Source organism: Mesorhizobium huakuii, from assembly GCF_014189455.1.
In the GTDB taxonomy this organism is placed as follows: Bacteria; Pseudomonadota; Alphaproteobacteria; order Rhizobiales; family Rhizobiaceae; genus Mesorhizobium; species Mesorhizobium huakuii_A.
On record NZ_CP050296.1, the window covers coordinates 6,516,220 to 6,572,865 of the forward strand.

57 protein-coding genes and 7 pseudogenes (2 of these 64 cut by a window edge) are annotated in these 56,646 nt (G+C 58.9%); 20 read left to right on the forward strand and 44 right to left on the reverse strand.

Annotated elements, in window-relative coordinates; translation table 11 throughout:
- The 3 genes from HB778_RS31920 to HB778_RS31930 form a co-directional block, all read left to right on the forward strand.
- A protein-coding gene (locus HB778_RS31920) for a DUF982 domain-containing protein (protein WP_348524646.1) crosses the window boundary here: on the forward strand, positions 1–169 show its 3' end. The gene continues 260 nt to the left of window position 1, outside the view; 169 of the gene's 429 nt are visible here — the last part of the coding sequence; its start codon lies beyond the left edge, outside the window; it ends in the stop codon at positions 167–169.
- Positions 170–180: 11 nt separating this feature from the next.
- Positions 181–468, forward strand: coding sequence for a DUF982 domain-containing protein (locus HB778_RS31925; protein WP_244661713.1), 288 nt, complete (start codon positions 181–183; stop codon positions 466–468).
- Between the two features lie 349 nt (positions 469–817).
- Entirely contained in the window at positions 818–1,171 is a 354-nt protein-coding gene (locus HB778_RS31930; RefSeq protein ID WP_183459689.1) for a hypothetical protein, read from the forward strand.
- Between the two features lie 228 nt (positions 1,172–1,399).
- On the opposite strand, the gene HB778_RS31935 is transcribed toward HB778_RS31930, so the two are convergent.
- Positions 1,400–1,609 carry a hypothetical protein gene (locus HB778_RS31935; protein WP_183465297.1) on the reverse strand — a complete coding sequence of 70 codons (210 nt, stop codon included), beginning with the start codon at positions 1,607–1,609 and terminating at the stop codon, positions 1,400–1,402.
- Between the two features lie 304 nt (positions 1,610–1,913).
- Here HB778_RS31935 and HB778_RS31940 point away from each other — a divergent pair, with 304 nt between their 5' ends.
- Entirely contained in the window at positions 1,914–2,117 is a 204-nt protein-coding gene (locus tag HB778_RS31940) for a CsbD family protein (RefSeq protein WP_183459691.1), read from the forward strand.
- 265 nt (positions 2,118–2,382) lie between these two features.
- Here the strand turns inward: HB778_RS31940 and HB778_RS31945 are convergent, their stop codons facing one another.
- From HB778_RS31945 to HB778_RS31975, 8 genes and pseudogenes are all read right to left on the reverse strand, one after another.
- A complete protein-coding gene (locus HB778_RS31945; RefSeq protein WP_432421279.1) occupies positions 2,383–2,667 on the reverse strand; it encodes a hypothetical protein in 285 nt (94 codons plus the stop codon).
- 774 nt (positions 2,668–3,441) lie between these two features.
- On the reverse strand, positions 3,442–3,711 hold the full coding sequence (locus tag HB778_RS41920) for a response regulator (RefSeq protein ID WP_244661714.1): 270 nt from the start codon (positions 3,709–3,711) through the stop codon (positions 3,442–3,444).
- Positions 3,708–5,468 (reverse strand): response regulator, encoded by a 1,761-nt coding sequence (locus tag HB778_RS31950; RefSeq protein WP_244661715.1) that lies wholly within the window; start codon positions 5,466–5,468, stop codon positions 3,708–3,710. The genes HB778_RS41920 and HB778_RS31950 overlap by 4 nt, the downstream gene beginning before the upstream one ends.
- A gap of 58 nt (positions 5,469–5,526) precedes the next feature.
- Positions 5,527–11,242: pseudogene (locus tag HB778_RS31955) on the reverse strand (HAMP domain-containing protein).
- A 275-nt stretch (positions 11,243–11,517) separates the two neighbouring features.
- Complete coding sequence (locus HB778_RS31960; RefSeq protein ID WP_183459693.1) at positions 11,518–12,537, reverse strand: YihY/virulence factor BrkB family protein; 1,020 nt, start codon at positions 12,535–12,537, stop codon at positions 11,518–11,520.
- A 124-nt stretch (positions 12,538–12,661) separates the two neighbouring features.
- Positions 12,662–13,324 carry a hypothetical protein gene (locus tag HB778_RS31965; protein ID WP_183459695.1) on the reverse strand — a complete coding sequence of 221 codons (663 nt, stop codon included), beginning with the start codon at positions 13,322–13,324 and terminating at the stop codon, positions 12,662–12,664.
- Entirely contained in the window at positions 13,305–13,718 is a 414-nt protein-coding gene (locus tag HB778_RS31970; protein ID WP_183459697.1) for a phage holin family protein, read from the reverse strand. The genes HB778_RS31965 and HB778_RS31970 overlap by 20 nt, the downstream gene beginning before the upstream one ends.
- Before the next feature lie 13 nt (positions 13,719–13,731).
- Positions 13,732–14,250 (reverse strand): hypothetical protein, encoded by a 519-nt coding sequence (locus tag HB778_RS31975; RefSeq protein WP_244571073.1) that lies wholly within the window; start codon positions 14,248–14,250, stop codon positions 13,732–13,734.
- 407 nt (positions 14,251–14,657) lie between these two features.
- On the opposite strand from HB778_RS31975, the gene HB778_RS31980 reads away from it, so the two are divergent.
- The gene (locus tag HB778_RS31980) at positions 14,658–14,876 is read left to right on the forward strand and encodes a hypothetical protein (RefSeq protein ID WP_183459699.1); all 219 of its coding nucleotides are present in this window, start codon (positions 14,658–14,660) and stop codon (positions 14,874–14,876) included.
- A gap of 112 nt (positions 14,877–14,988) precedes the next feature.
- On the opposite strand, the gene HB778_RS31985 is transcribed toward HB778_RS31980, so the two are convergent.
- The 3 genes from HB778_RS31985 to HB778_RS31995 form a co-directional block, all read right to left on the reverse strand.
- On the reverse strand, positions 14,989–15,210 hold the full coding sequence (locus HB778_RS31985; RefSeq protein ID WP_183459701.1) for a DUF768 domain-containing protein: 222 nt from the start codon (positions 15,208–15,210) through the stop codon (positions 14,989–14,991).
- 271 nt (positions 15,211–15,481) lie between these two features.
- A complete protein-coding gene (locus HB778_RS31990) occupies positions 15,482–15,712 on the reverse strand; it encodes a hypothetical protein (RefSeq protein ID WP_183459703.1) in 231 nt (76 codons plus the stop codon).
- Positions 15,713–15,904: 192 nt separating this feature from the next.
- A complete protein-coding gene (locus HB778_RS31995; protein WP_183459711.1) occupies positions 15,905–16,072 on the reverse strand; it encodes a hypothetical protein in 168 nt (55 codons plus the stop codon).
- Between the two features lie 628 nt (positions 16,073–16,700).
- On the opposite strand from HB778_RS31995, the gene HB778_RS32000 reads away from it, so the two are divergent.
- Positions 16,701–17,060 (forward strand): PAS domain-containing protein, encoded by a 360-nt coding sequence (locus HB778_RS32000; protein WP_244662022.1) that lies wholly within the window; start codon positions 16,701–16,703, stop codon positions 17,058–17,060.
- Positions 16,966–18,372: a sensor histidine kinase gene (locus tag HB778_RS32005; protein WP_183459715.1), complete on the forward strand. Its 1,407-nt coding sequence runs from the start codon at positions 16,966–16,968 to the stop codon at positions 18,370–18,372. Before HB778_RS32000 ends, HB778_RS32005 begins: the two co-directional genes overlap by 95 nt.
- Before the next feature lie 177 nt (positions 18,373–18,549).
- Here HB778_RS32005 and HB778_RS32010 read toward each other — a convergent pair.
- The 3 genes and pseudogenes from HB778_RS32010 to HB778_RS32020 all read right to left on the reverse strand — a co-directional run.
- Positions 18,550–18,780 (reverse strand): annotated as a pseudogene (locus HB778_RS32010) (DUF2252 family protein); the annotation flags it as partial.
- A 438-nt stretch (positions 18,781–19,218) separates the two neighbouring features.
- Positions 19,219–20,619, reverse strand: coding sequence for a phospholipase D family protein (locus HB778_RS32015; protein WP_183459717.1), 1,401 nt, complete (start codon positions 20,617–20,619; stop codon positions 19,219–19,221).
- Between the two features lie 126 nt (positions 20,620–20,745).
- A complete protein-coding gene (locus tag HB778_RS32020) occupies positions 20,746–21,090 on the reverse strand; it encodes a low affinity iron permease family protein (RefSeq protein WP_183459719.1) in 345 nt (114 codons plus the stop codon).
- A gap of 618 nt (positions 21,091–21,708) precedes the next feature.
- On the opposite strand from HB778_RS32020, the gene HB778_RS32025 reads away from it, so the two are divergent.
- The 3 genes from HB778_RS32025 to HB778_RS32035 all read left to right on the forward strand — a co-directional run bounded on the left by HB778_RS32025 (position 21,709) and on the right by HB778_RS32035 (position 23,500).
- On the forward strand, positions 21,709–22,008 hold the full coding sequence (locus HB778_RS32025) for a DUF1236 domain-containing protein (protein ID WP_095198555.1): 300 nt from the start codon (positions 21,709–21,711) through the stop codon (positions 22,006–22,008).
- A 331-nt stretch (positions 22,009–22,339) separates the two neighbouring features.
- Positions 22,340–22,543, forward strand: coding sequence for a hypothetical protein (locus tag HB778_RS32030; protein WP_095198556.1), 204 nt, complete (start codon positions 22,340–22,342; stop codon positions 22,541–22,543).
- A 720-nt stretch (positions 22,544–23,263) separates the two neighbouring features.
- A complete protein-coding gene (locus HB778_RS32035) occupies positions 23,264–23,500 on the forward strand; it encodes a hypothetical protein (RefSeq protein WP_183459721.1) in 237 nt (78 codons plus the stop codon).
- A 316-nt stretch (positions 23,501–23,816) separates the two neighbouring features.
- Here HB778_RS32035 and HB778_RS32040 read toward each other — a convergent pair whose 3' ends face one another.
- From HB778_RS32040 to HB778_RS32070, 6 genes and pseudogenes are all read right to left on the reverse strand, one after another.
- A complete protein-coding gene (locus HB778_RS32040) occupies positions 23,817–24,323 on the reverse strand; it encodes a DUF6894 family protein (RefSeq protein ID WP_095198559.1) in 507 nt (168 codons plus the stop codon).
- A 58-nt stretch (positions 24,324–24,381) separates the two neighbouring features.
- Positions 24,382–24,666, reverse strand: a complete 285-nt coding sequence (locus HB778_RS32045; RefSeq protein WP_183459723.1) for a PRC-barrel domain containing protein — start codon at positions 24,664–24,666, stop codon at positions 24,382–24,384.
- A gap of 246 nt (positions 24,667–24,912) precedes the next feature.
- The gene (gene tnpC / locus HB778_RS32050; protein ID WP_183454979.1) at positions 24,913–26,484 is read right to left on the reverse strand and encodes an IS66 family transposase; all 1,572 of its coding nucleotides are present in this window, start codon (positions 26,482–26,484) and stop codon (positions 24,913–24,915) included.
- 54 nt (positions 26,485–26,538) lie between these two features.
- Positions 26,539–26,891: pseudogene (gene tnpB / locus HB778_RS43550) on the reverse strand (IS66 family insertion sequence element accessory protein TnpB).
- Positions 26,872–27,321, reverse strand: coding sequence for an IS66-like element accessory protein TnpA (gene tnpA / locus HB778_RS32065; RefSeq protein WP_183455045.1), 450 nt, complete (start codon positions 27,319–27,321; stop codon positions 26,872–26,874). Before tnpA ends, tnpB begins: the two are co-directional and overlap by 20 nt.
- Positions 27,322–27,367: 46 nt before the next feature.
- Positions 27,368–27,604 carry a hypothetical protein gene (locus tag HB778_RS32070; protein WP_183459729.1) on the reverse strand — a complete coding sequence of 79 codons (237 nt, stop codon included), beginning with the start codon at positions 27,602–27,604 and terminating at the stop codon, positions 27,368–27,370.
- 169 nt (positions 27,605–27,773) lie between these two features.
- Between HB778_RS32070 and HB778_RS32075 the strand changes: the two are divergent.
- From HB778_RS32075 to HB778_RS32085, 3 genes and pseudogenes are all read left to right on the forward strand, one after another.
- Positions 27,774–28,285 (forward strand): annotated as a pseudogene (locus HB778_RS32075) (ferritin-like domain-containing protein).
- A gap of 26 nt (positions 28,286–28,311) precedes the next feature.
- Positions 28,312–28,563, forward strand: a complete 252-nt coding sequence (locus tag HB778_RS32080) for a hypothetical protein (protein WP_244571076.1) — start codon at positions 28,312–28,314, stop codon at positions 28,561–28,563.
- Between the two features lie 226 nt (positions 28,564–28,789).
- Positions 28,790–29,860 (forward strand): YihY/virulence factor BrkB family protein, encoded by a 1,071-nt coding sequence (locus tag HB778_RS32085; protein ID WP_183459731.1) that lies wholly within the window; start codon positions 28,790–28,792, stop codon positions 29,858–29,860.
- Between the two features lie 409 nt (positions 29,861–30,269).
- Here HB778_RS32085 and HB778_RS32095 read toward each other — a convergent pair whose 3' ends face one another.
- The gene (locus HB778_RS32095) at positions 30,270–31,247 is read right to left on the reverse strand and encodes an SDR family oxidoreductase (protein ID WP_183459735.1); all 978 of its coding nucleotides are present in this window, start codon (positions 31,245–31,247) and stop codon (positions 30,270–30,272) included.
- A 184-nt stretch (positions 31,248–31,431) separates the two neighbouring features.
- Between HB778_RS32095 and HB778_RS32100 the strand changes: the two genes are divergently transcribed.
- Both HB778_RS32100 and HB778_RS32105 read left to right on the forward strand, forming a co-directional pair.
- A complete protein-coding gene (locus HB778_RS32100; protein WP_183465300.1) occupies positions 31,432–32,256 on the forward strand; it encodes a Ku protein in 825 nt (274 codons plus the stop codon).
- Entirely contained in the window at positions 32,256–32,597 is a 342-nt protein-coding gene (locus HB778_RS32105; RefSeq protein WP_348524647.1) for a helix-turn-helix domain-containing protein, read from the forward strand. Before HB778_RS32100 ends, HB778_RS32105 begins: the two co-directional genes overlap by 1 nt.
- 30 nt (positions 32,598–32,627) lie before the next feature.
- On the opposite strand, the gene HB778_RS32110 is transcribed toward HB778_RS32105, so the two are convergent.
- Positions 32,628–32,918, reverse strand: coding sequence for a hypothetical protein (locus HB778_RS32110; protein ID WP_183459737.1), 291 nt, complete (start codon positions 32,916–32,918; stop codon positions 32,628–32,630).
- On the reverse strand, positions 32,915–33,130 hold the full coding sequence (locus tag HB778_RS32115) for a hypothetical protein (protein ID WP_183459739.1): 216 nt from the start codon (positions 33,128–33,130) through the stop codon (positions 32,915–32,917). Before HB778_RS32115 ends, HB778_RS32110 begins: the two co-directional genes overlap by 4 nt.
- Before the next feature lie 125 nt (positions 33,131–33,255).
- Here HB778_RS32115 and HB778_RS32120 point away from each other — a divergent pair.
- Positions 33,256–33,966 (forward strand): annotated as a pseudogene (locus tag HB778_RS32120) (IS1 family transposase); the annotation flags it as partial.
- Positions 33,967–33,994: 28 nt separating this feature from the next.
- Here the strand turns inward: HB778_RS32120 and HB778_RS32125 are convergent.
- On the reverse strand, positions 33,995–34,186 hold the full coding sequence (locus HB778_RS32125) for a hypothetical protein (RefSeq protein WP_183459742.1): 192 nt from the start codon (positions 34,184–34,186) through the stop codon (positions 33,995–33,997).
- A 464-nt stretch (positions 34,187–34,650) separates the two neighbouring features.
- On the opposite strand from HB778_RS32125, the gene HB778_RS32130 reads away from it, so the two are divergent.
- On the forward strand, positions 34,651–34,839 hold the full coding sequence (locus HB778_RS32130) for a hypothetical protein (protein WP_183459744.1): 189 nt from the start codon (positions 34,651–34,653) through the stop codon (positions 34,837–34,839).
- Positions 34,840–34,877: 38 nt separating this feature from the next.
- Here the strand turns inward: HB778_RS32130 and HB778_RS32135 are convergent, their stop codons facing one another.
- The 9 genes and pseudogenes from HB778_RS32135 to HB778_RS32165 all read right to left on the reverse strand — a co-directional run bounded on the left by HB778_RS32135 (position 34,878) and on the right by HB778_RS32165 (position 43,110).
- Positions 34,878–35,897, reverse strand: coding sequence for an ATP-dependent DNA ligase (locus tag HB778_RS32135; RefSeq protein ID WP_183459746.1), 1,020 nt, complete (start codon positions 35,895–35,897; stop codon positions 34,878–34,880).
- Positions 35,894–38,560 carry a DNA ligase D gene (ligD, locus tag HB778_RS32140; protein ID WP_183459748.1) on the reverse strand — a complete coding sequence of 889 codons (2,667 nt, stop codon included), beginning with the start codon at positions 38,558–38,560 and terminating at the stop codon, positions 35,894–35,896. Before ligD ends, HB778_RS32135 begins: the two co-directional genes overlap by 4 nt.
- A 158-nt stretch (positions 38,561–38,718) precedes the next feature.
- Positions 38,719–39,030, reverse strand: coding sequence for a hypothetical protein (locus HB778_RS32145; protein ID WP_183459750.1), 312 nt, complete (start codon positions 39,028–39,030; stop codon positions 38,719–38,721).
- Between the two features lie 296 nt (positions 39,031–39,326).
- A complete protein-coding gene (locus HB778_RS32150; protein WP_183459752.1) occupies positions 39,327–40,283 on the reverse strand; it encodes a magnesium transporter CorA family protein in 957 nt (318 codons plus the stop codon).
- A gap of 105 nt (positions 40,284–40,388) precedes the next feature.
- On the reverse strand, positions 40,389–40,697 hold the full coding sequence (locus HB778_RS43555) for a cytochrome b (protein ID WP_432421280.1): 309 nt from the start codon (positions 40,695–40,697) through the stop codon (positions 40,389–40,391).
- A pseudogene (locus tag HB778_RS43560) lies at positions 40,637–40,945 on the reverse strand (cytochrome b); the annotation flags it as partial. The gene HB778_RS43555 and the pseudogene HB778_RS43560, both read right to left, overlap by 61 nt.
- A 128-nt stretch (positions 40,946–41,073) precedes the next feature.
- The gene (locus tag HB778_RS32160; RefSeq protein WP_183459754.1) at positions 41,074–41,709 is read right to left on the reverse strand and encodes an outer-membrane lipoprotein carrier protein LolA; all 636 of its coding nucleotides are present in this window, start codon (positions 41,707–41,709) and stop codon (positions 41,074–41,076) included.
- A gap of 718 nt (positions 41,710–42,427) precedes the next feature.
- Positions 42,428–42,559, reverse strand: coding sequence for a hypothetical protein (locus HB778_RS42925; protein WP_280515935.1), 132 nt, complete (start codon positions 42,557–42,559; stop codon positions 42,428–42,430).
- A gap of 314 nt (positions 42,560–42,873) precedes the next feature.
- Entirely contained in the window at positions 42,874–43,110 is a 237-nt protein-coding gene (locus tag HB778_RS32165) for a hypothetical protein (RefSeq protein ID WP_183459756.1), read from the reverse strand.
- A gap of 672 nt (positions 43,111–43,782) precedes the next feature.
- On the opposite strand from HB778_RS32165, the gene HB778_RS32175 reads away from it, so the two are divergent.
- Together HB778_RS32175 and HB778_RS32180 are read left to right on the forward strand one after the other, a co-directional pair.
- Entirely contained in the window at positions 43,783–43,986 is a 204-nt protein-coding gene (locus tag HB778_RS32175; protein WP_183459758.1) for a DUF2188 domain-containing protein, read from the forward strand.
- A gap of 338 nt (positions 43,987–44,324) precedes the next feature.
- Positions 44,325–44,555, forward strand: coding sequence for a hypothetical protein (locus tag HB778_RS32180; RefSeq protein ID WP_183459760.1), 231 nt, complete (start codon positions 44,325–44,327; stop codon positions 44,553–44,555).
- A 2,088-nt stretch (positions 44,556–46,643) separates the two neighbouring features.
- Here the strand turns inward: HB778_RS32180 and HB778_RS42930 are convergent.
- From HB778_RS42930 to HB778_RS32195, 3 genes and pseudogenes are all read right to left on the reverse strand, one after another.
- Positions 46,644–48,703 (reverse strand): annotated as a pseudogene (locus HB778_RS42930) (SPFH domain-containing protein).
- Positions 48,704–49,041: 338 nt separating this feature from the next.
- Entirely contained in the window at positions 49,042–49,431 is a 390-nt protein-coding gene (locus HB778_RS32190) for a LysR substrate-binding domain-containing protein (protein ID WP_183459762.1), read from the reverse strand.
- On the reverse strand, positions 49,391–49,675 hold the full coding sequence (locus HB778_RS32195; RefSeq protein ID WP_210308057.1) for a hypothetical protein: 285 nt from the start codon (positions 49,673–49,675) through the stop codon (positions 49,391–49,393). The genes HB778_RS32190 and HB778_RS32195 overlap by 41 nt, the downstream gene beginning before the upstream one ends.
- A gap of 164 nt (positions 49,676–49,839) precedes the next feature.
- Here HB778_RS32195 and HB778_RS32200 point away from each other — a divergent pair, with 164 nt between their 5' ends.
- Positions 49,840–50,223, forward strand: coding sequence for a YybH family protein (locus HB778_RS32200; protein ID WP_183459763.1), 384 nt, complete (start codon positions 49,840–49,842; stop codon positions 50,221–50,223).
- Between the two features lie 125 nt (positions 50,224–50,348).
- On the opposite strand, the gene HB778_RS32205 is transcribed toward HB778_RS32200, so the two are convergent.
- From HB778_RS32205 to HB778_RS32235, 7 genes are all read right to left on the reverse strand, one after another.
- Positions 50,349–50,651: a DUF982 domain-containing protein gene (locus tag HB778_RS32205; RefSeq protein WP_183459765.1), complete on the reverse strand. Its 303-nt coding sequence runs from the start codon at positions 50,649–50,651 to the stop codon at positions 50,349–50,351.
- 112 nt (positions 50,652–50,763) lie between these two features.
- The gene (locus tag HB778_RS32210; RefSeq protein WP_183459767.1) at positions 50,764–51,744 is read right to left on the reverse strand and encodes an ABC transporter ATP-binding protein; all 981 of its coding nucleotides are present in this window, start codon (positions 51,742–51,744) and stop codon (positions 50,764–50,766) included.
- Positions 51,745–51,752: 8 nt separating this feature from the next.
- Positions 51,753–52,712: an ABC transporter ATP-binding protein gene (locus tag HB778_RS32215; protein ID WP_183459769.1), complete on the reverse strand. Its 960-nt coding sequence runs from the start codon at positions 52,710–52,712 to the stop codon at positions 51,753–51,755.
- Complete coding sequence (locus HB778_RS32220; RefSeq protein WP_183459771.1) at positions 52,709–53,680, reverse strand: ABC transporter permease; 972 nt, start codon at positions 53,678–53,680, stop codon at positions 52,709–52,711. The genes HB778_RS32215 and HB778_RS32220 overlap by 4 nt, the downstream gene beginning before the upstream one ends.
- Positions 53,680–54,696 carry an ABC transporter permease gene (locus tag HB778_RS32225; protein WP_183459773.1) on the reverse strand — a complete coding sequence of 339 codons (1,017 nt, stop codon included), beginning with the start codon at positions 54,694–54,696 and terminating at the stop codon, positions 53,680–53,682. The genes HB778_RS32220 and HB778_RS32225 overlap by 1 nt, the downstream gene beginning before the upstream one ends.
- Positions 54,697–54,718: 22 nt before the next feature.
- Entirely contained in the window at positions 54,719–56,380 is a 1,662-nt protein-coding gene (locus HB778_RS32230) for an ABC transporter substrate-binding protein (RefSeq protein WP_183459774.1), read from the reverse strand.
- An 18-nt stretch (positions 56,381–56,398) separates the two neighbouring features.
- Positions 56,399–56,646: the final stretch of a proline iminopeptidase-family hydrolase gene (locus tag HB778_RS32235; RefSeq protein ID WP_183459776.1), read on the reverse strand. It continues 655 nt past the right edge of the window; only the last 248 of its 903 coding nucleotides appear in the window; its start codon lies off the right edge, out of view — the gene reads right to left on this strand; it ends in the stop codon at positions 56,399–56,401.

The following is a 56,646-nucleotide window of genomic DNA, read 5'->3' on the forward strand; positions in this document are numbered from 1 at the left end:
GACCGCGTTGCGCGCCTGTCAGCGGGCTTTCGATAGCGACTATCCGCTGTCTGCAGCCAGAGACGCGTTCAGCGGTTTTGCGAAAGCAGCCAGAATCCTTGAGGAAGTTTCGATGACGATGCCGTGGATGACGGGCAAAGGTGATCAAGGCGGAAGAGTGACTGCCTAGAAAGGAGGTCAATGATGCTATCGAAACCTTTTGAAAAACCCGTTCGCGTGTGGGTGGGATTAGGCTTTCCCCGCCAACTCAACACGGTCGCAGACGCCTATCAATTCGCAGCGGAATGGTGTGGCAACAGCCCCGAGCAGAAAGCGGCCATTCGCGCGCGCAAAGCCGCGTTGATTGGCGATGTAGAACCCGAGACTGCACGAGGCATCTTCATAGCGTTCGCTCGCAAGAAGGACATTCTCATGGAGGACGGCATTGAGCCTGCACCTTCCAGGAACCTGAGCCCGCGCCACGTCTAAAATGCAGAAAACGAGGCGGTCCCCATGACTGGTGGCCGCCTCCCTAGCTAAGTGGACGAACAGCGGCGCCAAGCGTCGCCCGAGAGAGCATGGTCGATGACGAAGGGAACTGAAATTAGACAGCCTGTCCATCAGGTAACCGCAACTTCATATGACGCCGACTGCCAGGATGCTTTGACGGCCGATCTTGATGATCTGATAGACAGAGCCGAAGCCGCCGGTTGGAACCGGACGCGCATAGCTTCAGCCATCATGTACTTGGCGGCAAAGAGACTGACTGCGACGTCATAAGACGCGGAAGCTCGCCGCGAGGGCTGAGGCTTCGGCGGGACCAGGAGGCCACCCGCCTGTGTCAGTCGTCACCGCCGCCACCGCTGCCGCCACCCTCGCCCCCGCTACCACCGCTGCCGCCACCCTCGCCGCCAGCATGCTCGCCGCTCTGGTGCTCACCGCTGTCATCACCGGATTTCTCACCGTGGTCGTCACCACCCTTTTGCTGGCCGGCAGCCGCGCTTTCGTCACCATGGTGGCCATCGCTGGCTTCGGTTTCGACCGCATCATCATCGTTCCGATCGCCGGTGATGACACCCTGCCCATCATCGCTTGGCGCATTGACGGTCGCTGGACCGCCGTGATCGGAGACCTGACTTGCGAAGGCATTAGCTGCCGTGAAAATCCCCAGCGCACCGACAGAAGCCGCTAACAGCAAGGGGAGCCTTTTCATCGTTTCCTCCAATGTCGGCTTGCCAGCCTCCGTGACTGGTTCCGGCTTTTATCGTTCTCGGCAGATTACGGCGCGCTTAAACGCCAAGGAGTAATTTTAGCGATCGCTAATTTTTTGAGCGATCCTATTAGCGATTACGCGCCCTCGACTTTGCCGCCTAGCTCCTCCTATGCCTCGCTGTCGGACTGGGCGCCGGCATCCTCCCCGCTAGCGCCCCAAGGGCTGTTTTGAAAGCGAGACAAGTTCAGCCTCGTCTTGGATGCCGGCCATGTAGTTGGCAATGATCCGGGAGGCGATGGCGTCCCGCGCTTCCGGCGACTGATTGTCGAGCCTCAAGTGCTCAAAAACCCTGCCGAGCAAAGCCACCTCGGATGGATCGAAAATACCTGCCTCAGTCGCCTTTTTTCGTATTGGCATGTTTGTCCTCACGCAAATCCCGCAGCGATGTTCAATTGCGAGTGGGTAGCCGTCGACCTTCGCTTCGCGAATCCAGCCGTCGCTTTCCGAAGGATGCTTGACAAAGGTCGGCATCAAGGGCGCGACGCACTTCCAACGCATGCACGGAACTCTCACGAAAGGTTCAATAAGCTTGGGCTAAAATAGTTCCGGAACTCTAACGCGGGCGCCATCTGCCCATCAGCGCCAGACGACGGGGCTCCGGTCGCCTGGAACTTCTGTGGCGAAACGACGTTCCGCTTTTTTTCAAACGAAGGAGGTCGTCATGGACTGGAACCGCGTGGAGGGGAACTGGAAGCAGGTGAAGGGTAAGGTCAAAGAACAATGGGGAAAACTCACCGACGATGACCTTGATCGGATCGCTGGCAAACGCGATCAACTTGAAGGTAAAATCCAGGAGCGCTACGGCATCGAACGGGATCGCGCCCGTCGCGATATCGACGACTGGTACAGCAGGCAAGGTTGGTAAGAGAGAGCCCGCCGCCGCATGCGCGGCGGCGCTTCATTGCCTGTCTGGTTGGCGGCGCCGTCGTACCATCATCGGTATGTTCAGCGGTTGGAGAACACTGGATTGAGACGCGCTGAGAGAACGACTAGCCGGCGGGGGGTGGCTGTCCCGTTCTGGATGTCCGCGGTTGCGGCATCGCCTGCTGGCTACTTCCCCCGTTACGGCTCTCGCCTGCAGTTATTAGAAGGCGGGCTCGGCGCGCCCGCCTTCGACGTTCAACCTACATTCAGCCGCCCATCATCTTTGCCATGGCGCAGAAATCCGCGTGCGACTTGTTGATTGTGGTGTCGCCGCAGTCTTTCAACACCGCCTTCTGTTCGTCGGGTTTCATGGCCATCCACGCGGTCTTGAAATCCTTTTCCGTCTTCAAGGTTTTCATGCCGGCATCAGTGAAGAACGGCGACATCTTTGCCGGGTCGTCGAGCGCGGATGTACTGCCAGCCAGAGCCGAACCAGCCATGATTGCGAGCATCGCGCCCGCTGAGAGCGTCTTGATCATTGTTTCCTCCATGGTTAGGTCATCCAGTGTGACCTTCCGGAAAAACGTCATCCTCTGAACTCGGTTCCACCGCTTTTCCGGCTTCAGATTGAAAAACGTCTCGTCTATTTTCGGGTTCGAGACAGGCAATACGATGTCGAAGATCGGAAATGGCAGCGTTTGGCGCTGATGCACTCGTCTGTCCTTGAACGCCATGCGGCCTGCTGTCAGGACGATGGGGGCGAAGGCCATCTTATCCCGACGCCGCGCCGGCGACTGTTGGCGCTGTAAGGAAAACGGCGCATAACCGCAGTTCTGCGCGCATGCGCAACCGCGGACGAGTGTCGCGCGTAGAACGTAGGAAATTCGCCCCCGCTGGGCGGTGAACCGGACAGCCGTAGGAGCGTAAGCATAGGGCCGGCCGCAGGACGGGACGCGGGACCGACTGTCCCCGTCCGCAGCGGTCCATGTGTTTGAGAGATCGTGCCCAGTGCGGCTGGCCAAGGGTCCGCGATCGCACCATTTCGGATATTTTAGTCTATTCTAACTTGTTGTTTGGCGGCGTGACCAATGGCGTCACCCAGTGCGGACTTTCAGGCAGTTGTCTTCACCGGCAAACCGCGCTGGCCACAGATCATCCCCGACCGCTTCCAGCCTCCAAAAGTCGGCGGTACTGCCCTGCGTGCCGACGCCTAATGCTGGCTCCCGCGTGGCAAAGCGCGACGCCGACGAGCTTGCTATCGCGAACTTGAATTTCAGCAGCAAAAAAATCAGCGCCGTTTGCTGCTAACCAATCCCCCCATCCCGCTAGCCTGTCTTGATCTTTGGCGGCTCCGCGTTGGCAATAGCGAGGAAAATGCTTTCGAGCAGATCCTTGTCGCGGAAGGGCTTGCCGAGCAGCGGCACGTCCGTCGGCCGATCGGCGATTTCCTCCGCGTCGGCGTAGCCCGTGATGATAACCGCCGGCCAATCAGAGCGCAGATTGCGTGCGGATCGGATGACGTCCACTCCTGATACGAGTGGCATGGCGAAGTCGGTAACGATGACATCGAAATCGTGGGGGGCACGTTCGATCATCGCCAGCGCCTCCGCCCCTCCCCCGCGCAGGTAACCTCAAAACCGCGCTGGCGTAGCGACTCGGCTGTCAGGTGGCGCAACGCGTTACTGTCATCGATCAAAAGGATGGACGGGCGCTCGCTGCGGGCTCCTGGAAGCATTTGCTCGATATCGGCTTCCACTGACGGAGTGGCGGGTTCTTCGACCGAGCGTGGTAGCCACAGTTGCATGGATGTTCCACGATCGACGACGCTGTCGATACGCAACGTGCCGCCGGACTGCTTCATAAAGCCGTAGACCGTGCTGAGACCTAGACCCGTTCCCTTCCCAACGGGTTTTGTGGTGAAGAAAGGCTCGATGACCTTTGTGAGAATATCAGGTGCGATGCCGGATCCCGTGTCTCTGACCGTCACAACGACATAGTCGCCCGCCGGAACGTCCTCCGATCGGTTTGCAACCGAGCGGTTTTGCGCGTGAACCGATATCGTTCCTCCAGAAGGCATGGCGTCGCGCGCATTGAAAACAAGATTCATCAAGGCAAGCTCAAGCTGTCCGGCGTCGACGCGGACCGGCCATACCGTATCGTCGATTTGCCAATCGAAGCGGATAAGACCTCCTAAAACGGGAGCCACCAAGCCGTTCATGGTATCGCCAAAGGCAGCAAGCCGCACCGCTTCGGGTTTCAGAGTTTGACGGCGCGAGAAGGCAAGCATCCGAGCGACGAGATCGGTGCCTTGGTTGGCAGAGCGCCGCAGCAGTTCGACAACCTGTCTTGCCTGATCATCGAGTATGCCACGGCGTTCGAGCAATCCTAATCCGCTCAGAATAGCAGCAAGCAGATTGTTGAAATCATGAGCCAGGCCACCCGTGAGCTTGCCGATTGCGTCAAGACGCTGCGATTGCAGCAGCTGATCCTCAAGGCCGCGCCGCTCGGTGACGTCAAGGAACGTACCGAGTATCTCTGGCTCGCGGCCGTCCGAGCCGTTCGACATCACACCCTGGTCAAGAAAGATGCGGTATTCGCCGTTGGCGCACTGCCAGCGGAATTCGCACGTGTAGGAGCCGGTGGTTTTTGCCGCCAACAGCGCTTGTTCCAGCCTGGGTAGATCCTCGGGGTGGACCCGGCTGAGTCCGAAGGCAGGATCCGAAGTCAGATCTTCAGGCGAAAACCCGGTTAGGCGCTCGACACCCTTGGTGACAAAGCGCGCCGCGAAGGGCGGCGCGGCTGCCCGCGCATGGAAGCAGACCGGCAGCGAACTCAAAATGGCATCCTGCCGTTCCTCCGCGTTGCGCAGGGCCCGCTCGGCCTGAAGTTTGTCCTTCTGCGCCTGGAGCGCCTGTGCCAGCAGTGCCTGCTCGGTCGCAGCCTTCCGCTGGATCTCCAGCGTCTTCTCGTGGAGTTCTACGAAAACCGCGACTTTCGAACGCAGCATGATCGGATCGAATGGCTTGAACACATAGTCGACCGCGCCGGCATCATAGCCGCGCAGCATGTGAGCCTCCTCCTTGTTGATGGCGGTGAGGAAGATGATCGGCGTGCGCTTGGATTGCTCGCGCTGGCGGATGAGCGCTGCCGTCTCATAGCCGTCTATCCCCGGCATGAGGACATCCAGGAGGATGACGGCGAAGTCCTCCTTCAGCAGATAGCGCAACGCCTCTTCGCCCGATTGGGCGCAGATAACGTCGCCGGTCGAGGCGAGCACTTCGCTGATCGCCAGAAGATTGCGTTCATCGTCGTCGACGGCAAGGATCCGTGCCCTTGTCGGTCCCTCGGCCAATTGCCCCGCCTCAACTTTTCCTATCCTGTTTCTCGGAGGCTTTTGCATGGACCAGCCGTCAGTTCACTGCCACGAGCATTTGTTCCGGGTTCTCCGCGCGTGCCCGGGAACGACCTATCCAGACGCGAAGCAATGCCAGCAGCAGATCAAGATCGACCGGCTTGGCGATGTAATCGGAAGCACCGGCGTCCAGACATTTCTGCCGATCGCCCTTCATCGCTTTGGCAGTAACGGAAATGAGCGGGATGTGAGCGATCGCCGGCGCCCCGCGAATGCGCCGCATCGTCTCGTAGCCGTCCATCTCCGGCATCATGATATCGATCAAAGCTGCGTCAACATCGGGAATCTGTTCCAGCAGCGCGATACCGTCTCGGCCGCGTTCCGCATGCAGCACCTGTATATCGTAGGTCTCCAGGACACTGGTGAGCGAGTAGATGTTGCGGATATCGTCGTCGACGATGAGAACCTTCGCCCCCGCCAGATCGGACTTGCCGGTCTGTTCGGTTCCTGGTCCGTCGTCGTCTTCCCGTCCTTCTCCCGGCAGTGTTGCCGAGATATGTAGCGCCAGCTGAGCAAAATTCTCAGCCCGCGGCGCATTTGCAAGCGCCGGGTTCAACGCCAGCACCTGTTCAAGCGCATCAGGATGAGGGGCAAAGAACAGCAGCTGCGGCAAAGCTTCGCCGAATTGGCCAGTGACCTCGTCCAGCGCTTGTGCGTTGTCTTTGGCGGAGCGCCCGCAGCCGAGCACCACGGCATCGTATGAAGCCATGCCGATGTCATCCGCGTTTGCCGCGAAGCGGCCGACCGCAGTGACCGAGGTCACGCCGTCGCGGATCGCTTCGACGAGCGATAGCCGGCGCTCCGGATCTGGGTCGGCGACCAGAACGCGACGCTGAATGCGCAGCTTCCTGGAATGGATATCCTGGAACACCTTCATGAGTTCATCGGAGGAGACAGGCTTGGTGGAAATGCTCGACGCCCCCTTGCGCGCAAGACTTCCGATATCCTCGGCACCCGAGATGACGTGGACGGGGATGCCCCTGGTCTTCTGATCATGGCGCAACAGGTCGAAAAGCACCCAGCCGTCGATATCCGAGAGCCCGAGATCAAGCGTAATGGCGTCGGGAACCAGTTTGCGAGCCAGGGCCAGGGTGCCGGAACCGGCGTTCGACAAGACGCCTTTAAGGCCGGCCGAACGCGCGAGACCAAGCAGCAACCCGCCAAAGGTCGGATCGTCCTCTACGATCAGCACGACGCGATCGGTCGGCGCGATGGAATCGCGGTCATCGATCAGCTCTGCCGAAGGCGGACTGCCGAGCGATGCCGGCGCGGCAACAGCGTCCGCTTGCGGCGGTAAGGCCGATTGCGCTGCCGCGACCCGGGGACCCGTGAAGGGGATGACAAGGGTGAATGTCGAGCCCTTCCCCGGCGTGCTTTCAACCCGCAACTCGCCGCCAAGCAAGCGCGCAATCTCCCGGCTAATCGAGAGCCCAAGCCCGGTGCCGCCATATTTGCGGCTGGTGGTGCCATCGGCCTGTTGGAAGGCCTCGAAGATGAGTTTCTGCTTGTCTTCTGGAATGCCGATGCCGGTGTCGGTCACAGCAATCGCCAGGGCCTTCGCGGAGTGCGCCGAGCCGTTGCGCCGGCCGGTCTTTTTCAACTCGGAAGTTCAGGCTGACCTCGCCCTCCGAGGTAAATTTGAATGCGTTCGAAAGCAGGTTCAGGACAATCTGCTGCAGGCGCTTCTCGTCCGTGCGGACAGTTTCCGGGAGAGCCGGGTCCACCTTGATGGTGAAGCCAAGGCCCTTGTCTGCTGCCAACTGACGGAACGTACGCTCCATATGCTGCCGCAGATGCGTCACTGGCATATCGTTGATGTCGATGGAGACCGTACCGGACTCGATCTTCGAAAGATCGAGGATGTCGTTGATGAGGCTGAGGAGATCTGTGCCTGCGGAGTTGATCGTGCGTGCAAACTCAACCTGTTTCTCGTTGAGATTGCCTTGCTGGTTGGCCGCGAGCAGGTTTGACAGAATGAGCAGCGAATTGAGCGGGGTACGCAGTTCGTGGCTCATATTGGCCAAGAACTCGGACTTGTACTTCGAGGTAAGCGCCAGCTGCTCGGCTTTTTCCTCCAGAGCGCGCCGTGCCATCTCGATTTCGAGGTTCTTGTTTTCCACCTGCTTCTTTTCGTTTTCGAGCAGCTGCGCCTTTTCCTGCAACTCCTCGTTCGTCGCATGCAGCTCTTCTTGCTTCTTTGTCAGTTCGGTCTGGCGCGCCTGCAGTTCGGAGGTCAGTAGCTGCGACTGCTTGAGCAGTCCCTCGGTGCGCATCGTCGCGGCAATGGTGTTCAGAACGATGCCGACGGACTCCATCAGCTGATTGAGGAACGACTGGTGCGTGTCGCGGAATTCCCCGAACGAAGCAAGTTCGATCACGGCTTTGACCTCATCCTCGAACAAGGCGGGAAGGATGATGACGTTGGCCGGCGAGGCGCTGCCGAGACCTGACGTGACGCGCAGGAATTCCGGCGGCACATTGTCTAGCATAATGGCACGCTTGTCGGCAGCGCTTTGCCCGACCAGACCTTCGCGCAGATCGAGACGCTGTTTGATGGCGGCCTTGCTTTCGGCGCCATAGGACGCCGCGAGCTCAAGATAGGATTCATCCTCGTCGCGATTGGTGACGTAGAAGACCCCGTATTGCGCGTTCACCAGCGGGGCGAGCTCGGACATGATCAGCCGCGAGACGGTGGCAAGGTCGCGTTCGCCCTGGAGCATCCGCGAAAATCGCGCGAGATTGGTCTTCAACCAATCCTGCTCAGCATTCTTTAGTGTCTGATCTTTCAGATTGCGGATCATTTCGTTGATGTTGTCCTTGAGCGCGGCGACTTCACCGGAGGCTTCGACGCTGATCGAGCGGGTGAGATCGCCCTTGGTCACCGCCGTCGAAACCTCGGCAATGGCACGCACCTGGGTGGTCAGATTGGCAGCGAGCTGATTGACGTTGTCGGTGAGATCGCGCCAAAGGCCGGCGGCGCCAGGCACACGCGCCTGTCCGCCGAGCTTGCCTTCGATGCCCACTTCACGCGCGACATTGGTCACCTGGTCGGCGAAGGTAGCGAGCGTCTCGATCATGCCGTTGATGGTGTCGGCCAGCGAGGCGATTTCGCCCTTCGCGTCCACCGTCAGTTTGCGCTTGAGATTGCCCTGCGCGACCGCTGTCACGACTTCGGCGATGCCACGCACCTGATTGGTCAGATTCGTCGCCATCAGGTTGACGTTGTCGGTCAGGTCCTTCCAAGTCCCGGCGACCCCTTCGACGCGGGCCTGACCACCAAGCTTGCCCTCGGTGCCAACCTCGCGCGCCACGCGGGTCACCTCGCCGGCAAAGGAGTTGAGCTGGTCAACCATAGTGTTGATGGTCGACTTAAGCTCAAGGATTTCGCCCTTGACGTCGACCGTGATCTTTTTGGAGAGGTCACCGCGCGCCACAGCGGTTGTCACTTCGGCGATGTTGCGCACCTGGCCGGTCAGGTTCTCCGCCATGGAGTTCACATTGTCGGTCAGGTCTTTCCAAGTGCCGGCAACGCCGCGTACCTGCGCCTGGCCTCCAAGCTTGCCTTCGGTGCCGACCTCGCGCGCCACACGTGTGACTTCCGACGCGAAGGAATTGAGCTGGTCCACCATCGTGTTGATCGTGTCCTTCAATTCCAGAATCTCGCCGCGGACGTCGACGGTGATCTTCTTCGATAGATCGCCAAGCGCCACAGCCGTGGTCACTTCGGCGATGTTGCGCACCTGGCCGGTGAGGTTCGCCGCCATGGCATTGACGTTATCAGTCAAATCCTTCCATGTGCCGGCGACGCCACGCACCTGTGCCTGGCCGCCCAGCTTGCCGTCGGAGCCGACCTCGCGCGCCACGCGCGTCACCTCCGACGCGAAGGAATTTAGCTGATCCACCATCGTGTTGATGACGTCCTTAATCTGCAGGATCTCGCCCAGCGCATCGACCGTGATCTTTTGCGTCAGGTCGCCTGTGGCAATGGCGGTCGCCACCTTGGACACGTCGCGCAACTGCACCGTCAGATTGCCGGCCATGGCGTTGACGTTGTCGGTCAGGTCCTTCCAGGTACCGCCGACGCCTTCGACATGGGCCTGTCCGCCGAGCTTGCCTTCCGAACCGACTTCGCGCGCGACGCGCGTGACTTCCGAGGCGAACGAATTCAACTGATCGACCATCGTGTTGACGGTATCCTTGAGCTCGAGGATTTCGCCCTTGACGTCGACGGTGATTTTCTTGGACAGGTCGCCGCGCGCCACGGCCGTCGTCACCTCGGCAATGTTGCGCACCTGCCCGGTCAGATTGGCGGCCATCAGATTGACGTTATCGGTCAGATCCTTCCACGTGCCGCCGACGCCTTTGACCTCGGCCTGGCCGCCGAGCTTGCCTTCGGTGCCGACCTCGCGCGCCACGCGCGTCACCTCCGAGGCGAATGAGTTTAGCTGGTCGACCATCGTGTTGATGGTGTCCTTCAACTCCAGGATTTCACCTTGAACCGCCACGGTGATCTTCTTCGACAAGTCTCCAGAGGCAACCGCAGTCGTTACCTCGGCGATGTTGCGCACCTGTCCGGTGAGGTTTTCAGCCATCGAGTTGACGTTGTCAGTGAGATCCTTCCACGTGCCCGCAACGCCGCGCACCTGCGCCTGGCCGCCAAGCTTGCCTTCGGTGCCAACTTCGCGCGCGACGCGCGTCACCTCGCCGGCGAAGGAATTGAGCTGATCGACCATCGTGTTGATGGTCGATTTCAGCTCAAGGATTTCGCCTTTCACATCGACCGTGATCTTCTTCGAGAGGTCGCCCAAGGCGACGGCCGTCGTCACCTCGGCGATATTGCGTACTTGGCCGGTCAGATTCTCCGCCATGGAATTCACATTGTCGGTCAGATCCTTCCATGTCCCGCCGACACCTTCGACGCGCGCCTGGCCGCCGAGCTTGCCTTCAGTGCCGACCTCGCGCGCCACGCGCGTCACTTCCGAAGCGAAGGAATTGAGCTGGTCGACCATCGTGTTGATCGTGTTCTTCAGTTCCAGGATTTCGCCCTTCACGTCGACCGTGATCTTTTTCGACAGGTCTCCGGATGCAACCGCTGTCGTCACTTCGGCGATGTTTCGCACCTGGCCGGTCAGGTTCGTTGCCATGGCGTTGACGTTGTCGGTCAAATCTTTCCAAGTCCCGGCAACACCTTTCACGCGCGCCTGGCCGCCGAGCTTGCCTTCGGTGCCGACTTCGCGCGCCACGCGCGTCACCTCGGAGGCGAAGGAGGCAAGCTGACCAACCATGGTGTTGACGATCTTGCCAATGCGCAGAAATTCACCGCGCAGCGGCCGGCCGTCGATCTCGACCATCATCGTTTGCGATAGGTCGCCCTTGGCGACGGCACCGATGACGCGGGCGACTTCAGCTGTGGGCTGGACCATGTCTTCGATCAGATCATTGACGGACCGGACACTGGATTCCCAACTACCAGTGGCGTTTCGGACGCGGCCACGTTCGCCTATACGTCCATCCTTGCCGACAACCTTGCTGAGCCGCTCGAATTCATGCGTCACTTGATCGTTCAGATCGACGATCTCATTGAAGATTTCTGCGATCTCGGAATCGATGCCTTCATAGACATTGTCGATGCGGACGGAGAAATCACCGCGCCGAAAGGCTTTTAGAGAATTCAGAATGCTTCGACGGTCCAACTGCTTTTTGGATGCCTGCACAGTCACAGCCCCACTCCCAGCCCTAAGATTAGATTGCCCCCTGCGGCCAAACGGTACATCCCGCCGCAACCGGAAACGCGGCACTTCCACGTTTGTTCCGTGGGCAGAGCTGCGCCCCATCCTAAGGTTCTATTTGGAAGCCCGCGTCACCAGACGCCAATCAGCGCCACAGTGCCAAAAGGACTCGCCCTCCGATACCTGAACGCCGCCGTGGGACTCGGCATCCCCGGCGGCCAAACTCTGGACAAGGGCTTGCGCCTCCGGTCCAGCGTGGGTCAGCTATCCCTGTCAGAATGAAAACGCCGGAGACCCATCATAAGCGCGGTCATCGTCGCGCTCGCGCACGCTACCGCAAGGACGGCGACCACGCCTGCAGAGTCGGATCTTTTCGTTGCGCGAAATGGGACGTTTGCTGCTAGCACAGCACTGTGAACCAGCGGGGCCAGATCCGACCTACTGCCGTGTCGAACGGAATAGGCGCGCGTGAATTCGGCGCCGAGAAGAAAAATTTCTGATGAGTAGTAAACCCAGAGGAGTATCACGAGCAGCCCACCGGCCGCCCCATATGAGGACGCGACCGCGCTGGAGCCGATATACCAGCCGATAAGCGACTTCCCGAACGTGAACAGGGCAGCGGTGACAACGGCGCCAATGCCCACGTCGCGCCATTCGAGGGTTCGATCAGGCAAAACTTTGTAGATTGCGGCAAACATCCCTGAGATCAGGGCAAACGAAACGATCGCGTTGATCGTGCCAAGGACTATTGTACCAAACGGCAGGTGAGCGTTGATGATATTTCCCAGCGCCGATATTGCTGCGCTGGCAACGAGGGACACGAGTAACATGAAACCGAGCGCGGCAACCAACCCGAGACTTGCTGCACGAGCGCGGAGCAGACGTGACAGGGAATTTCCCTGAGGTTCAACCTTCCAGATCGTGTTTAGCGATTGCTGCATTTCCCCAAAGACACCGGATGCCGCCACCAATAAGGTGGCTACCCCTATCACCGCGGCCCAGCTTCCGGACAACCTATTCGAGGCGCTCTCCAGTGCTGTCTGAAGGAGATCCGCGCTTTCTGGGCCCATCAGCCCCGAAATCTGGGCAGACAAAGCCAATCTTGCAGCATCCTGACCAAAAACCAGTCCTGCGATAGCAACCACAATCAGCAAAATGGGTGCTAACGAGGTGGTCGCGTAAAAAGCCATTGCCGCACCATGACTAAGTGCATTGTCATTGACAAATCCGACTACGCTCTCTCTGACCAAGTCCCATGGATTTGTGATCGAGCGGCGCATTTTGCGTCCATAGGTATTTGCAGCATTTTCAAACAGCGTTCATTAGCAATGCGCCAGAACTTCCGGTGTTCCGATTAGCGCTCTGAACCTATACGCGGCGTGGTTGCCACAGGCGCACCATTGCTTAGTCCTGATAGCCGCCATCCTTCGAGCCAGCGAAATAATCGCCGGCTACAGCCATGAGCACCAAGAAAGCGGCGGAATACCTGGCGAAGCCGAAGGACTGCGCCGCTGCCAGTTTTGCACCACGCGAATGCTCGCTAACGAATTCCGAAGCGGCGCTCTGGAGTTCTTCTGCCGCTTTGCCGAAAAGCGCACGCTCTTTCGCGGTCGCCTTGAACGAACGACCGATAACGTGGCCGATCAAAAGCCCTCCCGCGGAACCGGCGAGTACCTTTGCCCGAGCCAGGTTGCCGATGCCCTTGCGCCGGCTCCCTGCGTTCGGAACGCTTACATGACCAACGTGCTGCCCGCCGCTCGATATTTCCGAGGGCGGCTCGGAAGCGTTCGCGACACCGCTAACGCCTTCAGCGCTTTTTCTGCCGGCACCAAAAACCGCTATGGCCCCCAAGGCTACCGCCGCCGCCGTGCCACCGTTTTCCTTGATGGCGTCTGAAACCTCACCAACGGCCCCGACCATCTTGTCCTTTGCGTACCGAGTGGTCATTTCGACCAGATGACGGGGCTGCAGGCGCCGGCTTATCTCGGCGACAGGTGCAAACAAGGCCTGCCGTTCGATCCGCATTTGCCCCGTGATCTCGCTGAGATCATCGTTGGGTCGTGCCATAACGGATCCCCTGCTTCAGGGCAGCCAGATCGCTGCGCACCTGGTTGACGGTCTCGATAGGCGTTACGGTCCATCCAACCATCGCTCGCTTGGCCAAATAAAGAGAGAGCAAACCCCCGGCAATCAAAACGACGCCAGCTATCAGACAGGAAAACATTGCGCCTATACCAAAATAGATCATCGCCAGGATAAGAAACTCTACGAAAGCGAAAGCTCCCAAGACAAAGAAGATGCCGGCTGCCACCCCGCATGCGCCGGAGGAGACGACGGCCGATGCCTTGCTTCTCATTTCCGCCTCAAGCAGGCGCAAATCCAATCGCATCAACGAGGCGATTTTTTCAAGCGCTTCGTTGAAGATGCCACCGAAGGGCTGACGATCTATCCCATCATCCATCTGAGGACTCCTCTCAGGAACGATTCGAACTGCCCATGATGCGGGTCAGCACCACACCAGCGAGGATTCCCACTCCGAAGAACGCCGCCGGTTGGCGCTGTGCGAACTTGGTAACGGACTCGAGCAATTCCCCGACGTTTCGATCTCTTATGTCCGTGGAGATTCGTTCGACGCCTTCGGCCGCACTACGGACCATGCCCGCGACCTGAGGCGACTGCTTTTCTATGCCGTCAGCAGCCTCCTTGACAGAATGCGCGATGTTGGCAATGGCGTCGGCACCAGCGGTTTTGTTCGTCTCGACTGCTTCCTTGAACGCGCCCGCCGCATCGGAGACGACTGAGCCGGCATAATCCCGAGCATCGGTCGAAACAGAGGCCGCAGCGGTTTTCAAGTGGGTCGCGGTCTCGGACGCGCTTGTCTTCAACTTGTTGAGGGCCTCCTTGCTGTTACCGGCACCGCTATCGTCGGCTCGCCACTCATTCTCGTTCGGTACACTGGACCCGGGGAAGCCGCTTGTCTCTGGCGTGTTCACAATGTTTCACTCCTGTTGTTTTAAAATGAACTTCGCCATCAGCGTGCGGTTCCTGCCTTCGCAGAATATTCCCATTGCACCTCTTCCACTGAAGGCTGGCGCTTCGTGCGGTAAGCGTGAGCCCGGTCTGGAACTCGTCCCGAATAAACACCGGGCTAGACCTCGGTGGGGTGGAACAACTCAGAAATCGCGTTTTGTCGTAGGGCAACCTGCGCGGCGATTGCGGTCCAACCTAGTCGGCGGCCGGCGGCCACGCCGACGCGATCCGCTTGATGATCTCAGGGCGGTACTGATTTGACTCGCTAACCGATTGTCGGAAGCGTACAGTCCGTTCGTCGCCCGCCTCCAATGGCAAACGGGCGTTTGAAAGAGTCGATCACGCTTTCGCCCAATCGGGAGTATGCGAGATGACCATTCGCGGAACGGCCGACGAAATACAGTTGGCAACACTTACCAGGATTTTGGACGACTATTGCGAGCAAGCTGGCATTGAGGGCTCGCACCCGGCGCGTGGGCATTTGGCACGCCGCTTGATCGCTCTATTCAGCGGCGGCATCGATAGACCGGACGATATCCGGATGGCTCTCGACAGTGCATCGAATGGTTGGCAGACCAATCATATCTGATCAGGTGCTACCAGTCATAGGGGGCAACAGCACACTCGTAACAGCCCGCGCCTTCCGTAAGACGCTTCGATCGCCCCAGCGTTGTGCGCGAATTTCGCGCGGCGGTCGTATTCTATTCCGGCGTGCCAGGCACGAAGTGGACGATCGCGTCGAGGATGGTGCGATAGAGGCTATCGACTTCCTCATCTATCTCATCCCGCTTAATGCCCACCGACTTCGCGTCCGCGATAAGTTTGTGTGTGAGTTCATCGACGGAAATGACGTCGGCCTTCGTCGTTTCCAGAATGTTGTTGGCTATCCACTGATCGAGGAAGTTGATTCCGCGTGCGCTCATCAGGTCACAAGCTCGATCGATCCCGTAGGTTCCGGACCAACGGCAATCGAACTTCATAGAGAGGCCGCGGGATACCGCCGTGTCGACGATCAGCGCTTCGATTGCTCATCGCTGAGTGTGGTTGGTTTATGAATATGCCCCACAATGGAGCGAGATCATCCTCTTGGCCGATGGCCAAGATCACTTCCGCACCGATATTGCGGGCAGCTTGGATCGCCCGTCTCCCGCAAAAAATATCGCGCAGGCCTCAACATCTGACAAGCCAAACCGCTCAGTTCGGCTCACTGACTGCGGCTTCGTCCACCTCTGCCTCCATCTGGTCGCCAATAGATTTGGCCTTGGCGATGCCAACAAGAGGGACGTCGTCAAAGCCTTGCAGCCATGCGTCGGCATATTCCTCCCAGAAACAGGGCACAACGCGCTCACTTCCGTTCTTGTGTGCCTGTGCGCCATACATCCGTGCGTATGTGACACGTTCCTGGTCCTTCTTGGGCACGGCCATTTTCTCAACTCCTCGAACGTTGCTGACTAAAAGCGGTGCGCCCCCCCAAGATACCAGTCGAAACATTCGCCAACCCGGTCCCTAACCTGGCTTCATCAATCCCGTGAAGGCGGCCATGGACGCCTTCCTAGTCGCCATGCGGCTTTTCCCGGCTGCCTCAATTTGAGAAGACCATGCCGCGCCGAATAGTTCTTATGTTTGGCCCTTTTTAAGCATCCGGGCCTCCCGCACGATGGAAGCATAATCGTAGCCGACCATGGCGATCAGGTCTCGAACCTGCGCCTCCGTAATCCCCGTCTCAAGCGCCAACTTGCGCACAAACTCGGCTCTCCTATCGAAGGGTTCAGATTTCTCAGCCATTGAGGTTCAATTCCCCGCCGGCTTAAAGGTTCATTCCGGCTTAGACGACGAGACGAGACCACTCCGCCTCGGTGGTATTACGTGGTAAATTTCTTGCGTCAAATGGGCGATGCTTCGGCGAGCCCGCCTTATCGACGGTGGCTCCCACAGACAGGCGCCGGGCGCGCAGGCGAGCAGTCTTCGCGTTGCGAATCTGCCGCTCTGCTTCAATCGTCAGTTTGACTCCCGGTCGGCACGCTCCAGCCTCCCTAGCTGACCGAACCTTGCATGCCAATCCGGTGAAAATGTTCCTTCGCGGGATCAAGACGTTACAGTTCGGCCGCCAAACCAGAAGGCAGCGCCACAGGGTCGGCCGACTGCAAGGTCGACGATGGCTTTGCCAACCCAGACCGCGTCAATTTTGGGGAACTCCGACCCGAAAGTGGAACCGGAACCATTTCACTTTGCCGACGTTCCCTCAAGTTACTGAGCGGTCAGGAATTAAGCGCAATGGAAGCCCAGTTATGACGGAGCTAATGTCGGGGCTTGGCCAGCACGCGGTAGATTATGAAGATTTTTTCGAGAACGGGGCATTGGTTTGCATGTCGTTGACCGTGCTGGACGCATTCTTCACGCCAACAGAGCCGAATTGAAACTGTTGGGGTATGACGCCTCCGATTACATCGGTCGTGACATCGCTAGCTTCCACGCTGATGAGGACGCCATTAATGATATCCTCGCTCGTCTTACGCGCGGCGAAGCCGTCGAGCGCTATCCCGCTAGGCTCCGCGCCCGTGACGGCTCCCTTAAGCACGTGGAAATAAGTTCAAGCGGCCAGTTCGAAAACGGCGAACTCGTGCATACGCGTTGTTTCACTGTCGACGGTATCGCAAATCAAATCCGTCGAGCGGGCGATGACCCAAAAAGAGGCCCGCTACCACCAAATACTGGATGCATTGCCAGTTGCCATCTATACAACAGATGCACGAGGTATAATTACCTACTTTAACAGAGCTGCTGCCGAACTTGCCGGCCGGGAACCGAAGATCGGCCAAGATCAATGGTGCGTCACTTTCAAACTGTTCACTGTCGACGGCAAGGCAATGCCGCATGACCAATGTCCCATGGCGATCACACTCAAAGAGGGCCGCCCTGTCCGGAACGTCGAAGCAATTGCCCAGCGCCCGGATGGAAGCTTTTTTCCGTTCCTGCCGTTTCCGACTCCATTGAGGGACGAGCACGGACAGCTCACTGGCGCCGTCAACATGCTCCTGGATCTGACGGACCGTAAAAGAGGCGAAGACGCCGTCCAGCACTTATCTGCGATAGTCGAATCGTCCTTCGATGCGATTGTGAGCAAGGATTTGGACGGATTTATAAGGAGTTGGAACAGAGGCGCGGAGCGGCTGTTTGGATATGCGCCCGCCGAAGCTGTCGGGCAGCATATCAGCATGCTGATCCCACCCGACCACCACGATGAGGAGCCAAAGATCCTTGCGCGTCTAAGGCGCGGCGAGCGGATCGAGAGCTATGAGACAATCCGCCAGAAGAAGGACGGACAACTGGTCCCGGTCTCTCTGACCATTTCGCCAGTCCGTGACGCCACAGGCCGCATCGTCGGCGCTTCAAAGATAGCACGCGACATAACCGTGACCAAGGAGAACGGACATCGCATCCGGATGCTGATGCGCGAGGTCAATCACCGCGTAAAGAACCAGTACTCGGTGATCCTTTCAATGATCCGCGAGACCAACAAGCGGACCCAGAGTCCCAACGACTTTGAAAAGCAGGTGCGGGCGCGCATCATGGCCCTGTCGAGGTCTCATGATCTGTTGGTCTCGGCCGACTGGAAAGGCGCCACGGTCTCCGATCTGCTGGCGGCCCAAGCCAAACCCTTCGGCCGGGAAGACGCAATTACCATGGAAGGTCCACCGATCAGGCTCAGTCCCAATGCCGTCCAATATCTCGGCATCGCTTTTCATGAATTATGCACAAACTCTGCCAAGTATGGAGCGTTGTCCGGCAGCCAGGGCACTATCGCAGTGACTTGGGACATTACGGGTGAGCAAGGCAATCGAACATTGAAGTTGATCTGGGCTGAGAATGATGGTCCTCAGGTCAATTCAATCGCGAGAAATGGTTTTGGCAGCGTCGTGCTTAAGCGAGTTGCCCCGCAGGCATTGAGTGGAACCGGCGACCTGAAGTACGGCGCCAATAATGTGGTCTGGACGCTCGAGGCGCCGGCACCTTTCGTCGAGGCCTCACTGTTCGATGACCGCGATACGGACTGCGATTTGACGGATAGCGGCGCATCACTCTAAGCTGCAGCGGCCTCTCATTCAAGTTTCCGCCGGTGTGCTTATCCAAAGCAAAACGCCGGCAATGCTCTAGATAGGCGGCTTCGTGATCGGCGAGCAGATCAATGACGCTCGCCCAAAGCCAAGAAGGCGTATCCATTTCGTTGCCATCAGTGCGAAGCAACTCCTTGGTCCATAGGCGCCCAATCGGACCAGATCATGGGCCGGGTTGCCGATGACGGTTTGGTCGAAATCGAGGATTTGAATATCGACGTTCCCCTCCAGATCCGCCAAGGCGCCAAGATTGCCGAGATGGCAATCACCGCAAATCCATATTGCCGGGCCCTGCGGCAGCGCCGAGCCGTTTCTGTCAAGCCATTCATAGAACCTGATGACGCTGCCGCGCACATAGGCGTGAGGTGATTGCGCCATTTTCCGGTTGCGGACGCGCTCGAGATAACCCTTACGATCTTTAGAATTCACTGAGTTCTCTCGGTATGCCGCGCGACCGATAGCGGCCAAGCGGAATCTGTCGTCGCTCTCCGGCCGGCCCCATCCTGCGGCATGCTTTCATCGTAGCCGACCGGGCCGGCTTCGTTTGCGCTGTTCGTTGCCCCCGCGGCGAGTCCGGCGTGTGCCTTGTCGGTTGCCCTTAAACGCGCGAAGTCCATATTGTTCAGCTCTCTTGCTAGCGACGGTATTATGTCAAAGTTCGGCGGCCTCGAAGCGGAGCTTGGCCATTGGTATCTCCTATTTCGATGGAATGTCCGGATCGGCTTTGCGTTCCAAAGATCGCTTCGCATCCTTCTGTCCCAGAGAACCGAGCCAGCGTGCGGCTCTCGGTCTTGTCGAACCACCAACCATCACCTGCTAAAGCTGGGATTCGATCGGGAGATGCCTGACCAGGGCAGCCAGGATGCGGCGGAACAATGCTGCCTCGGGTTCGCGAGTATAGGTCTGCGGTCTGCCTTCATCGCTGCCATGCCAGCGCAGAACTTCGTTCTTCAGTTCGAGCCGGTAGCTCGCTTCCGGCGCTATCTCCGATTTGAACCGATGTCGCAGTTCCGCGACCAGCTTCTCGTCCTCAAAAAGCACGCCCATTTCCGAATTCAACGATACGGACCGCGGATCGAAGTTGAAGGATCCGACGAAACCGATGCGGTCGTCGACGCTGAACGCTTTGGTGTGCAGGCTGGCGCCTTTGGATCCAAATACGGAGATCTTGGGCTGCCGGCTAAAGGGCTGAAGCTCGAAAAGCTGCACGCCCTTTCTGAGCAAGCGCTTGCGATAGTTGGCATAGGCTCCGTGGACGGCGGCGACATCGGTCGCGGCCAAGGAGTTGGTCAAAACAGCGACTTGCACCCCGTCGTCGACGAGGTCGCCGAGGATTTTTGAACCCTTCTTACCGGGGATAAAATACGGGGACACAATTTGCACGCGCTTGCGCGCCGACTGGATGATTGGGAGCAACTCCTTCATCAGCCAACCGCGCGGTCTCCAGCCTCGGACCTTCTCCGGAGGGTCGGAGATCACCCGCACGCGCTCGACCCAATGCACGTCACTGCTCGCCGCTATGAACTCGGCGATGGAGCCCTTGTCTCCGATACCGCTCAAAAGCGTCGACTCGGTTTCCGCGTCGCTTCCCTCCAAATAGGGGACATGCGAGCCTGGCGCGGCTGCACCGAGTTCACCTATTAGCTTAGCATCCTGGCATACCCAGAAAGTCTGGAAGATTTGCCCGGTTTGCTGGACGGCGGGACCGAGGAGCAGCATGTCGAGGTCACGGAAATTCGTCTCCGCCGCGTCAAAATAGGCATCGCCGACATTGCGCCCACCGACGATGGCGATGTTGTCGTCTGCAATCCACGCCTTGTTGTGCATCCGCCTTGTCAATGCAAAAAGCCGCAAGAGGACTTCCGCGCCACGCATGATGCCGCGCGCTCTGATGCCGCTCGGGTTGAACAATCGGAGTTCGATGTTTGGATGGTTGCTGAGCGCCAAATAAGCGGCATCGCTCTTGCGCGGATTGATGTCGTCGAGCAGCATTCTGACGCGCACGCCCCGCTGGGCCGCCCGAACAACTTCCTGCAAAAGCAAGCGTCCCGTGTGGTCGTCGTGCCAGAGATAATACATGAGATCAAGAGTGCGAGCCGCGCCCCTTGCCGCCAAAACACGCGCGGCGAACGCATCGTAATTGTCTGAAATCAGCAGCAGCCCGCTCTTACCTGCTTTGATTTTATCGGCCGATGTTTGCGTAATCGAGACGTCCATGGATTGACCAGTTTGGGAGGAGAACGAGGCGCCGTTTCATTAGGCCAAGAACCCGCGAGCGCTGATCTGGTTGCATGAGGGTCTTGAGCCTGCTGAGAGCTCACGAATGGCTAGCCCGTATGATAATCAGGTGGCTCGCCCATTTCGTTGTGCTGCTTCTTGTTCAAGCATCGCAATCTTTTCGCGGATCTCCTCTGGCTCGGCATGCTCCAGGCCGACAACGTCGTTTCTGGTCTCCCTAAGCGAAACGACGATCTCATCGAGCTTGGCGTGGATGGCGGCGGTATCGCGATAGCCCTGTATCAGGACAACACCGGTGATCACAATGGCGGCCACCGAAAGGGCATAGGTGACCGCGTTGGTCATTCCGAATGGCACCAGCGCGGTGCACAATACCATTGCGACCATCATGACGTAGAAGCCTGGCGGACGGGAAAGGAAGTCGGCCGCCATAAAGAGGATGCGGTTCATGCTAGCGGCCCCATGACTGTGAAGCAGTGGCTCGATCCTGCGCCAAATGCCGCCGTGGATACAACCACACCATCATATCTTCGCCAGAGCGAACACGGCTATCAGCGCGGTGAGACCGACGCAAATGGGCACAGCCAGGAGGAAACCGACCTCTATGAGGCGAGTCTGTTTGCCGTTTAACATTCAATCACCCGTCGCTAGCTAAATTCAAGTTAATAAGGAGTTCGCTCGCCGCTAATGCAGCGAGCAGACCGCTACCAGCGCAGGAAGGGACATAACTGCGCGGATTTTGAACTGTGGGTTGTCCAGGTTCAGCCAAGGGATATTCCAATCACGAGCAGGAACATGGCCAATAGGAAAACTGGCGCCAGCAACCAGCGGGCTTGACCAACACTCCTGTCCATGAATTCGTTCCTCCGGTTCCGTGGCTGACAACTTCAGCCACAGGCGACCGTTCCAAGCTGCGCGGCCGATAAGACCATTGCGGAGTCTCGATCGGACTTTGGTCCAACCTCCCCCCCGACTGAAGTCCATCCAAGGGAACGATTGCATCCACGCCAAGTTGGCAGTTGGGCTTCGACCTCGTCGATCGGGGCCAATCTCACAAGGAGCACGACTATGAAATTGCATGTCTCTGCCGCAGCTGCGGCATTTCTTCTGCTCGCAGGCGTCGGCATCGCGACGGCCGAAGACATCATTATTCAGCCGGAGCAGGAAACGGTTATCCGTGAATATGTGAAGAAGCAGCCGCTTGCGTCGGTGAAGGTTCCCGGAGTGGAACTCAACATCGGCACGGCGCTGCCCGACACCGTCGAACTTCGCGAAGTTCCCAACGTCAAATATCGCTATGTCGTGATCGACAACCGGACGGTTCTGGTCGATCCGACCACCCACAAGATCGTCAAAGTTTACGACTGACCAGCCTTGCCAGCCAAAGCCCGTCGCCTCTCCCGGCGGCGGGTTTTCAACAGAAACGGAGATCGCAAATGCAAGATCTCGCAAAATCCGATGCCTTGGAAACGCGCGGTGAAAACCTCCGGACCAAGTTCGCAAACGCGAAAATTACCTGAGGCGACATGAAGGCCTTTCGAAAAGTCGCAACGGTGATGGCGGACTATCAAGGCCTCATCGACGGCGACGACCTGATCCCCACCTCTTTTCTCAATGACGATTAGTTCATTCCCGGCCATTGGCCTATGGTGAACCAGCCGCCCGCGTCTAAGGCGTCGGGTTGGAACAAGGAAACGCCATGACTTCGACGGCAGCGCTGATCTGGTATCTGGTAATCGCCGGCCCGCAGGGCGGCATGGCAGTGTTGCCAAGCACTTTCGACAAGCGCGAACAATGCACTGCCGCAATTCTCGAATACCAGAAGCAGCCAACACCGCCGGGCTGGACCCTGCAGTGCATCCCCAGCGCCTCCCCATTCACCAACAATGGATCCGCTGAATAGTGCGATGCAGAGCAATCGGCTCCTCTGACGCGACCTCGCCTCAGCTCTTAGCCTCGACATCGGCTCCCAGAAGCTTGATATGTTCGCTCGCGATTTTGAGCAGAGTTTCGGCGGTCTCCCGCGCTGTCCATCCCTGGGCCTTCGATCTCGGTTACCAAGGCTGCGAATGCCGTTTCCAAGGCGACTTCGCAGTTGACCATTCGATCCGGACTTGCCTCCGGCAATATGGGCGGTTGAATGGTCTGGGACATGCGCGATCTCTTCAATAAAAGGGAAAGCCCGCGCCTCTCGTGAAGAGCGCGGGCCGATCAAGGTGTCTCGCCCGATCTTCGGCAGGTGACGCGAGGGAGCATTGCCTGCCGCAATCACCAACCTTTGGAAGGCACTAATGTTCCAGACCAACCGATCGAAAGTGCGCTGACCCTCGAAGTGCACGATGATCCGCGAAACGCCTTTTCAGCGTCGAGGAACCGACGAGCTGGTGGCTTCGTAGGCAGTGATCGCGGTTTATCCCTCAGCCAAGGAACCGCGAATCCAACAAATTCACCGGGCAAGTTCCCAAAGGGCCAGCGCCCAAGCGGGTAATTTAATCGTTCGTGTACGTCAAAGTGAAATGACACGCTTGGCGAACTGTCCCATAGCTGGGCAGTCGGCGGCCAATTTGTGGGCTCCGCTGCTTGGGAGCGACGATCGCACTCTCGCCCGTAATGGAGGCGCCTGATGCTCGACCAACCAATTCGCTCACAAAACGAGGCGTTCTACCCGAACGACCTTAAGACCCTCAGGCTCGCCTTCGACGCACTTTGCGCTGAATTCTGCGTTCTTCCCGACACAGCTGATGCACAGGGGATTGCCGCCGAGCTGATAAGGCTATTCCAAACCGGCATGGCAAGTGGAGATATGCTGATGATGGCGGTGCGTGCCCGTTGGCAAAACGAATGGAAGATTGCTGGCTAGACCGCCCTAGCCGCCGCGAGCGCGCCCAAGAGGACCCCAAAGACAGCAGAATGGCCCGGATCTCTGTCCGACCCTCGCCGATCAAGTTGGGAACCTGGACCAGGCAGCGCCGCTCAGGAACGAACGCTGCATCATGCTCAACCTGCCGCAGGCTTCGAGGTTCGAGACAAGCAAAAAGCCCGCCACCGAGGCAAGGGCGGCAGGCCTATTGTGAAGCTATCCGACCAAGTCTCCGGCTCGGTTTGCCAGAGTGGGATCAATACGCTCCGTGTCCCACAATCACCTGCCTGTGTTCCATCGAAGCACGCTCGCTTTGCTATTGGCTGGCCTGACGAGCCGCCTCAGCCTCCTGTACATCCACCGTGTAGAGCAGTTCGCCCTGTTCGTCGGAGACCCGCACCAGCCAACCAGACAAATCATCTGTTCCGGGCTCCAGATCGACCAAGAGATCGACCGCACAGCGAATTGCTTCGGCGCGCGCGGCGTCAAAGCTCGGCATGCGGGACGGAGGAATCCTCCGACTGGTTTCGCCGTCGCGATAGTCGAAAACATATACATCGCCCGCCGCATCCCTAACCGACGTCACCGAAACTTCGTCAAAGTTGCCGTTGCTGGTGGCGTCGTAGTCGTTCGAGGCAAGACCAAAGGTGGCGGTTTGGACGAGGATAGCCTTCGCGCGGTCCAGCACGATTTCCTCGTTCCCCTCGATGTTGGCCATATCCACGGTAACGCATTCATTGCCCTGGCCACAAAACAGCACGCGCAATATCGCTTGACCGTTCGGTGCGGTGGCATTCAAGACTTGGGTACGAACGATTTCCATTGCAGGCTCCCGGCTTTTTCTGTTGGCAGAATGGTCCGGACGATGCCGGCCGCCAATCTCAACCTTGGTGCTCTGGCATATCTTCGAGCTGGGCCTTGGTCCAGGTGGTAACGGCATGAACATCACCCTCTTCATCACGCATGAAATCCAGTTGGTTGGCTGAAACCGCCACCGGCTTGGCGCCGATGCCGAGAAAGCCACCTACGTCAATGACAATCTGGCTGCCGTGCTGATGCGAAACGGTGCCGACCTTTTCGTTGTCAGCGCCATAGATGGTCGCGCCGTCAAGAATCTCTGGTGTCAGTTCACTGCTGGCAAGCCTTACATGATTGGTGTGGTCCATCGTTGCATCTCCTAATGGGTTGGGCGTGTCACCAATCTACGAGCAGGCTAAGGGTTCCCATTAGGGAAGGCCCTTCGCGGCAATCAGGCAGGCTCCAAGCTGCGGCGCACCGGTTGCCCAGTGCCATAACAGCAGCCAGATCCTCAATGACCTACCTCTTGCTTGCAGGATGAACGTAAGCGCTCATTTCCATGCGCGTTGACGCGGCCCGTTTGACCGGGGTCGTTGTCGGCCAGTTGCATCGGATCAAGTAGCGGCGGTTTTGGCGAAGTTGAATGGCAAGAGATCGGTGATGTCGGCATTGTCCGCGCGCTGCGGCAATTCCGTGAGGACGTGGCGCAAATAGGCCAAGGGCTCGATGCCGCATGCTCGGCATGTCAGCATGAGGCTGTAGACGACGGCACTGGCCCTGGCTCCGTCCACAGTGTCGCTGAACAGCCAACTCTTTCTTCCAGTGGCAAAAATCCTGATGTCGCGCTCAAGCAGGTTGTTGTCGATCGGCATCCTGCCGTCTTCGGTGTAGCGCGTCAGGTACTCCCACTGGTTCAGGGTGTAGGACACGGCGTCGCCGATCTTGCTGTCGGGCAGGACCTTCGGGGCTATGTCGTCGAGCCATGCCTTGAGAGCGTTCATGATGGGGACGCTGTGTTGCTGGCGGAAACGGCGGATGCATTGATGTCGCGTTTCGCCCTTGTCCGGCTTTTCGTTGCGCGTCTGGCTTTCAATCCGGTAGAGCTTTTCGAAGAACTTCAGCGCCTGCTCCGGCGGGCCGCCGCCTTTCTTTCTGGTCTTCAGTGCATCGACGAAGCGACGTCTGGAATGGGCCATGCACCCCAGATGGGTCGCTCCTGCCAGCGTGCGCCAGGCGGTATAGCCATCGCTCATCAGGATGCCGCGGTAATCACCGAGGAAGGCCTGCGGATAGATCTGGCCGCGGCCGGGCTGATAGTCGAGCAGCACGATCGGTTCGTCGCTGTCCTCTCCACTCCGATACGCCCACATGAAGGATGTGCTGGTGGCTTCCCTGTCCTTTTCCTTCAGGACCTGGACCGTCGTCTCGTCACCATGGATGAGCGGTTGTGACCGAAGCCGTAGCTTCAGGGCATCATAGATGCGGGAGAGATGCCTCTCGCTCGATCCGATCACCCAATGGCCCAGAGCGCCGCGGCTGACGGGAACGCCGGCACGCTCGAAGGCCTGGGCCAGACGGTAGAGCGGCGTGCCATCGACATATTTGTGGACGAGCGCAAAGGCCAGCGTCGAGGCCGTGGCGATGCTGCCCGGCAAGGGCTGCGCGGGCATCGGGGCAATGACAACAGGCGTATTGATGCCGGTCCGGTCGCAATGGCGGCATGCATACTTGAACCGCACATTCTGCAGGACCTTCGCCTTCACCTCGATATGGAGCTGCTCGGTGACGGCCTCACCCATGCGATGCATCTGGTGGCGGCAGCAAGGACAGGCCTTCTGACCGTCGGCAAGGTCATACTCGACGCGCTCGCGCGGCAGGTGTTCCGGCAGAGGCTTGCGGCCACGCTTCTTTCCCTCCGGCTTTTCGGTGGACGGAAAGCCGGTGTCCGGCAGGTCGACGACATTGCCATCTTCGCTGCCGGCGTCGTCTTCATCGGCAATCTGTTCGGCTTCATTGAAGAGGCGATCAACGTGCTTTTCGCTCTTCGGCGCAAAACGATGCAGCCGCGCTAGCGCCAACTCTTCCTCGAGCTTGGCCACGCGTTCTGCGAGCTGGCGGTTCTGCGCCTGCAGCGCAGCAATGCGCGCCATCAACTCCTCAACAGTCGGTTCGCCAGGTCGATTCATCGTAGTTTTGAATCTGAACCGCACCGACGCGTCAACCGCACAATTCGGGAGCCGTCAGCCCGCAACCTGATATTGCCGCACCGGATGGCGCACCATTGCGTCGATGTCGATGCCGTCGAGAATCCAATGGAGCTGCTCGGTCGTCAGCGTAACCACCGCCGTCTCCCGGCGCGGCCACCGGAACTTGTCCTCGGTCAGCCGCTTTAGAACCAGCACGAAGCCGGACCGGTCAAAGAACAAGAGTTTCATCCGGTCGCGACGGCGATTGCAAAGGCAAAGACCGCAGGCGCAAACGGGTCGAGCTCCATCACCTCCTGAACCAGGACCGCAAGGCTGTTGATGCCGGCGCGGAAGTCGATCGGTTCGCGATGCAGGTAGACTGTCAGGTCAGCGCCCAGTCTGAACATGACCCAGTGCTCCGATGATCGCCGTCAATGCATCCACATCACCGCATTCCAGCGTCAACTTCACGCCGTTCGGCAAAGACGCGCTCACCTTGGCTGGGAGTGGCGACGACTTCGACAGCCGCTCTTCACCACGCGTGGCAGGCCTCTCTACCGAATTGCCCTGCATAGGCAGGCTGTACTCCGCGGCGCTGACTTGAACTGGAATGAACGCCGACGGCGCAGGTGGCGGCAAAGCAACGGCGTCTTTGGTCGTCTTTATCCACTTCCTAAGAAGGTTGGCATTGATCCCATGTTCAAGCGCAAGTCCCGATACCGACACGCCAGGCTCAAGGCAGGCCGCAACGAGCCGCTCTTTTGACGCCGCGTCGTACCGCCGGCGGCCGTTACGCAAAATTCGCCTCACCAGCAGTTTCTGTTCATCGTCCTCAATCACGTGGTGTCCACCTCCAAAGTGGACACTTCATGCCAAAACACGCTCAATGGAAAAAGGTGCAGAGAAATTCGCGCTTTCGGATGAACACCAGCAAAGGTTCCGATGAGTTCACTTCCCCCGTAATCCCAGACTTGAACAACGTCATCAGCGTTGCGGCGTGTGCCTCGCGCTCCTTGGCCGAGGCATCGGCAGGCAGGGGTGCTCGCTGAGGGCGCCAGAGCAACGGAACGTCGCCTAGTTTGAGAATGCCCGCATTGCTCATTGGATACTCGAAGATCACTCGCTCCTGTCCTGGCCCGGCACCTAAACGTCCCAGCAAGGCGTCGGTCGCCTAACCACATCAAATATCCGCCGCTTGCTTTTTTTCTTTGCGGCGGAACCAGTGGACAATCGTGAAGTTGCTTCTGCGCCTTGATTTGAGAAGGCCAAACAAACCAGGAGATAGCCAGATGGCGACGACAAAACCGGCCGCGACCAAGGGTCTAGGCGAACTGTTCCGAGATACGCTCAAGGACATCTATTTCGCCGAGAAAAAATCCTCTCGACATTGCCGCAAATGGCCAAGGCCGCGCAGAGCCCCGAGCTGAAGGCGGCGTTCGAAAAGCACCACGGCGAGACACAGGAGCATGTGGCTAGGCTCGAAGAAATCTTCGAGGTTCTCGGTATGAAGCCCCAGGCCAAGACCTGCGCCGCCATTATGGGTATCACCGAGGAAGGCGCTGAGATCATGAAGGAGTACAGGGGCAGCCCTCCCTTGGATGCTGGTCTCTTAGCCGCCGCGCAGGCAGTCGAGCACTATGAGATTTCGCGCTACGGCACCCTGCGCACCTGGGCGTCGGAACTCGGATTGACTGCGGCGGTCCAGTTGTTGGACCTCACGCTCGCCGAAGAGAAGAAGACAGACGTCGCCCTTACCGAGCTCGCGGAGTCGGCGGTCAACGTCGCCGCAGAAGCGGCGTAGCAAGGTTTATTGCCTTTGGATGAGCCTTGGTTGCCAAGGCTCATCCACACAATCAGCGCATCGGCATCTCAGCGGCGCAACAGGAGTATGACATGGGCTTTTTCGGCAAGTTGTTCTCAGGCCTGGATCGCAAGCCGCCAGCCGACAAAAAAACGAGTGGAGACATGCGCAAGGCAACCGGCGCCGGCCCGGCGATCGCGGCTCATTCCAAAGACGCAAAGACGTCGGCAGCGACCGGTCAAAATCCAGCGGCGGCCAAGAAGAAATCAGCGAACTGATAGCCGATGTTGCACGCGACTTATCACAGGCTGCATGTGTTGCGGCTGACGGCTCGTTGGGTTAGCGGGAACAGCTATGCCGTTGACGGCGTTGAGAGGACTCGGGCCCGGGCATAGGAGGCGAATTGGTGGAAGCGCTCGGCGGCAACCCAACACCAACGGGTCAAGAGAAGGAATGCACTGGCGCACACGCTGGAGTCGTGGTCGACACAGTGAGGTTGAACGAGTGACTTCGAAAGCCAGACGAAGCCCGCAGCCAACCGGCAAAGAGGCCTCGTTGATCGATGGAGAAGCGGCCAGTCGCGCGGCATCCACTACGGAAGAGAGTAAGGCCGCTCTGCGGTCGGAGGGCGGGGACCGCGGCCGCGACGCGGCTTGGCCGTCGCAAATACCAGCGCTTGGATGGAAAGATATTTTCTGGCGCTTGTGGGAGGAATTCAACAAGGACCGGGTTCTGCTCGTCGCCGCCGGTGCCACTTTCTACCTGCTGCTGGCACTGTTCCCGGCTTTGGCGGCTTTCATTTCAATTTATGGATTTGTCGCGGATCCGATCACGGTTGCCGACCATGTCGCTTATCTCGGCGGATTGCTTCCATCAGGCGGGCTGGACCTCATTCGCGATCAGTTGCAAGCTTTGGCCAAGCAGAAACCAGGGGCGCTCGGCATAGGTTTTTTCGTCGGGCTTGGTATCGCACTTTGGAGTTCCAACAGCGGTATGAAGGCACTGTTTGATGCCATGAACATCGCCTATGAGGAACGCGAAAAACGTAGCTTCATCACGCTCAACCTCATGTCGATCCTGTTCACGGTTGGAGCGCTGCTGATTGGCATCGTGCTGTTGCTAACGGTGGGCGTCGTTCCAGCACTTTTGGGCTATTTCTATCTTGATGCGTGGACGGAAACCCTTGTCGCGGTATCTCGGTGGCCGATCCTTGTCGGTGCGATGTTGACCGGAATTTCCTTGCTTTATCGCTTCGGACCGAGCCGCGAGCGAGCCAAGTGGCGCTGGCTGAGTTGGGGCGCGTTGATTGCGACGGTGGCATGGATCGCAGCGTCGTGGCTGTTCTCGTTCTATCTGCAGCATTTTGCCAACTATAACGCCACCTACGGCTCGCTCGGCGCCGTTGTCGGCTTGATGATGTGGACATGGATTTCCGTCATCATCCTTATCGCTGGAGCCGCCATCAATGCCGAGATGGAGCATCAGACAGCCGTCGACTCGACCACGGGCCCGCCCCTGCCCATGGGCAAGCGTGGCGCGGTGGTGGCTGACACGTTAGGCAAGACCGCAAACTGAGGCTCCAAATGAACGTCGCACCGTGAACGACGACTTCATGATTAGGACATGTCAGGACGTTCGGCCTGGACCCGCCAATTTTCTGATTTGCTACCGCCTCCACCATAAGGACGAAGAGGCTGTGAACCTCTTCGTCAATCTCACGGGATGAAATGCCTTCCACCAATGCGTCCTCAATCGCCCTGTCGGCGAGATCAGTGATCAAGGAAGGTGGGAGGAGGGTGAGCTGGAACGTTCTCGTTTATACATTTGTGTAGAAAGGCGAGGCCACGTCTGCTCATGAAATGACTAATTTCACTCCGCGAAATAGGAAATAGGTTCCCTTTGAGCCATTGTAGAGACCGGACGGACGGAATTTGCCGTGGCCCGAACTGAGATGACCTAGGCCGTTCCTTCGACAGGATGATGTTCAATAACCACCGATCACGGGCAGGATCTCGCCGGTGATGTAACTTGAGCATTGTGGCGACGCCAAGAAGACATAAGCAGGCGCGATCTCCTCGGGCTGCGCAGGTCGTTTCATCGGAGTCTTTGCGCCGAACTTCGAAACATCGCTCGCTTGCTTTTCGGATGGGTTGAGCGGTGTCCAGACCGGGCCTGGCGCGACGGCGTTCACGCGGATTCCCCTGTCGATTAGATTGCCCGACAGCGCCCTTGTGAAAGCGTGGATGCCGCCCTTGGTCATCGAGTAATCAACCAATTCCTTCGATCCGTCTATCCCAGTGATCGATCCAGTATTGACGATCGCGGATCCCGGCTTCATGTGCGTCACAGCTTCCTGGGCCATATGGAAATAGCCGTACAGGTTTGTCTTCAGCGTAGTGTCGAAATGCTCTTCGGTCAGGTCGGCGAAGTCGCTTGAATGTACCTGGAAGGCGGCATTGTTAACGAGCACGTCCAACCCACCCAGCTGCTTGATGGTAGCGGTCACTGCCTTTCGGCAGAAGCCACGATCGGCGACATCGCCGCGGAGAATGATGCAGCGGCGGCCCTCGCTTTGCACCGCTTGTTTCGTCACCTCGGCATCGCCATCCTCCGATAGATAAGCAATGGCAACATCGGCGCCTTCGCGGGCGAACAAAACAGCGACTGCCCGGCCAATACCGGAATCGCCGCCAGTGATCAGCGCCACCTTGCTTTCGAGCTTACCAGAGCCACGCCAAAACGGGGCGTCATAGAGCGGAGCCGGCTTGATATCGCTTTCGTTCCCGGGCTTGGGATGATGCTGCTTGGGAAATGGAGGTGCCGGATATCTTCGCGCACCTGCTTGCATGGCGCCAGTCGGCTTCGATTTAGGTTTGGCCCGGTCGTCCGAGTCGACTTGTCGCTGTATGCGTTGCTGCTTTTCTTTTGCGTTGGACGTGTTGGTCTTGGTTGCGGCGGGCATCGATGTCTCCTGTGTTGTCAGAGACAACGCGCGTTTGTGGAAAAGGTTGATCGCCGCCGCGACAGCATGGAAATCCGCGTTGCATCAACGTTCTTGTTGGGTTCGTCCCTTCCGCCAAATCGGCGGCAGGAGGAACGATTTGAAAGGAAACTCGTTGGCTCTGAACCGAAACGGGATGAACGATATGGTCGCGCCGCGTGCTGTCTGGAAAGGTTTTTTGAAGGTTGGCTCGGTTACCTGCGGCGTCAAGATTGTTGGCGCCACCAGCGAAGCCTCGAAGATTCACTTCAAGATTTTGAACCGCAAGGACGGCCTGCCTGTCAAAAGCGTCTACGCCGACGAGAAGACAGGGAAGCCGGTCGAAACGGAAGACCAGGTCAAGGGTTTCGAGGTGGAGAAGGATGAGTTCCTCCAGATCGAGCCCGACGACATCAAGGCGCTCAAGCTCACCTCGGATCACACATTGGAGGTGGGTGAGTTTGTGGCGATCAGCGAGATCGACACCCGCTATCTAGAGAAGCCCTACTACCTCATTCCAGCCGACGGCGCGGCCGTCGAGGCATACGGCGTGATCCGCGATGCCATGAAGAACAAGGGCGTCGCAGCACGGTCCTGCATCGTGCTCTACCAGCGCGGCCGTGAAGTTGTTATCGAGCCATACGGCAAGGGCATGGTGATGACCGAACTTCGAAACCACAACGAGATGGTCTCCGAGGACAGTATCTTCGATGGCATGACCAAGGCGAAATACGATCCCGAATTGCTTGAGATCGCCGGCATGCTCATCGACAAAAAGGTGACCACTTTCGATCCCTCGAAATTCGAAGACACCTACGAAGATGCGCTGATTGCCATGATCGACGCGAAGCGCAGAGGCAAGGCGCCCCCAAAGGCGGCGCCCAAGCCGCAGGAGAACGTCATCAACCTGGCCGAGGTGCTCAAGAAGAGCCTCACGCAGGAAGGATTAGCGACGCCTAAGACGAGCACTCCGAAGCGCAAGAGCGCTTAGTGCAAACCCGCAAAGAGTCGATCAAGGAGCCGTTTGTGACCCAATTGACTGTCGAGCAATGTCGGGCGGCGCGGGCTCTGGTGGACTGGTCACAAGCCAGGCTCGGCGCCAAAGCGCAAGTCAGTGAGGGAACCGTTCGGGACTTCGAGAAGAGTAAGCGCGTTCCGGCCGGCGACATGCTGGTTGCGATGCGATCCGCGCTTGAACTGGCGGGGGTTGCCTTTCTAAGTGATGGTGAGACGATCCATGGCGGACCAGGCGTTCGGCTCAAGACGTCAACGGCGCCGCGCACGCCCATCCAGGATGGCGAAGCGGGAATTATTCAAAACAGCGAAATGTAAGCCGCCGCTCGGACCGAGCCATCGCTGCCGTTACCTTTGATCGTTGTAGGGCTCTTTCGTTTGTCCAACCATCTTCGCGAATTCCGAAAACGGTAGAGAATTGTTCGCGATCTGCAGAAGACGGATTGGAAAGCAGATGGCGTCGCGATTGGCCGGCGGCATGTCTTCGTAGGTGCGCTCGTCGCCGGTGAAATTGGCTTGGGACTTCCGCAACGCGATATCGATGTCGTCGACTGAAAGCAGGCCTTTGTGGACCAGCAAATTGTTGATCGACTCGACCGCCATCATCAGACCTTCAAGCTGAAGATTGGCGACGTTCATGGCCTGGAACTCTTTACCTGGTCGGATGGGTTCTGCCCGTCTGACTGGTGAGTCTTGTCGTCCACCTCATTGACGGGGCGCGTCAGTCCAACGCCATTCTTGGGCTTCTTGTTTCCGGCCGCGTCCTGAGTGAACGCATCCGAAGGGTCGGCGCCGGTCTTTGCCGGATATTTTGTCGCCCCAGTTTCGCGATGGTTTTCGTTGTCAGACATGTCTTGGTCCTCCGTGTGATCAACGATAACCGCACCCGGCAGCGCTAGTTCCGCTCCAGATGGAACATTCCCTACGGCCGGTTGTCGGCCAGCAAAGGAGACACGGAAATGGCCGAGATCAAGAATCTCGGCGCCACTATCAGTGTGATGAAATTTGGTCGTTCGTCGGCGCGAAGGCGAAGAATGTTTCGGCCATGAAGCAGCCGGCGCTGGCGACGTGTGGACTTGGACCGCGCTCGACAGCGACAGCAAGCTTATCATTTCCTGGCTCGTCGGCGGTCGCGACGGCGAATATGCGCTGGCCTTCATGGATGACCTGAAGGAACGTCTTGCCAGCCGCGTCCAGCTTAAGACGGACGGCCATCGCGACTATTTCAATGCGGTCGAGGAAGCCTTTGGAGCGGACATCGACTATGCGATGCTCATCAAGGAGTACGGCGAGCCGGAAGGCAAGAAGACGTCTCCAGAGCGCCGCTATAGCCCCGCCGTCTGCACTGGCGCGACCAAGACGCGGATTGAAGGCAATCCCGATCCTATGCATGTCAGCACATCGCATATAGAGCGCGCCAATCTCACCATGCGTATGGCAAACCGCCGCTTCACGGGCCTCACCAATGCGTTCTCGAAGAAGTTCGAAAACAACGTCCACATGGTCGCGATTTATACCGTTTGGTACAATTTCATCAAAAATGCACAAGACGTTGAAGATGACGCCCGCAATAGCGGCTGGCGTGTCGCAGACGCTTTGGTCGATGGAAGACCTTTGCGAGAAGATGGATACCGTTGCGCCTAAGCCGGGCAAGCGTGGCACCTACAAGAAGCGAGTAACAATCTAGTCGGACTTCTGATGTTTGTCCTGCGACCTCAGTCGAGCGGATTAGCTCTCACTAATGTGCTATAGGCAGACGTGAGGGGACTAATTCCATGGGCCAGCCAAAACGGCGTATTGCCTTGATCTTTCTTGTCTTGGCGAGCGATGCCAACGCCCATGGCTGGTATTCGGGCAAGACTGATCCTGTTCTTAATCTCAAATGTTGCAGCGATCACGATTGCCACCCAATCGATTCCAGCGATGTCCGATCGACTAGACAGGGCTATTACGTTAAGCAACCTCAGCCTTATTCTAGGAATGACCCACCTACGGGCGAGTGGTTCATTCCTTGGGACCGTGTACAGACAGCGCCGGATGACCGGTATCACATCTGCGAAAATCTCTACCCGACGCTTCGCGTTGGCAGATATCGCATGAGATGGACGTGCTTCTTCGCGCCGCGAGCCACAGGTTCAATTTCAAACTGAGACACTACCCCGAGAGCCGCATGCTATAGACGCGCCATCGATTGAGCCTGAAATACCAGCCCTACCTCAGCAAACGGATAGTTGACTGCAGCCAGGGGTGTCCTGTCCCGTCAACCATCCAGGTCGACAGCGGTCGATGAGCGACGGGCCGTGGCCCATCACACACGGCCACGCATGCACTTGAGGCCCCGTCCCCACCCTCTACTGTCGAATTTTGCCATTTGACCGAGGACATGATGGGCAACGCGACAGCAAGCAATCTGTTTGGACGCGCCAGACGTAGGGCCATCGCCTTGACGCAGCAGAAAAGCGTCACGGGGACCGATGGCGAGGCGTCGTTCGGGTTGTGGTTCGCCAACATGCTTGGCGCGGAGACGGTGTTTTCTCGGCTCTATCAACCAGTGATGTAGCATAAACACCGCTGCGGCACCGTCGGCGGCGATTGCCTTCACGTTTTCAATATTTGCGCGAAGGTGCACTGTTTGGGGGCTTTGTCAGGGCGCCACCGCAAGAACTTGCTACCGTGTCGGAAGCGATCGCCGGTGACATGGTCGAACCGGACTTCCACCACCAGTTCGGGCTTCAATGGCTCCCACTCCCCGCTCCTCTCGGTGCTCCAACGGCTCGGTCCTCCCGGCGCTTTGCCGGTAAAGCCCGGAGGCGCGCGCAAAGCTTCGAGTTGTCGGGTAAGCTCTGATCGATCCTCCTGCGCGATCGTTGACGTAAATCCCACATGGTCGAGCTTGCCCTGGTCGTTGTAGAGCCCAAGCAATAGCGATCCGACCTCGCGCGCGTTCGCCAAGTAGCGAAAGCCACCGACCACACAATCGGCTGTGCGCAGCCGCTTGACCTTGACCATGGCGCGCTCGCCGGGCCGATATTCGTCGTCGACAAGCTTGGCGATAACGCCGTCTGTTGAACCGTGACCGGATTCGCAAAGCCATTCCGTTGCCGTTGCCAAATCCCGAGTACAACGCGACAATTCGAGATCGGCATGTCCCGCCGACTTAACGAACGCATCCAACGCCTCGCGCCGCGCAGACAGCGGTTGACGCATCAGGCTGGCATCCGGACTTGCCAGCATATCGAACAGGATCAGCTTGGCCGGTGTTTTGACAGACAGTTTCCAGATCCTGCTTTCCGCGGGATGCAATCGCATCTGCAGCGCATCGAAAGAAAGCGAGCCGTCAATGTCGATGACGATCTCGCCATCGACCACGAATTCTTCGGCCTTCAGGTCACGCAACATCGAGACGACTTCCGGAAAATAGCGGCCGAGCGGCTTGCCTGATTTCGCCCGCAGGTCCACTTCATCGCCGGCTTTGAAGGCGAGGCAACGGAACCCGTCCCACTTAGGTTCGTACTGCCATTGGCTAGCGCTACCAGGCAGTCTTTCAGCAGCCTTGGCCTCCATCGGCTCCGTGTCCAATGGGACGGCAAAGGACGGTTTTTCAACTTTCGATGTCATGCCGCGAGCTTCGCTGAACCAAGCCGTTTGATAGCACTGCTGAGCGACCTCTCACCGTCGTCGTAGTCGGCCCAGGCGACGGTCTTCTTCAGCAGGCTCGGCACGGTTCGGACCGTGTATTTTTTCGGGTCGAGATCCGCCCTCACCTGACCCCAGGTCAGCGGCATGGAGACAGTCGCTCCTTCCCGGGCACGGGATGAGAGGGGTGCTACGGCCGTCGCCATGCGATCATTGCGGAGGTAGTCGAGGAATATCCGGGAAGTCCGCAGCTTCTTGGCCATGTTGACTAGGTAGAGGTCCGGACGGTCCGCCGCCATCTGCATGCAGACAGCCTTGGCAAAGGCCTTTGCCTCGGGCCACGTCGTTTTGCTGCGTTGACCGGCCAGCGGCGTTACAACGTGCAGGCCCTTGCCACCCGTGGTCTTGCAGAAGCTCACCAGGCCCAAATCTTCAAGACGGTCGCGCATTTCCTTGCCCGCTGCGACCACCTCGGGAAAGGAGACTTCCGGGCCAGGGTCGAGGTCGAAGACAAGTCGCCCGGGTATCTCGGGGTTGCCCGGCTGGCAATTCCAGGGATGCAACTCCAGACCGCCGATCTGGGCGATCGCAGCCAGGCCCTCGACGCGGTCGATCTGCAGATAAGGCTTATGGTCGCCGAAGACTTTCACCAGTTCCAGCAGATTGGACGTGCCTGGCATTGCGTGGCGCTGGAAGAATTGCTCGCCGGCGTACCCGTCGGGCGCGCGCACCAGGGAACAGGGGCGACCTTTGAGATGGTTGATCATCCACGGGCCAACGGCCTCGAAATATTCCGCCAGGTCGAGCTTGGTGACCGGCTGGCCACCATCTCCGGCATTCGGCCATAGCGGCTTGTCCGGTTTCGAGATGATGACGCCCATAACGACCGGGCTTTTTCCAGTCCTGCCAGTTGTTTTGGCAGGGTCGGCAATCTGCGTCTCCCGAGGGTCTGCTGGCCGCTCGGCCTCAACCTCTTTCGCCGGCTTGTCTTCGCGGAGGCCTTTGAAGGCGGCCTGCCTGATATTCCCGCCGCCGGTCCAGCCGGCGAACTCGATTTCCGCGACCAGCTGCGGCTTGGTCCAAAAGACGGTCGCATCCTTTTTCGGTGCGCCATCACCGGTAAACGGCGACTTGGCCGCCTGCATTTCCTTCAGCCGCGGCAGCAGTTGCTTGATCCTGGCCTCGCTGTAGCCAGTTCCGACACGGCCGATGTAAGCGAAGTGCTCACCGCGATTGATACCGACCAGCAACGACCGGAACTTGCCGGTGGTGGTCGACCAGCCACCGATGACAACCTCATGCCCGGCGCGACATTTCGATTTCGCCCAGGTATCGGTTCTGCCCGAGACATAGATTGCATCAGCTTTTTTGGAGATAATGCCTTCGAGCTCAAGTCGGCAGGCAGACCGCAGCACGGCGTCGCCGCCGTTGGTGAAGTGCTCAACATAGCGGATGAGATTCTCACCGCGCTCGGCCTCACCGAGCATTTCGCTCAGCCGTTCCTTACGCTCCGAGAGTGGGAGCTTTCGTAGGTCGACCCCTTCGGCGAACAGCATATCGAAGGCAAAGAAGATCAGATCCTTTGTCCGGCGCTCCGACAGTGCGGCCTGCAAGGCGGCAAAGTCCGGCGCGCCATTTTCGCCGAGGGCCACGATCTCGCCATCGACGATGACGTTGGGAAGACTCACCGCCGCTTTTGCGATGGCGCCAAACTTCTCTGTCCAGTCGAGGCCCTTTCGGGTCCTCAGCGTCGCGGCGCCTTCTTCGACGCGTAATTGGACGCGGTAGCCATCGAACTTTATCTCATGCACCCAATTTGTTCCCGCCGGCGGTCGGGAAAGGGTCTGGCAGAGCTGGGGCGGGATGAAATCTGGCATCGTCAACGCCACGTTACGACCGGTACGTTTTGGACGCGGCGATGGTTCTGCTGACGGCTTCGGCGAAGCCTTTGACGACTTTGCGCGCTCGTCGGCAGCATGCCCGCGATTGCTGTCCCACACAGCGTCCGCATCGGCCACCGATGACCCCTGCATCATGAACGGCTTCGGTCCGGCTCCTTTACCCGCGGCAATCTTATCCATGCTCCGGCCCGAGGCGACGGAGCGGTCCTGTGCCAGCGCCGCGTCGCCATTGCCATCAGTCGCGTATTTGTCGCGGTGCTTAATCAGCAGCCAGTTGGTGCGCTTCCCGCCATTGCGGTCATGCTTCATGCGCACCAGGACAAAACTTCCGTGCAGGCGCTTGCCGTCGAGCGTGAACTTCAGATCGCCCTTCTCCAAGGCTTGTTGGGGAGACATGGATCCTTCTGGCTCCCAGTAACCGCGATCCCACAGCTGCACGGTGCCGCCACCATATTGTCCCTTGGGAATCGTCCCTTCGAAGTCGCCATAGTCCAGCGGATGGTCTTCAACCTCGACCGCCAGGCGCTTGTCCTGCGGATCCAGCGACGGACCTTTGGTGACGGCCCACGATTTGAAAACGCCATCGAGTTCAAGGCGCAGATCATAATGAAGCCGCGTGGCATCGTGTTTCTGGATCACAAACCGAAGCCGGTTCGATTTCTCGATCGAGCGCTCGCCACTGGGCTCTTTCGTCTTCGTGAAATCCCGTTTGGCCAGATAGGTGGAAAGCTCGCCCTTTGTCATGGAAATGCCCCGGTTAATGACGCAACGCGCGACTCAACGTCGTCGGCGAGATTTGGTTCGGTGCGTGATGCGAATGCAGTCGGTGACAGACCATGAAGTGACCGCAGGCGTGACGAGTGGCGCGAAGCGCCGCTTGATACGCCCGCGATAGGTGTCCGCTAGAGCTTTATCACTGCCTTGATGCAGCCATCCTTCTTATCGCGGAACGTCCTATAGGCCTCGGGACCGTCTTCGAGGTCGATGTGGTGGGTAATCAGAAACGAAGGATCAATGTCACCTTTCTCGATGAGCTTCATCAATGGCTCGAGGTAGCGTTGAACATGCGTTTGTCCCGTCTTCCTCGTCAGTCCTTTTCCGACGTAGATGCCTATGGGCACGGTCACGCTGCCGACAAAGACGCCAGGGAGCGAGACGGTGCCGCCGCGGCGGCAAGCCATCAGCGCCTGCTCAAGGGCATAGGGCCGCTCCATGGCCGTCAAGTCGGCCCGCAAAGTCTCGATGACACCGCCGGGCCATGGCTTTCCATGCCAAGCGCCTCGATCACGGAGCCGGGGCGTGTGCCGCCCGTCATGTCCAGAAATGCGCCGCTGCAGGTCTTGTGGTCGTAGCGTAAAGGTTTCAGCGCCTGACGCTTACGCGCTGAACCTCTGCCTACAACCGCTCCTTGGGTTTCCCCAGGAACGGAACCTAGAAAACGGCGAAGCGTCGTCTACGCCCTGATCGAGATGGAGGCAGCGGTGGCGCATGCTGGGCTTGAAATCTGCGCTTAGAACCAGCCGCGCCATTTGAACCAGACGAGGGGAACGATAGCGCTCAACACGATCAAAGCCAGCCCGTAGGGATAGCCGTACAGCCAGTCGTACTCAGGCATGAACTTGAAATTCATTCCATAGATGCCCGCGATTAGCGTTGGTGGAATGCCGACAATCGACACGATCGTCAGAATTTTGAAGATATCATTCTGGGCAATCCCAATCAGGCCCACCATCGCGTCGAGCAGAAACTGCACCTTGTCAGAGAGGTGGACCTCATAATTGTCGAGCGATGCAACGTCCTGTTTCAGGCCTGCCATGCGCGGCTTCAATTTCCCGCCGGCCCAGTCCGAGGTTAACTCACACGCGAAATCGATGGCACGCCCCAAGCCCAACAGCGCGTCACGCTTTTCAGAGAGATAGTCGCCCAGGCGACCGAGTTGGCGCAGCCGTGCTCGGATAAGCTTGTTGGAACGCACGGCCTTACGTCCCTGCCCTTCGGGCACATGGAAGGCCGTTGTCGACAGGTCACGCAATTCCGTCGCCACCTCTTCCAGACCATCGGCCAGGCGATCGATAAGTTCGTCGCACAGGTCAACGAACACCTCGAGACTCGAACCCGGGCGTTCCTCGGAGCCAGTGAACCGTGCAGCCACGGCGTCGAAGGCCGGCAAAACCGCGAACCGAACCGTGATCAGGTGCTCGCGCGACAGTATAAAGCCGATCGGCGCGATTTGCGGGCCATAGCCCCCAGCATGCGTTACCATCGGTACGCTCATCGACAGCACACCGTCTCGCGCCTTCAGCCGACTTGAGGTTTCGATCTCGCTGAGAGCTTTACGACTTGGCACTTCGATCCCAGCCGCCTTCTTGACCTCAGCGACTTCGGCTGGCGAAGGATCGCGAACGTCCCACCATATGGTTTTGCCCTGCGCCTTCGGCACATCGCTTTCTGGATAGATGCTCAACATCTGACGATGCCCCTTCTGGCGACACAGGGCCTGGCTGGCATGAAGTCGCCGACCAGACGAGAAAACGAACCCCTGGTCGTCAAGGCAGCCAAGTTCACGCAGGCGCTAAGGCGACGGGTCGGAAATTCCGGTCAGCATCCGGCGCAGCACGCGGTCGCGCAGGAATACATGGTGGAAGATAGCTGCAGCCGCGTGCAAGCCAGCGAGCCACATGATGATGTCGCCCAGTGTCCCGTGGATTTCTGCGAGTGAGGCGCCGGCATCCCAGGGCCTGAAAAACGGACCAGCGCGCCAAACCCGTATACAGTCACCGGATGGCCCCCAAACCATGCCCCCAGCACGGCGGTGGCCGGAACAGCAAAAAGAAGTGCGTAGAGTGTCCAGTGCGTCACCTTTGAGGCGACGTCCATCCATGTGGGCATCGGCGGCGACTGGGGAATACGATCGAACAGGCGCCAGATCAAACGTACGATCAGCAAGCAGAAAACAGTGAAGCCGAGTGACTCGTGAAGCAGCAATGTCGGAGCACTGGCAGCGGAGTACACGCGCGCAGGAGGGCCCCCTGGGGAGACTAGGAACGCGATGAGCACGAGCAACGCTGTCAGCCAGTGAAGCGCCTGGGCTAGGCTTCCGTAACGGGTTGTCGTACCGGACAGTGCCATTCAAGGACTCCTGTCGCGGATGGTTTTCGCGCTAGCTCCGCAACGCGCCACGTTTCCATCGTTCCTCAAGTGCCTTCTCATAAATTTCCAAGCCCGTCTTTTTTCGATCAGTTTGCCACCAGCCGGCGTTATTTCGTTGTGGTGTTGAACTCACGGTTTGCCGCATAGTCGATAGTGAAGGTACCAGGAGGAGCGCGAACGCCCTCCTTCACATTGGAGATAGCAACCGTCGTGATTTGGCCCCTCTCGTCGGTGAGGCTCCATCTGAGTAGATCGAGCGATTTCCTGTCGAACACCATAGCGATATTCGAGTTTCCGAAAGCCGACTTGTCGGCCAACTTAATAATAACCTGGGCGCCCTCGTCTCTGATGCTTTTAAGGCGATTGCCAGAGAAGTCGACCTTATCGTCGAGTAGGAGCTTAAGCGGCGTCTTCGAGAGAGCATAAAGACGGGATGTCTTGAGCTTCTTGTTGTAGATTACGACGGATTTTCCATCTGCAATTAAGCTGATCCCTGATTGGCCTGCATAGTTGAACCGAAGCTTGCCCGGGCGCTGGAGAAAAAATCTGCCGCTGGTCTTTTGCCCTCTTGGGCCAGACTGAACGAAGTCCCCGGACATTGACTTTACGGATGACAAGTGAGCGGCAACCGTCGCGGCTTCTACAGGCGCGGCCGAGGCCACAGTCGCAAGTTCGATATTTATCCCTGAGGCGCTAATAACGGCAAAACAGAAAACCAGCAGTTTTTTGATCTTATATTCCATTCTCTTATCCCACCCACGGACCGGCTTCGCTGGAGTGCCCGATCACCGCCCTGACTGGCTATCATCCCCATCCCCAAGGCCTTGCTGTCCGAGTATTTTGGCCTTCGTCGCGCTTATCTCCTGAGACCAAAAAAACTCAGAACTGCGAGAACAACGACCACGAGCCCTACAATGTAGATTATGCTATGCATTGACTCATCTCCAAAATTAAAGGGAGGCCCGCGCTGCCTTGCGTGCCTACGATGCTTCGCACCCTGAAAGGGAACATTTAGGACAGCCTAATGTTCCGTCGGTAGTCTGCGATTTCTGTAGGTGCCGGGCCGCATTGCCGGTGAGGGATACCTCGGGCGCCTGTTGGGCTGCCCTGCCGCATGCCACCTGCCCAGCGTTGTGGGCATGCATCAACGTCCAAGGCGCGCCCTTCGGCCACTTTGAAGGATGCGGGAAGCGCGCCGTTTGGATTTGCCAAGCCGAGACAGCCAGCGCACTGGTTCTGTTTCGAGCATCGCGAACACGGCGATAGGCATTTGGCGGGGGCAAGATGATCAGCCAACCAAGACGAGCGGACGATTATCCAGACTGCTATCGACTGCCAGGAGGCGATGGAGCCTGGGTTTCAAGCCATCGTTGATTGCATGATGGAAGCCGGCTGGTCGCGTGACGAAATTCTGCGATCCCTGAAGCGGCGACGCGAGGTTCGATCGTCATGACGAAGCTATCAGACCTTGGCCCGCCCATTCCCGGCAAGCGTCACGGCGGCGACCATTCCAACGAACAGGACAATTTCTATTCCTGTGCCCATTGCGGACAGTCGGTTGATCAGCGCGATTTGCAGCAGGTTCTCTATCATGAACGGCCAGGGCACAAACCGCTGGACCCTGAAGACGGCGCTAAGATCATCATGTTCCCTGACGTCTCAAGATAACGATCTCAAGATAACGACGGTCCGGAAATCACCAATTCGGCCACCAGCCAAAAGCCGATGGCCATGAAAAGCAGGACTGCAAGGCGAAGAGCAATAGCTTCATCGGCTCTCATACCCCCCGCCACTAAAACAAAAAAAGCCCGCCGGCCGGAGCCAACGGGCTGTCTATTCCCTCACTCTGTCATTAGCGGCGATAGGCGTCGGGCAACACAAAACTAGTTGGCGGCCCTGTGTAATCTCTAGCCGCCATTGGTGGCCGGTGCCGGAGCTGCTGGCTTCGCAGGGGCTTCAACCTTGGGCGCTTCAACCTTGGGCGCTTCGACCTTTACGTTGATGTCCTGTCCGCCGCCGCCGCCGTGGATGTTGATAACGCCAGTCAATATCAACAGAACGAATATTACTATGATTGCGAGAACAACGGCGACAACAGTGCCGCCGCCCCCTCCCGAGTTTACAACAGTAGGGCCGTCGGCCATGATTTTACACTCCAATTTCGACTTATAACGGTTGAGCAACGGCCTCTACGCATTTGCGTTCCACGGTGAGACTAAGGTCCGGGGAGCCACCGACTGAAGTCCCTGTCCCGCAACCGAAGCCCGGCAAGCACGTTACGACCGCACCCCGACGACGCGCGCCGGCGTCATGGATGCGAATCTTAGTGGTGCCGTTGTGAGATCTCTAGAAGCGAGGCAGGCAGTGACCTTTGTCGACAGAACGACAGCCCATGACGGCGCAAATCATGCCGCAAATGATAACAATACCCCCGCTCCTGATACCTCGTCGTTACTGGACCTCCCTTCTGCAGAGGACACCAAGATTGAGGATCTTGTCAGACGAACGGAGAGACTTGGCGTTGTCGTTGTAGTAATCATGGCGATCGGCATTGTTGTCGTACCGCTCTGTATGCTGCACTGACCCTCGGGATATAGCGCGGACTAGAACGTCAAGAATTTAACTTCCTTCACCCGCCGCGCAGCATGCGCCAAATGTCTGTCCAATAGGCAGTGACCAGCGACGCCGGAGCGGCGGCGGCCATGCCGGTGACGCCTAGGGCGCCAAGCCCTCTGAACGGGTGCAAGCTTGAAGAGAGGTCACCGCCGTGGTTTGCTAATTAAGCGATGTCTCACGGGTGTTCGCTGGGAGATCCGATGGCGGGTGCGAAGTACTACGTCTTCAAGGAAGGTGATCGCTGGAACGTCCGCTACGACGGGAAGGAATACCCGTACGATTCCAACAGCGATGCTGTGTTGGCCGCTATCAAAGCTGCGAAAGCCGCCGCCTCGCATGGGTATGAAGCCGAGGTCTTGACCCAGGGCATCGACTTGGAGTGGCGAACGGAGTGGGCGAGCTAGCACGCGGCCGATCGCCTAAACCGTTCTTTAACCATGCGGCTAAGGTAAACATTTTATGGAGAACTCATCAGGTTGCAGGGGGTTGTAAGCGGGTCTACAACAAAGAGGACCAGCCCAGCCATGCACCGTCTGCCTATCGCGACCGCCCTTCTGATCTCCTTCGCGACGGCCTACGGTCTATGCGTCTGGGCATCCTCCGCCCATCAGGTTGACCTGTTTCAGGCCCAGGCGTCACCGTTGGAAATACGCGGGTTTGAATAGCTGACCACGATCACAACGCTCCGGAACTGGTTGTCCGTAGGAGCGTTCCTCTGCGGGCCTAAAACCGGAGAGTGACTATGGATGACGACCTGCGCCTGAAACTCAAGGAACTGAGCGCGAGCATGCAAAGCAGAGCGAACGAACTAGCGTTGCCCGGTGGGAACACTGATATTTCCGCGCTGATGTCCGGAATCGCAGTAACATTAGAGGCGCTTCTGGTGATCGCAGAAGAAACCCGAGTGCCCCGTTCTGGGCCGAGTTTAGAGCCGGGCATTGTCTCCGGAATAGTCGCCCCGGGTGGTGAATAATGGTCCCCGCGATCGTATAATACCTTCGCCTCGCGGACAAGCGACGACCAGTCCGAGCCGATCATGCTGTTTAGATCTCGCGCTTGCGCTCGGGAGGCTGGAGCAGAGCGCCACCATATTGCGTCCATAGATGTTCGCAGTCCCATACCCTCAAGCTAGGCGTTCCAGGTTCCCCGTACAGGACCATTGCACTGCGAACATCGTAGCCAAGCACGGACGCGTTGGCGACGAATTGGATGGCGCGCCCCAAGCTGATGGCGCCGAACCGTGTTTCCGTTCTACTGCTGAGATCGATCACGCCGAAGATTTCCGCATCTGTGCCTCTGCCGGCCAACACAGCCGTCGATCTCGCGTCTTCCAAGGCAAGAAGCATCGCGGAGTCCCCCCGTAACCAACCCCTACTAACTTGAATGCGCCAAGCGCCCGGGCATCGTTTCGCTCTTGGTCGCTGTGGAAGCCGTCGCCTGCGTTACGTTCTATTTCCGCCAAGCTGTACTCTGTCAGCAACTCACCCGGCTGCAGGTCGAAACGCGAAAGATAGACCCTAAAGGCTTTGACGGTCGTTGGCCCTATCAGGCCGTCAACAGGGCCAGAATACAAGCCAAGCTTGGACATCGCCGCCTGGACCCTCTGGACGACCCTCAAATAGTTGGGTTGCGTCGCGAAAGCGAACGAGGCTCCCCTCTGGTAGGACATCCAGACCATCCCCGCGCGAGAGAAACGAATCCTGAGGGACAATATGCAGCTCCTTGAGCGCGGTCAGGTTCGCCTTCGCCTTGTCCTGGTAAAGCGTCCCGGCGACAACAGCAAAAACTCCGTTCCTGCTATGTACGACTAGCGGTGGCCCCAGTGTCGGCGCGTAGGACTGTGCAAGGGCGATGGCTTCTCCTTCACTCGGCCGACTCGATACAACGAGCCAAAATGCATTCGACTGCGGAGGCCTGAAGCCCATCGGCCGCGTCATTTGCTGCCCGTTCTGGATGATCTGGATAAAATCGGAGAGCGATGATGCCCAGCTTATAGTCGGCGAAGAAGCAGCCGCCAACAAAGCAGCAACGCCCACACTGCACACGCGACGCATGGTAATCCCCTACGCAGCCCCAGAAGCCATATTCACGAATCCTATGGGGCGCGCAAGCAGTACCGGCCGCCTTGACTTCTTATGCTTACCAGACGATCGCGACGACGAGTGTACGCCCTCGTTTGTTTATCCAGGGAGGAATGCCTTCCAGTTCATGTGATGCGGCAGGCTTTCAGTTCGTTGATCCTGTCGAAGTGGCCGCCGTCAGAGAAGAACGTAGTGCCGGCAGTCTCGCGAACGCCAGTTTCCAGAACCTTCGATCGGGTTGTTCATTGTCCGCAACGAGACGCAAGGCTGGCGTTCAGGACGTAAAGAACTGGAGGAGCGGGCTGACACGCGGAATCAGGATGGCACCATTGCCAGAAGTCGATGGCTTCCAAACTGCCCAAAACCGTATCTAATGGCCCACCTTGTCCATAAGCACGCGCAATTCGGGCTGGGGCGCGACCCAGAAAGTTCGAAAAGCTTCCAGGAACCCCAGGGGAATTGGAGGCAGCATCGGACATTGCGGCCCACGGATACCGCAGCGAACGTCCGCTATGACGCGGCCCAATATCGTCGGCAAAAGAGCGTCCGAATAGGACTGTCGGCGGCTCTGTCGTGGGAACGAAAAAAGAAGAGAAGCAGAACTTTCGTGTGCGATTTTTGCACACGATCTGCCGCAACTATATGATATTACTCATCTATCTACCCTGTCCATCATGGGGGCAATGGCTATGTTATGTGATTGGTATTGCTTCATTTTTACAATAGCTCAACTGGCTAGCCCACACCGAGCGCACACGAGAGACAGTCCTTCGGCGCGACCATACGCGACTTTAGGCAATAGACGCTGAACGGCAGACCGGCCTCGGCGAGCCGCTCATTTCGCGTCTCAGAACCTTCGGCGAACTCACCGACCTTCATATCGACGACATGTGCGACGTAGGCAAGTCCCCTCGCCGCTCCAAGGCCGCCCTCGTTTCGGCAGAACGCAAAATGGGCCGGTACAACCGGCCCATTTTCAATCAATCCTCCTCAACCGATTCCTCCTCAGCGGGTGCCGGGATCTCATCCGGCAGGGTTTGCGGTCCAATCCGGTCGGCAACAAGCATCGAAAGCATCATCTCGACAAGACCATTGGCGGCCCGTTTCTCGCCACCGGTAGCGCCGATCTGGATCTGCGGCACGATCGGTAGCCTGCCATTCTCGATCGCTTCGGCGAAGCGCATGAGAACCTGCGAGTTGAGCTGATAGTCCGGGCCGCCGAAGGCTGCGACCTTCTTCTCGGTGGCCTCGGCCTCCGCCAGACCGATGGCGCGCACCCTCTCGGCATCTGCAAAACCGGTCGCCTTGATGCGTTCGGCATCGGCAAGCGCGATAGCCTTGATCATGTCGGCCTCGCCCTGGCCGCCGAGGCGTACCTTCTCGGCTTCTGCCTTGGCAGTGACCTGAATGGTTTCTGCCTGCTGGCGGGTGCGGGCGAGTTGCGCCTTGCCCTCGTTCTCACTGATCTCGATGGTAAGTGCCGACGTCGTGATCTTGGCTTGCTGTTCGGCGAGCGCCTCCTTCTCACGCAACGTGCGCTCCTGAATGGCCGCCTTCTCCTGCAATTTATAAGTCTCGACCTTTTCGACTGCGATCTGGCGCTCACGCAACTGGATCAGGATCTGTTCTATGCTGTTCTGGCCATTGGCAGCACGGGGCGTACCAATCAACACTTCCTGCAGCTCGAGGCTGTAGGAATTGAATTTTTCGCGCATCTCCTCGCCCGATTTGCGCTGGATATCGCTGCGCTCCTGCAAAAGCTGGATCAGCGTCTTTGTCTGGGCGATATTCTTGAAGTAAGCAGAGACCATCGGATCGAGCGTTTGTTCGACCAGCCGCTTGATGTCACCGAAACGCTGCACCACGAGCGGCGCCTTCATATAGTCGATATGCACGACGACGGAGAGCGGCAGCACAGGCTCGAACGCGTCCTTGGTGATCAGCGACACTTCAGACAGGTTCTCGTCCAGCCTGTGTTCGCCAAACTGCTCCTTCGTCCATTTGAGCACGAAGTTGGTGGTCGGCACGATGATGATATTGCCGGCATAGGTATTGAACGCATACTTGCCTGGCAGGAGCGGCGTTGACCAGACACCGCGTGCGCCGATTTCGACCAGCTCGCCATGACGGTATGCCTGCCCGGATATATCCGTGCCGTGGCGGCCATTATAAGAGACGACGACACCCACCGTGCCAACGTCAATGATCGTCTTCTTGACCAATTCGACGGTCGCGAAAATGCGATTGAGGAAGTAGCTACCGTCGGCCAGCACCTGCAGCTGCCGGCCACGGTAGCCACCGGCATTGAGAAACTTCTCCGGGTCCTGAAAATTATTGTGGAAGTTCGGATCGTTCGGATCGTTGGCGACGGTCGGTGCGATGATCTCGCCGTCCGGCAGGGCCGGACCGTCATGGATGGTGACGACACCGATCATATCCTCGGCATTATGGATGACGATTGGCTCAAAGCCGCCCCGCCCGAGATCATGCTGGACATATTGGTAAAAAGGTTTTGTTCCGACGAGCTCAGATTAACGGCATAAATCGACTGGGCGGTGAGCACGATGAATTGTGCGAGATTGATGGCATAGATGCCTTCACGCAAGATCTTGCGTTGCGGTCCTTTCTGCCCGCCTTTTTCGAGAAAGCCGCGCACATCCTGGAAATCATCGGCGTCGGTGTTGGAAGCAAGTGTCTGCGTCGAAGGCAGCGGCTTGCCATCACGGGCAAAGACATAGCCGATCTGACCCTGCGGGATGGTGACAAGATTGGCGCGATGCATCGAATATTGGAACGGCATGAAGAAATGCAGGCCACCGCGCACGACTTCCGGCTGGTAGCCTGCCTCACGGTTCAGCGCAATGAAGCCATTGCTGACGGAGCCGCGAAAACTCCATAGTTTTTCCAAGATGCCGAGCCTGTCGTTTGGGATGTAGCGAACCACGCCGCTCCACCAGAACAGGATTGCCAGCACGATGACTGGCACGGCGATCTCGATCGCCATCCATTTCATCGGCTCAAGATATTGCAGGGCTTCCATCTCTTCTCTCCTGTTGGGCGCGCGGGTTCGTTCACCGGACGGCCACCCGGTTGGTGTTGATTGATTAAGCGGGGAGATTGCACACCGACACGCCCGACGCACTAAGAGTGTGTCGACCGTTTGGGCTGCTCATTGTCTAGGAAAATGACCGCGCATCCCGTCCCCAGTGAGGGAGGCGTGGCCTGAGTGATGTCACATCGGTGTTGCCTTGATAGACATAACGGCAAATGACGTAGGGATCGCGCCAACAGGTTTAAAGATATTCCGCGCGGAAATCGTATAAGTATTTTCCAAATGCTATTTCGAACAGCGTGGTGGTTGGCTCTTCGCCTGCGCTATTACAGCTGCCGGCACACTTCAACGCAGAAATCGACGAAGGCGCGAACCTTGGCCGGCGGATGCTTGCGCGACGGGTGAAAGGCAAACAGCGGGAAGAGCTCGCCATGCCAGTCCGGAAAGAGATCGATCAGCACCCCATCCGCCAACAACTCCCCGACGCCCCAACTGATAACTTGGGTGACACCCGTTCCAGCGATGCATTCCTCCAGCATCGATTTTGGGTCGGTGAAGGTCAGAGGTCCGCTGGTTACGACCTCGATTGTTTCCTCGCCGCGTACAAACGCCCAATCGAACGGCGTGCCGCTATGTGGGTCCAGGAATTGCAGGCATCGATGCGTTGAGAGATCCTCAGGGTCGCGGGGGCCACAGGATGTCGTCGAGATTGGCATCCGCGTGATGGTGCATGCCTGAACTGAGGTAGACAAGCCGGTGTGGTCGCTCGATCAATGCGGTCAGGATATAGGCCGACAATGTGTTGATGGCGAAGACATGCGGCAAGCCGTCGGCCGTCAGGCGATAGGCGTCGCGATAGCCGACGGCGGCGTTGTGGATCACCGCATCGAAGCGGCCGAGTTCATTGACGCGTGCGGCGACTTGCTTGGCTCCGGCAACTGTGTCGAGGTCGCCTTCCACGATTGCTTCGGCCGCTGCAGGATTGTCTGCTCGAAATCTGCGCCGAGCTCTCCGGCGTCACGCTGCCTGCCTGAGCCAGAATGCCGGCGATCCCGCCGCTGATCCAGAACATTCCGGGAGCTGACACCAGTACGGAATGGCATTTCTACGGTACGATTTGATGGATGCAACGAGGGTTACCATGGGGCGATTCTGCCGCACGAAAACCTGTTTTCGATCCGCAGGATCTGGAGCCGCTGCTGATTTCGCGGCAACATGCGGGCGATGTCGATGGCATGAGCGCCTTGTTCGAACACGACGCGGTGATCGACTGTGGCGGCGGACGTTTTCTGCGCGGGCGTGAAGCCATTCGCGCCTACTATGCCGAGATTGTCGCGTCCGGACGGAAGTTTGCGACCGGAGACCAGCGCCCCGCCCTGATTTGCGGCGACCTCGCGCTTACCTCGACCCGGCTCCCCGACGGCGACATCACCAGCGTGGTTGCCCGGCGGCAGACCGACGGCTCCTGGCTTTGGGTCATCGACCGCTATTCTGTTGCTTGGGATTGAGGCTTTGGCTGGGCCAGCCGGTTACGCCGTCCGGGAAATCCGGCCGGCCGTGCACAGCAAGCGCACACAAAACTCGACTGCGGCCGTGATGGCCGCAGTCGTTGCGTTCAGCAATCCGGGTGCGGCTAGCGCCGCAGCGCGTATACGCTCGCCATGGTTTCGCCGGCGACGGGCAGCGCCATGTCGTCGTCCAGAAGCCGCGTGATCCGGGCAAAGCCGGTGAATGCCTTCCTGGCCTCCTCCGCCGACATCTGTCCCGACAAAGCCGCCGAGCAGCAATTCAGCGCGCACTGATACACTGGTCCACGTCGTCCCGTCGGCCATTTACGCAAGAAAACCATCGCCTCGGCGACACTATCCACTTCTTCTACAGGATGTCCCTGCCCGCGAGAGATTCGCACGGGCGCAAAGAAATGCAGGTAGTCCATCGTTTCCTCCCGGTCGATCGCGATGCCGCCCGATCGAACCCTATGAAACGCACGGTCAGGTGGTTGGTTCCACTCAGAAAACAGAATCTTTGAAAAATCTTTTGGATACCGGCTAAACCGTCGGAAAGTGGCAGGCCACTTTACGGCCCGGTCGATATTCCCTCAGCTCCGGCCGCTCGGTGCGGCAGCGCTCAACCGCGATCGGGCATCTCGGGTGGAAACGGCAGCCGGATGGCGGCTTGAGCGGGCTCGGCACGTCGCCGGTGAGGATGATGCGCTTGCGCGTCCCGCTGGGCGTCGTCTCGACGACCGGAACCGCCGAGATCAGCGCCTGGCTGTAAGGGTGGGCCGGGGCGGCAAACACCTCCTCCGCCGGCCCTTCCTCGACGATCGAGCCGAGATACATGACAGCGATGCGGGTCGACACCTGACGCACCACCGAGAGATCGTGGGCGATGAAGATGTAGGTGAGGTTCAGCTTCTCCTGCAAATCGGCGAGCAGGTTGACGATCTGCGCCTGCACCGACACGTCGAGCGCCGAGACCGGTTCGTCCAGTACGACGAGATCGGGATTGAGCGCGATCGCCCGCGCAATGCCGACGCGCTGGCGCTGGCCGCCGGAGAATTCGTGGGGATAGCGCATGACATGGTCTGGCAGCAGGCCGACGAGATCGAACAGTTCGGTGACCCGCGCGGTGATCTCGCGTGACGACAGCTTGCCGTGGATGCGCAACGGCTCGGCCACGAGGTCGCCGACGCGGCGGCGCGGATTGAGCGAGGCCGACGGATCCTGGAAGACCATTTGCAGGCGCCGCCGCAGCGGCCTCAGTTCGGACAGCGACTTCGAAGTGATGTCCTCGCCTTCGAACAGCAGCTCACCATCTGTGATCTCGTAGAGCCTGACCAGGCAGCGCGCCAGCGTGGACTTGCCGCATCCGGATTCGCCGACCAGCCCGACCGTCTCGCCGCGCCGCACGGTGAGCGAGACATTGTCGACCGCATGGACGGTTCGCTTGCCTTCGGCGGAGAACCGGGTGCCGATTGAAAAACGCTTTCCCAGCGAACGCGTCTCGAGAATTGGGCTGTCGGTCATCGTTTTGCTCATGCCTGCGCCACCCGGAAGCATGCCGCGGCGTGGGTTCCGCCGCCAAGGTCGGGCTTGCCGGTCACGCAGGGCTCGTAGTGCACCGGGCAGCGCGGACCGAAGGCACAGCCTTGCGGCAGGCGCAGCAGCGATGGCGGTGAGCCGGGAATGGCTGGCAGGCGGCGCGGTTTTTCACCGGTGAGCGGCGGGATCGAGCCGAGCAGCGCGCGCGTATAGGGATGCCGCGGATCGGAAAACAGCTCCATGCGGCTGCCGCGCTCCACCACGCGCCCGGCATACATGACCATCACCCGATCGGCGAGTTCGGAGACAACGCCCATGTCATGGGTGATGAAGACCACCGCCGATTTGTGCGTCGCGCGCAGCTTGCGCACGAGGTCGAGAATGCCGGCCTGCACGGTGACGTCGAGCGCCGTGGTCGGCTCATCCGCCACCAGCAGCGCCGGATTGCAGGACAATGCCATTGCAATCACCGCACGTTGCCGCATGCCGCCCGAAAGCTGGTGCGGATAGCGTGACATCGCCTCGTGCGGATTGGGAAAATTCACCTCGGCCAGCAGTTCTTCGACGCGTTCCATCGCCTTGGCCTTGCTGACATTCTGGTGCGCGCGGATCTGCTCGGCGATCTGCCAGCCGATCGTGTAGACCGGCGTCAGCGCCGTCATCGGATCCTGGAAGATCATCGCGATCTCGTTGCCGCGCAGCCGCCTCAGTTCGCGCGCGGGCAGCCCGACAAGCTCGCGGCCCTTGTAGCGGATCGAGCCCTCTATGCTGGCGTTGGGATCGGTGATGAGGCCCATGACGGCCAGCAGCGACACCGTCTTGCCGGAACCGGATTCGCCGACGACACCGAGGATCTCGCTTTCCTCGAGATCGAAGGAGACGCCGTCGATGGCGCGCACCAGCCCGTCATTGGTGCGGAAGGATACTTTGAGGTCGCGCACCGACAGTATCATGAAGTCCTCAGGCGCGGATCGAGAAGGATGTAGATGAAATCGACAACGGCGTTGGCGATGACCACGAACATCGACGCGTACATCACCGTTGCCATGATCATCGGCAGATCGAGGTTCTGCAGCGCGTCATAGGTCAGCTTGCCGATGCCGTGCAGCCCGAACACCACTTCGGTCAAAAGGGCCGAGCCGCCCACCAGCGCGCCGAAGTCGAGACCGAACAGGGTGACGAACGCGATAAGCGATGTGCGCAAGGCATGCCGCAGCAGGATGCGCGTCTCCGACAGGCCCTTGGCGCGAGCCGTGCGGATAAAGTCTTCCTGCAGGGATTCGATGATGGCCGCGCGCAGCACGCGCCCGAAAATGCCGATGTAGAGAATGGCGAGCGTAATCCACGGTATGACCAGGGTCAGGAACCAGCCTTTCGGATCGTCGGAGAAATTCTTGTAGCCGAGCGGCGGCACCCAGGAGAATGCCCAACTGTCGTGGTAGCGGCTCTGGGTGATCAGGTTCATCACCTCGCCCAGCCAGTAGACCGGCATGGAAATGCCGAGCAACCCGAAAGCCATCAGCAGCTTGTCCAGCCAGCTATCTCGCGTAGCGGCAGCGACAATGCCGATGATGATGGAGACGACCACCCACAGGATCGCCGCCCCGAACACCAGCGAGAGCGTGACGGGGATCGAATCCATCACCGCCGGCACCACCTTCCAGCCACGGTTGACGAAGGAGGTCAGGTCGCCGGTGACGAAAATCTTCTCCATCATCTTCACATATTGCACGTAGAGCGGCCGGTCGAAGCCAAAACTGTGGCGCACCGCTTCCAGCACTTCGGGCGATGCGTCGCGGCCGGCGATGCGCGCGGCGGGGTCGGCGCCCGGCGTCGCGAAGAAGATCAGAAAGACGATGACCGAGATGCCGAACATCACGAACAGCATCTGACCGAACCGGCGCAGAATGGCGTAAAACATCAGTCGCGCCCCAGCCGGACTTTGGAGCGCGGGTCGAGCGCGTCGCGCAGGCCGTCGCCGAAGACATTGAGTGCCATGACGGACACCGCGATCGCCAGGCCCGGCACCAGCGCCACCAGTGGCCTAGTATAAAGCAACGCCTGCCCGTCCTGGATGATGGTGCCCCAGCTGGCGGCCGGCGGCTGCACGCCGATCGACAGGAAGGAAAGTGCGGATTCCGTCAGCATGTTCAGCGCCATCATCAGCGGCACGAAGACGATGAGCGTGGTGGTGATGTTGGGCAGGATATCGCGCCACAGGATGCGCCACCCGGGTACACCTAGGTTAATCGCGGCGAACACGAACTCGCTGTGTCGCAGCGACAGGACCTGCCCGCGTATCGGCCGCGCCACATAGGGCACATAGACGATGCCGATGATGATGACCGGCAGCCACAGGCTGCCGGATTCGATCTCGATCGGCCCGATCGAGATGCCTTGCGCGATGGTGACGATGGAAAGCGAAATCGCCAGCAGATAGATCGGAAACGCCCACAGGACATCCAGCAAGCGCGACAGCACCGTATCGGTGATGCCGCCGAAATAGCCGGCGATCAATCCAGCCGCCGTGCCGATGATCAGCGTGAAGATGGTGGCGGCCCCAGAGATCAGCAGTGAGCTCAACCCGCCATAGAGCATCCTGGCCATGACATCGCGCCCCTGGCTGTCGGCGCCGAGGAAATAATTGCCGAGCCGCCAGGTCGGCCCGAGCGGCGTGTAGCCAAGCCCGAGCCCCTCCGTCGACTGTTCCATCACCGGAACGTCGGCGCCGTCGATCTGGATGACGGCGTCGAGTGTCGAGGCGAATGGGTCCGTGCCTGCCCATTTCGCGTAGAGGGGCGCGCTGAGGCAGGCAAGCACGATGAGGAGGAACACGGCCAGGGATGCCATGGCAGCCCTGTCCCTTGCCAGCTTGGCAAAGGCGACGGCCCAGGGCCCTCGCGTCTTGCGCGGCATGGCGACGGCTTGGTTCGACACGGACGTGTCCCTCCGCAGCTCGTTACTGCACCCAGGACTGGGTGATCATCCAGTTGAACTGCCGGTTGAACTTGAAATTGCCAACCCGTTTGCTGACGAAGTCAAGCCGCTTCGGCGTGAAGAGACCGACGGCCGGCGCCTTGTCCGTGATTTGCCTGTCGATTTCGGCCCACATTTTGTCGGCGGCTTTCTGGTCGGTGACGCCGAGATCCAGCGCCTTCTGCATCTTGGCGTCGATGTCCTTGTCGCAGAAGCCGGCGATGTTGATCGAGGCGTCCGAGCCTTCGCGGAAGGAGGCGCAGCTGAACAGGATGTTCAGGAAGTCCGAAGCTGCGGGATAATCCTTGTACCACTGGGTGATCGACATCTGCACTTTGTTGTTGGTGTTCTGGATGTAGGTGAACTGGATGTTGGACGAGATCGGCTTGACGTCGGCCACATAGCCGATGCTGGTCAGCACGCTCTGCAGATAGACGCCGATGGAGCGTGAGATGGCGGTGTCCTCGGCGATGATGGTCACCTTCTGACCCTTGGTGCCGGATTCCTCGACGAGCTGCTTTGCCTTGTCGAGATCGGGCGCCGACCATTTGGCGCCCGGGTTCTTGGTGAAGGGGCAATAGTCTTCATGGCCCGGGAAGTCCGGCGGCAGGACCTGGCAGACCGGCGAGGCCAGCACCTTGCCGCCAAACAGCTTGACCAGCGTGTTGCGGTCGATCGCATAGGCAACGGCCTGGCGCGCCTTTTCATTGTCGAAAGGTGCCAGACGGTTGTTCAGCGGCGCATACCACCACGCCGAAAGCGGTGAGATGTGCAACTGGTCCATGGACTTGCTGCCAAGTTCGCCCAGACGGTCGCTCGGCAGCGCGTCGAACATCCAGTCGGCCTCGCCGTTCTGGATCGCCGTGACGGCTGCTTCCTCGGACAGGCCGAAATCATATTGTACGACATCCGGGTAACCGTCCGGCTGGGCTTCCTCGCTCCACTGCTTGAAGTTCGGGTTGCGGGAAACCGTCATGCCCTTGTTGGGGTCGAAGGCGGAGATCATGTAGGCGCCGGTGCTGGGGATGGGCTTGGAGCCCATGTCTTCGGCGGGTGTGTCCGCCGGCAGGACCACGGCATGCGGCAAGGCAAGCTTGTAGAGGATTTCGGCGTCCGGCTTGGTGAGATTGAGGGTGATGGTGCCGGCCGCTTCGTCGCCGACGACGCCGCCTTCGAGCGTGCAGCTCTTGGCGTCGGCCAGGCATTTGTCGGCGCCGACAATGCCGGCATAGAAGGTGCCGGAGGTCGGCCCGGAAATCTTGAAGATGCGCTGGAAGGAGGCGACGACGTCCTTCACGCCAAGCTCCTGGCCGTTGGAGAACTTGATGCCCTTGCGCAGCTTGAAGGTGAAGGTCTTGCCGTCATTCGTAACCGCAGGCAGCGCCTCGGCCAGATCGGGGACGATGGTGAAGCCGTCCATGCCCTCGGCCTTGCGGAAGGCTACCAGGCCGTCATAGATCGGCTGATACATCTGCCAGCCCTGGTCGGTGTAGTTGATGTGCGGATCGAGCGTTCCCGCTGCCGAACGGGCCAGCAGCCGGATGGTGCCGCCTCGGTGCTCCTTGAGGTATTCAGCCTGTGCCGGGGCGAGCCACGTACCGGCCAGCAGTGCCGCGGCTGAGGCGGCCAGAAGCAGTTTCTTCATGTCTTAGTTCCCCTTTTCTCAGTTGTCGTTGTCGTCCAGAAAATCTCCCACCACCTGCATGCATGCCTCTTGCTCCTCGACATGCGGCATGTGGCTGGAATGCTCGAATATCTCCCAGCGCGATCCCTTGATGCCGTCCTTGAAGGGCCGCACCGTCGCGGGCGTCGCCTCGTCGTAACGTCCGGAGATGATCAGCGTGGGAACATCGACGGCGGGCAGGCGCTCGACGATGCTCCAGTTCTTCAGCGTTCCGATGACGTGGAACT

Coding starts and splice junctions, on each gene's coding strand:
- HB778_RS31925 (WP_244661713.1), top strand. CDS start 181: ATGATGCTATCGAAACCTTTTGAAAAACCCGTTCGCGTGTGGGTGGGA.
- HB778_RS31935 (WP_183465297.1), bottom strand. CDS start 1,609: ATGCCAATACGAAAAAAGGCGACTGAGGCAGGTATTTTCGATCCATCC.
- HB778_RS31940 (WP_183459691.1), top strand. CDS start 1,914: ATGGACTGGAACCGCGTGGAGGGGAACTGGAAGCAGGTGAAGGGTAAG.
- HB778_RS31945 (WP_432421279.1), bottom strand. CDS start 2,667: ATGGAGGAAACAATGATCAAGACGCTCTCAGCGGGCGCGATGCTCGCA.
- HB778_RS41920 (WP_244661714.1), bottom strand. CDS start 3,711: ATGATCGAACGTGCCCCCCACGATTTCGATGTCATCGTTACCGACTTC.
- HB778_RS31960 (WP_183459693.1), bottom strand. CDS start 12,537: ATGCGCCGCTCGATCACAAATCCATGGGACTTGGTCAGAGAGAGCGTA.
- HB778_RS31965 (WP_183459695.1), bottom strand. CDS start 13,324: ATGGCACGACCCAACGATGATCTCAGCGAGATCACGGGGCAAATGCGG.
- HB778_RS31970 (WP_183459697.1), bottom strand. CDS start 13,718: ATGGATGATGGGATAGATCGTCAGCCCTTCGGTGGCATCTTCAACGAA.
- HB778_RS31980 (WP_183459699.1), top strand. CDS start 14,658: ATGACCATTCGCGGAACGGCCGACGAAATACAGTTGGCAACACTTACC.
- HB778_RS31985 (WP_183459701.1), bottom strand. CDS start 15,210: ATGAGCGCACGCGGAATCAACTTCCTCGATCAGTGGATAGCCAACAAC.
- HB778_RS31990 (WP_183459703.1), bottom strand. CDS start 15,712: ATGGCCGTGCCCAAGAAGGACCAGGAACGTGTCACATACGCACGGATG.
- HB778_RS31995 (WP_183459711.1), bottom strand. CDS start 16,072: ATGGCTGAGAAATCTGAACCCTTCGATAGGAGAGCCGAGTTTGTGCGC.
- HB778_RS32005 (WP_183459715.1), top strand. CDS start 16,966: ATGACCCAAAAAGAGGCCCGCTACCACCAAATACTGGATGCATTGCCA.
- HB778_RS32015 (WP_183459717.1), bottom strand. CDS start 20,619: ATGGACGTCTCGATTACGCAAACATCGGCCGATAAAATCAAAGCAGGT.
- HB778_RS32020 (WP_183459719.1), bottom strand. CDS start 21,090: ATGAACCGCATCCTCTTTATGGCGGCCGACTTCCTTTCCCGTCCGCCA.
- HB778_RS32025 (WP_095198555.1), top strand. CDS start 21,709: ATGAAATTGCATGTCTCTGCCGCAGCTGCGGCATTTCTTCTGCTCGCA.
- HB778_RS32030 (WP_095198556.1), top strand. CDS start 22,340: ATGACTTCGACGGCAGCGCTGATCTGGTATCTGGTAATCGCCGGCCCG.
- HB778_RS32035 (WP_183459721.1), top strand. CDS start 23,264: ATGCTCGACCAACCAATTCGCTCACAAAACGAGGCGTTCTACCCGAAC.
- HB778_RS32040 (WP_095198559.1), bottom strand. CDS start 24,323: ATGGAAATCGTTCGTACCCAAGTCTTGAATGCCACCGCACCGAACGGT.
- HB778_RS32045 (WP_183459723.1), bottom strand. CDS start 24,666: ATGGACCACACCAATCATGTAAGGCTTGCCAGCAGTGAACTGACACCA.
- tnpC (WP_183454979.1), bottom strand. CDS start 26,484: ATGAATCGACCTGGCGAACCGACTGTTGAGGAGTTGATGGCGCGCATT.
- HB778_RS32095 (WP_183459735.1), bottom strand. CDS start 31,247: ATGCCCGCCGCAACCAAGACCAACACGTCCAACGCAAAAGAAAAGCAG.
- HB778_RS32100 (WP_183465300.1), top strand. CDS start 31,432: ATGGTCGCGCCGCGTGCTGTCTGGAAAGGTTTTTTGAAGGTTGGCTCG.
- HB778_RS32110 (WP_183459737.1), bottom strand. CDS start 32,918: ATGAACGTCGCCAATCTTCAGCTTGAAGGTCTGATGATGGCGGTCGAG.
- HB778_RS32115 (WP_183459739.1), bottom strand. CDS start 33,130: ATGTCTGACAACGAAAACCATCGCGAAACTGGGGCGACAAAATATCCG.
- HB778_RS32135 (WP_183459746.1), bottom strand. CDS start 35,897: ATGACATCGAAAGTTGAAAAACCGTCCTTTGCCGTCCCATTGGACACG.
- ligD (WP_183459748.1), bottom strand. CDS start 38,560: ATGACAAAGGGCGAGCTTTCCACCTATCTGGCCAAACGGGATTTCACG.
- HB778_RS32145 (WP_183459750.1), bottom strand. CDS start 39,030: ATGGAGCGGCCCTATGCCCTTGAGCAGGCGCTGATGGCTTGCCGCCGC.
- HB778_RS32150 (WP_183459752.1), bottom strand. CDS start 40,283: ATGTTGAGCATCTATCCAGAAAGCGATGTGCCGAAGGCGCAGGGCAAA.
- HB778_RS43555 (WP_432421280.1), bottom strand. CDS start 40,697: ATGGATGGACGTCGCCTCAAAGGTGACGCACTGGACACTCTACGCACT.
- HB778_RS32160 (WP_183459754.1), bottom strand. CDS start 41,709: ATGGAATATAAGATCAAAAAACTGCTGGTTTTCTGTTTTGCCGTTATT.
- HB778_RS42925 (WP_280515935.1), bottom strand. CDS start 42,559: ATGATAGAGAACCTGCTGCAAATCGCGCTGATCAACCGACTGTCCGCA.
- HB778_RS32165 (WP_183459756.1), bottom strand. CDS start 43,110: ATGGCCGACGGCCCTACTGTTGTAAACTCGGGAGGGGGCGGCGGCACT.
- HB778_RS32175 (WP_183459758.1), top strand. CDS start 43,783: ATGGCGGGTGCGAAGTACTACGTCTTCAAGGAAGGTGATCGCTGGAAC.
- HB778_RS32180 (WP_183459760.1), top strand. CDS start 44,325: ATGGATGACGACCTGCGCCTGAAACTCAAGGAACTGAGCGCGAGCATG.
- HB778_RS32190 (WP_183459762.1), bottom strand. CDS start 49,431: ATGCCAATCTCGACGACATCCTGTGGCCCCCGCGACCCTGAGGATCTC.
- HB778_RS32200 (WP_183459763.1), top strand. CDS start 49,840: ATGCAACGAGGGTTACCATGGGGCGATTCTGCCGCACGAAAACCTGTT.
- HB778_RS32205 (WP_183459765.1), bottom strand. CDS start 50,651: ATGGACTACCTGCATTTCTTTGCGCCCGTGCGAATCTCTCGCGGGCAG.
- HB778_RS32210 (WP_183459767.1), bottom strand. CDS start 51,744: ATGACCGACAGCCCAATTCTCGAGACGCGTTCGCTGGGAAAGCGTTTT.
- HB778_RS32215 (WP_183459769.1), bottom strand. CDS start 52,712: ATGATACTGTCGGTGCGCGACCTCAAAGTATCCTTCCGCACCAATGAC.
- HB778_RS32220 (WP_183459771.1), bottom strand. CDS start 53,680: ATGTTTTACGCCATTCTGCGCCGGTTCGGTCAGATGCTGTTCGTGATG.
- HB778_RS32230 (WP_183459774.1), bottom strand. CDS start 56,380: ATGAAGAAACTGCTTCTGGCCGCCTCAGCCGCGGCACTGCTGGCCGGT.